Source organism: Pseudomonas sp. TE3644, assembly GCF_056278815.1.
The window spans coordinates 3,541,897-3,597,747 of the sequence record NZ_JBWBQF010000001.1 but is presented as its reverse complement, the minus strand read 5'-3'; the positions used below and the strand labels follow the sequence as shown (position 1 = coordinate 3,597,747).

The window sequence follows — 55,851 nt, the reverse complement described above, 5'->3', positions numbered from 1 at the left end:
CCACCGCCGCGCGCTTCTGGGCCACCTCGCTGAGCGCGCTGATGCTGATTTCCACATTGCTGGCGACCCTGTCGGGGCTGATTGGACTGATCGTCTCGTATCACCTGGGCGTGGCCTCCGGGCCTGCCATCGTGCTGACCGCCAGTGCGTTCTACGGCGTGTCGCTGCTGTTTGGCCGCAGCGGCATGCTGCGCCGCTTTTTCCCGCAACCTCACCTGTCGAACTGAAGGATCACCATGAAACGCAACTCCCTGGCGGCCGCCGCTGCCGTGCTGTCCCTGTCCGCCTTCAGCGCCCAGGCCTTGGCCAAGCCACTGGAGGCCGTGGCTTCGTTCACCGTGATCGCCGACATGGTGCAGACCGTGGGCGGCAACCACGTGCACGTGACCTCGCTGATCGGCCCAAACGGCGACCCCCATGTGTACGAACCGACCCCGGCCGATGCCCAGGCCCTGCGCCACGCCGACATCACTTTCGTCAGTGGCCTGCACCTGGAAGGCTGGATGGACCGGCTGATCACGGCCTCCGGCTACCAGGGCACGCCGGTGGTGCTGTCCACGGGCATCAAGACCCGCAGCATGGAAGAGGACGGCCAGCAGATCACCGACCCGCACGCCTGGAACAGCGCGGCCAATGGCGTGGTGTATGTGCGTAACATCGTCGATGCGCTGAAAAAAGCCGATCCGGCCGACGCCGCCGACTTTCAGGCCAATGGCGACCGTTACATTGACCAGTTGCAGGCGCTGGACCGCTACGCGCGCAGCGAGATCCACAGCATCCCCGAAGCCCAGCGCAAGGTGCTGACCTCCCACGATGCCTTTGGTTATTTTGGTGATGCCTATGGCGTGACGTTCTTGTCGCCGCTGGGCTTTTCCACTGAAAACGAAGCCTCGGCGGCCGATGTGTCGAAGCTGATTCGGCAGATCAAGCAGGAGCACGTCAGTGCGTATTTCTTCGAGAACTCGGGCGACCCGCGGTTGGTGAAGCAGATCGCCGGGGCTACCGGTGCGCAGCCGGGTGGGGAGTTGTATGTGGAGGCCCTGAGCCCGGCGGATGGTCCGGCTTCCACGTACGCGAAGATGTTCCATTACAACGTCGACAAGCTGGTGGCGGCGATGAAAGCCGGTCATTGACCGGGGACCGCGTCGCCTGCATCGCGGCCAAGGCCGGCTCCTACGCCGTCCGTGGTTGGCCGCGATGCGGGCGACGCGATTTTGGTTACAGGTTGACCGCCGTCAACAACGCCAGCGCCGCCAACAGCGCTGGCGTCATCACCAGCGCCCCCAGCTTCAGAAAGCCCAACGCACTGACATGCCCCCCCTCGCGCCGCACCGCAATCAACCACAACAACGTCGCCAGCGACCCGGTCACCGACAGATTCGGCCCCAGGTCCACACCAATCAACAACGCCGCCGTAGTCTGCGTCGGCAGCGGCGCGATCTGGTTCATGGACCCGGCAATCAGCCCCGCCGGCAGGTTGTTGATCAGGTTGCTGGCCACCCCGATCACCAGCCCGCCCAGCCAACTGGCCTGCGCCGGCGACTGCGCGGCCAGGTCCGCCAGCCCATGGGCCAGGCGCGTGGTCAGCCCGGTCTGGGTCAGCCCGGCCACCAGCACGAACAATCCCGCCACCAGCGGCAACACCCCCCACGCCACATGGCGCAGCACCGGCAGCGGGCTGGCGCGCTCAAGCAGGTGCACGCCAATCACCGTCGCCAGCCCCGCGCAAAAGGTCGGCAGCCCTAACTGCACATCCAGCGCCGAGGCCAGCAGCAACACCACGGCGGTCAAACCAATGCCCCAGGCGGTCAGGCGCGCGCTGGTGGGCAGCGGCTGTGTGTTGAAGTCACGACTCAAGGGCTGGCGCAGCGCCTCGCGCTGGGTAAAGCGCAGCACGGCATACGTCACCCCAATCGCCGCTAGCGACGGCAGGGTGAAGTGCTTGAGCCAGGTCAGCAACGGCGGCATATGGCTGCCGAACACCACCAGGTTGGCCGGGTTGGAAATCGGCAACACAAAGCTGGCCGCATTGGCGATGAACGCGCAGACGAACACATAGGGCAGCGGCTCGGCCCGCGCCGCACGGGCGGCTGCGTACACCGCAGGGGTCAGCACCACGGCGGTGGCGTCGTTGGACAGCAGGATCGTCACCAGCGTGCCGACCAAAAACACCAGGTCGAAGAGCCGCTGCCCCGAGCCATTGGCATGCCCGGCCGCGACCATCGCCAGCCAGTCGAACAGGCCTTTCTGCCGCGCCAGTTCGGCCAGCACCATCATGCCCACCAAAAACAGGTACACATCGCCGCCCTGGGCCACGGCCGCCAGCGCGGCAGGCCAGGGCACCAGGCCGGTGACGGTCAACAGTACGGCGGCGCCAGCGGCCCAGGCGTACTCGGGCGAGCGCCAGGGGCGCAGCAGGATACCGAGGGTGGCAAGCAGGGCGATGCCCCAGATCACAAGTTGGCTGGCGGTGAACGGCATTCAGTCGGCTCGGGCAAGGGAGGGGGGCAGGGTTTCCGGCATTTTCAACCACAGCAGCAACACGGCAACCACCGCCACGCCGGCCAGGGTCAGGAACCCCGCAGTGTAGCCTGCCGCCTGCACCACTGTCCCGGCCAGGCTGCCACTGAGCGCCGCGCCCAGGCCGAAGGCCGTGGTCACTGCGCCCAGGCTGACATTGAAGTGGCCGCTGCCCTGGGTCAGGTCCTTGACCATCAGTGGCAGCAGCGCGCCAAACAGCCCGGCGCCAATGCCGTCGAGCATCTGGATCGCCACCAGCCAGTACGGGTCATCCGACAGCGTGTACAGCACCCCGCGCAGCGGCAGTATCAGGAACCCGGCCAGCAGCAGCGGCTTGCGCCCCCAACGGTCGGCGCGGGCGCCCACCAGCCAGGCCATGGGCACCATCACCAGCTGCGCGGCGATGATGCACGCCGAGGTCAGCGGCGTGGCCAGGGTCAGGTCCTGCAGCGACAGCTTCTGGCTGACCAGGGGCAGCATCGCCGCGTTGGCCAGGTGGAACAGCGCGCAGCACAGCGCCAGCAGCAACAGCGGCCGGTTGCCGGTCAGCACGCTGATGGCGGACGGTGGCGCGGCGTGGTGCGCCTTGTCCTGGCCAAGGCCGCGGGCCAGTTGGTGGTCGATCGCCCGTGGGTCCACCCGCCACACGGCCACCACGCTGGCCAGGGCCATGACCGCCATCAGGTAGAACACCGCCGTTGGCCCCAGCCAGAACGCCAGGCCGCCGGCCAGCAAGGCGGCCACGGCATTGCCGGCGTGGTTGAAACTCTCGTTGCGCCCGGTGCGGCGGGTAAAGGCGCGGTTGCCGGTGATGCCCAGGGAGATGGCGGCGATGGCCGGGGCGAACACCGATGAAGCCACGGCGCTGAGCGACTGAGTCATGGCCACCCAGGTAAACGACGATGTCCACGGCAGCACCAGGCAACTGCCGGTGACCAGCAACGCGGCCAGTGCAACCACCGCCCGCTTGCCATGGGTGCTGTCGATCAGCGCGCCGGCCGGGGTCTGTGCCACGAGCGCCGCCAGGCCGGCCAGGGTCATCACCCAGCCGATCTGCGCGGGCGTCCACTGGTGCACCGCCAGCAGGTAGATCGACAAGTAAGGCCCCAGGCCATCGCGTACGTCAGCCAGGAAGAAGTTCAGCGCATCCAGCGCGACACCGTTACGACGGGAAGAATGGCTGTCCAAGGTCTGCTCGCTGGCAGGGCCTCAACGGGATGTGGAGGGCGTCATGATCAAGACCTGCGCGGTGGCCGAGAAGTTTCAGCCACCGTGCGATGCCGCTCAGTCCTTCAGGCGCGCAGTGTACTCGGCCACGCGCTTGCCCAGCAGCTTGGCGGTTTCCAGGTCGCCCTTGCGCGGGGCTTCGTCGGGCGATGCGTCGGAAGGCGACACCGCCAGCGCCCCGGCAAACCCTGCGGTCCAGTTGATATCGTCGGGGCCATGGGCCTTGGTGTTGGCCGGCATCAGGCCGGTGCCGATCCACACCTGGCCGTGCTGTTGCGACAGGGTCCAGAAGTACGTGATGGTGGAGAACTTGTCGCCGTTCACCGACGCCGAATTGGTAAAACCGGCGGCCACCTTGTTTTTCCACGCCTGGCTGAACCAGGGTTTGGACGAGGTGTCGGCGAACTTCTTGAACTGCCACGCCGGGCCGCCCATGTAGGTGGGGCTGCCGTAGATGATGGCGTCGGCGGCGCTGATGGCTTCCCAGGCGGCGTCGCTGAGGTCGCCGTTGGCGTCGATCTGATAGAGCGTGGCCTGCGCGCCGGGCGCTGCGGCTGCGCCGGCATGCACCGCCTCGGCCTGTTTGGCGGTATGGCCGTAGCCGCTGAAGAAAACAATGGCGATCGAGGTCATGGGGGCTGCTCCGCTGATCAAAGGAGTAAGACACTGTAGCAGCGGCCGTCAGGTCGCGTCACAGGCGCCGCGTTATGTCTGGCATACCGCGTTGTACCTGACGCAGCCTTCGGCAGCTGCTACAGGGCGCGCAGCCTGGCGGCAGCGGCTACACGCGGCAGGCATTCGTCGCAGGGCAGGGCCAGCTTGAAGCTCAGCAGGTCATCGCCCCGGGTCTTGCCCAGGTTGATCGCCACCACCGGTTGCCCGCGTTCGGCCACCGCGCGGCACAGGCGGAACGCCGAGTAGGCCATCAGCGACGAGCCCACCACCAGCAACCCTTGCGCCTGATTGGCCAGGCTCATCGCCCGTTCGGCCGTGGGCGCCGCCACGTTTTCGCCAAAAAACACCACGTCCGGCTTCAACCGCTGCCCGTGACAATGCGGGCACACCGGCACCTTGAAGCGCGCTTCGAAATGCGGGTCCAGCAACGTATCACCATCCGGCGCCTGGGTGGCATCCACACCGGCCAGATAAGGGTTCTGCGCCACCATCACCGCCTGCACCTCATCACGCGCCAGCCGCTGCCCGCAGTCCAGGCACAGCACCCGGTGCAGGTTGCCGTGCAACTCCACCACGCCGGTGCTGCCGGCCTGATCGTGCAAGCCGTCGACGTTCTGGGTGATCAGCCCGTCAATACACCCGCGCGCCTGCAAATCCGCCACTGCCTGATGCGCGACATTGGCCTGCGCCTGGCGCACCTTCGGCCAACCGAGCATGGCGCGCGCCCAGTAGCGTTGGCGCAAGGCGGCACCGCTGAGGAATTCCTGATACATCATCGGCGCCCGTCCCCGGCGCACACCCTCGCTGTCGCGGTAGTCGGGGATGCCCGACGGCGTGCTGATGCCGGCGCCGGTCAGCACCACGAACCGGCGTTCGGCCATCAGCGTGATCAGGCGTTCGAGGTCACTCATGGGCAGGCTCCGCAAAAGCCCAGCATAGCCGAGGCCATCTAGTCGCATGATCATAACGGCTTTATCGTGGTGGCCCTCTCACCTTCAAAGGATGACCGGCATGAGCCGACACGACCCCATCGCCACCACCACCCTGGGCCAGCACGGCCCGCGCGTGGGCGTGCAAGGGCTGGGCTGCATGGGCATGAGCGAGTTCTATGGCGTCAGCGACCGCGGCGAATCCCTGGCTACGCTTGAGCAGGCCCTGGACCGTGGCGCCACCCTGATCGACACCGCCGACATGTATGGCAGCGGCGACAACGAGCGCTTGATTGGCGAGGTGATTCGCAAGCGCCGCGAGGAGGTGGTGATTGCCAGCAAAGTCGGTTTTGTGCGCGCAGCGGATGGCCAGTCGTTTACCCTCGACAACCGCCCCGAGTACATTCGCCGCGCCGTGGAGGAGTCGTTGCGGCGCCTGGGCGTGGACGAGCTGGACGTGTATTACCTGCACCGCCGTGTGCAAGAGGTGCCCTTGGCTGATTCCATCGGCGCCATGGCCGAGCTGGTGAAGGCGGGCAAAGTGCGTTACTTGGGCCTGAGCGAAGTCACGGCGGATGAATTGCAGCAGGCGCACCGCATCCACCCCATCAGTGCCGTGCAGAGCGAATGGTCGTTGTTTGCCCGCGATGTGGAAGCGCAGGTGGTGCCAATGGCGGCACAGCTGGGTGTAGCCTTGGTGCCCTATTCGCCGTTGGGCCGGGGCCTGCTGACGGGGGCTGGGCTGTCGGGTGCCGAGGGTGATTTGCGTGGGTTTCTGCCGCAGTTCAGTGGGGCGGCGGGGGAGCACAATCGCCAGTTGGTGACCCAGGTGACGGCCTTGGCGCAGCAATTGGGCGTAACGGCGGCGCAGGTGGCGTTGGCCTGGGTGCACCAGCGGGCGCAGGTGCATGGGTTGACGGTGGTGCCGATCCCGGGCACGCGGCGCCGGGGGCAGTTGGAGGAGAATCTGCACGCGGCGACGCTGAAGCTGGAGGCTGATGCGTTGGCTGGCCTGGATGCCCTGGCGGCACAGGTGCAGGGCTCGCGTTTGGTGTAACACCCGTAGCCGCTGCCGTCAGGCTGCGCTGGCTATCAGCCTCACTGCAAATGTCCGGTGTTGATGCGGGCCAGCGCAGCCTGGCGGCAGCGGCTACGAGGGCTTCAGCGGCGTGGTTTTTTTACCGTGGGGCGGAACAGCAGGCTCACCAAAAACACCACCGTCCTGAAGTCCAGCAGCTTGAGGGCCGCGCGCGCTTCCTCCGGGCGCACCTTGGCAATCATCGGCATCGCCCCGAAAATCTTCCCCTTGAGCACCAGCTCATCACCGCTGCGCTCAATCGCACTCACAGCCATCAGTTCACTGTTGTCGCTGCCAAAAATCTTCATCATCCGTTCCTCGTCACGCGTTCAAAATCCATCCCCAGGTCATCGAACATCTTGATGGCCGTGCCACGCCCCGCACCAAACACGCCGCCACCGGGGTGCATGAACGGCCCCACCAGGTACAGGTTGTCCAGCCCCGGCACGCTCAGGCGGCCCAGGTCGGGGGTAGGGCGGTGGGCGAAGTTCTGATAGAAGTAGGGCGCCACGCCGTGCACATCGCCCTTGACCATGGAGTTGGGCGAGCTGCGCTCAAGGTCCAGCGGCGAGCACAGGGTGCGGGCAATGATGTTGTCCGGGGTCAGGTTTTTCACGAACTTGCGGTAGGCCTGCAGGCTCAGGTCGCCGAACTCCTCCTTGTATTCATCCCAGCGCGCACCGCCGCCTTCGGCCAGGTTATAGGGGGCGAAGGTCATGCCATGGAACATGCCCTTGCCAGCCGGCACGCGGGTGGGGTCATTGATGCTTTCATCACCGCCCGCCACCAGCCTGCGCCTGGACACGCGGCCACGGCGCAGCTCGTCGAAGTCGTCGAGCATGTCACCCAGGCGGTCGCTGCTCATCATGGTCAGCATGGTCGCGCGGCCCACCTCGGGGCCGGCGTAGAACTCGGCCTTGTTGTGCAAATCGTAGTGGCTGACAAACAGGCTGAACGGCGCCAGGCTGGCACGCTCGGCGCGTTGCACCACGCCGGCGTCCAGGCCTTCGACAAAGCGGCTGATCACGTGCGGGTGCAGCGCGCCAATCACCGCATCGCGGGCCAGAATGCGCTCGCCGTCGCTCAGTTCCACGCCCGCCGCGCGGCCGTCGCTGACGATCACCTTGCGCACCTCACTGTTGACGCGGATCTCGCCGCCGTAATGCTCGATGCAGCGCGCCAGCGACTCCGACAGCTTGCCGCTGCCGCCCACCGGCTGCGACACGCCGTGGCTGTGCATGATGCCGACAAAGGCGTACACGCCCATGCCGGTGCCCAGTTCGTCGGGCATCTGCAGGTTCTCGGCGATCACCCGCAACAGGTGGATCTTGACCTTATCGTGCTCGAACAAATGGTCGATGATGTCCAGCGTGCTGCGCTGCATGGCGTCGAACAGCTCGCGGCCTTCCAGGCTCTGGTCCAGCATGGCCACCATGGCGCCCATGGGCAGGGGCGGCGAGTAGAAGCCGGAGAGGAACATCGGCAGCAGGCCCATGGCCTTGGTTGCCAGGCGCCGGTAGGTCTCGGCGTCGCGCGGCGACACGCTGGCGATTGACTCGCAGGCCTTGTCCAGGTCGCGGTAAGTGATCAGCGCACTGCCGTCTTCGAAGACCGTGGCGTGGGGGATGTCGGAGTAGTTGTACTTGAGGCCAAAATGCTTGAACAGGCCCAGCTCATCCTGGGTGATCATGGGGTTGCCCTGGATCATGATGTGCACGCTGGAGTGCTCGTCGTGCCAGAAACCGGGCGTGTTAAGCTGGCGCGTCGTCACGCCGCCGCCCACGTAGCCCTTGCGCTCCAGCACCAGGACTTTCTTGCCGGCCTTGGCCAGGTAGGCCGCGGCCACCAGGCCATTGTGCCCGCCGCCGATGGCGACGACATCGTAGTGATTCATGGGGACCTTCCGCGTCATTGTTGTTCTTGTCAGTCAGCTCGAATGGCTGTCGGGGCGATGATAGGAGCAGGTGCGCTGCGCGCGGAAGATCGCACTTTTATGTGGGTCGGTTACCTGCAGGTGCGTACCCCCGCCCATAACAAGGAACACAGCGTGAACGACGATGCACAACGCCAGGCCCTGGACCAACTGCGCACCCGCGTACAACACAACGGCAACGACCCCCAGGGGCCGATTCGCGAAACCCTGGCACGGCTGGGCGACCGCTGGAGCCCGTTGTTGTTGCTGATACTGCGGCACGGCATGCTGCGCTTTACCGAGTTGCAGCGCGAGGTGAATGCCATGGCAGACAGTGAGTTGTCGCAGCGTATCCTCACGTTGAAACTGCGGGCGTTTGAGCGCGATGGGATGGTGCAGCGCACGGTGATTGCGACCATACCGCCGCAGGTGGAGTACCGGTTGACGCCGTTGGGGATGGAGTTGGTGGGCAGGCTTGAGGGGTTGGTGGGGTGGCTGGAGCAGCAGGCGCCGGTGATCGAGGCGGCGCGGGTGGCGTACGACACGCCCTGAGCGCAGCACCACAATCCCGTAGCCGCTGCCGCCAGGCTGCGCTGGCCCTGTGCCTCACTGGAAATTTCGAGCGTACACGCAGGCCAGCGCAGCCTGCGGCAGCGGCTACGCTTGTTTCTGGACTCCCGCGCGTCGAGGCGCCGCCATGAAACAGCCATCTGCCGACCACCCCATCAGCGTCAGCCCGCTTGCCGGCGGGCTGCTGGTGCAATTCCACGGCGTCACCATCGCCCGCACCCAGCACGCCCTGGCGCTCAAGGAAGCGCATTACTCTGAGGTGTATTACATACCGCGTACAGATATCGTCCAGGCCCATTTCCGCCGCATGGCCCATTCCAGTTACTGCCCTTACAAGGGCCAGGCCAGCTATTTCAGCCTGGTGGCGGGCGAGCAGGTCAGTGAAAACGCGGTGTGGAGCTATGAAAAACCCTACCCGGCGGTGGCCGGTATTGAAGGCCATGTAGCCTTCTACCCTGACCGGGTGACGTTCACCACAACCCCGTAGCCGCTGCCGCCAGGCTGCGCTGGCCCTGTGCCTCGCTGGAAATGTTGAGGGTTCACACCGGCCAGCGCAGCCTTCGGCAGCGGCTACGAGGGTGCGTTAACGTCAAACCCGCCAACATTTGCCTTCTATGCCATGGGCTTTTGTAGGACGCTTCTGAAATAATGCCCCCCGGTGTTTCCGCGCTTGTTCGGTTTCCATGGCTGGTATTACCCTCCGTTCGCCGCTGTCATTGCAGCGGTCGGGTTTTAGCAGACTCGATGGATTCATCGAACAGGCGCCGGTTCACGGTCAGCGGATGCACTAGGTGCGTCTGATGGCTGGCTCAATGGCGGCTCTACGTGGGGCATCCTCGGATGCGCCGGGTTCCTGATTCCTCGGTCTGCTAACCCGCGTATAGCTGCCACCCATCATCCGTTTAGCAGCGGTTGGCGGGGGCCAATTGAACAGGAATAGATGATGAACACATTGATACCCGATTCTCCGCAAGACGACGTTACCGATCACCTACGCACCCAACACAGCCACCCCTTCGGCATCCGCGACGCCGACGACCACCCCCTGTTCTGCATCACCGAAGGCATCCGCGCCGATGACGCCCTGGCCCACGCCTCATTGCTGCTCAAGGGCGCCTACGAAACCACCTACGAACTGACTGACATCGGCCTGGGCCACTCCGGCCTGCTGTGGTCGGTATTGCACCTGGTGGAAAGCGCCAAGGCCCTGGTGGACGCGGTAGCCGCCACCCCGCAACCGGCGCCGTAGCACGGTGGCGTCTGCATCGCGGCCAAGGCCGGCTCCTACCACGGGCGGTGTAGGAGCCGACTTTAGTCGCGATGCAGGCAATGCTACAGGTAGGGGTACCTGTCAGTTCTAACAGGTTACAGCCCTTGCTCACCGGCCTAACCTCGGGCTTTTCCACCTCTGGAATCGCCCACCATGACCACGCTCACCCAGGCCGTGCGCCGCCTCATCCTCACCCAGGAGCACACCACGCACCTGAGCCGCCACGGCGGCATCCCTGCCACCTTGCCGGCGCCGGTGATCCCGCAACTGGCCGTGCACGACGGCCTTAACTGGAACGATCTGCGCGACCCGCAAATACCGGTGGTGGTGCAGGTGGTGTTGCAGCCGGATATGTACCCGGGCGACACCCTCAATCTGTTCTGGAATGACACGGTGGTGGGCTCGCAACCTATCAGCGCGGATGATATCGACGTGGGGCAAACGGTGTTCAAGGTCATGCCCCGGGAGATCCCCACCGGTGGGTTGGCGCACGTGCATTATCACCATATCGGTTTGCTCGGCGCGGACGAGCGGTCCTCCTTCGAGGTGCCTCCGTTTCTGGTCAAGATCACTGTGCCGGGTAACCCTGATCCAGACCCGTCCACGCCTTACGTCAACGAGAACCTGCCGGCACCGACCGGCATCCCCAGCATGATCGATGCCAGCAATGCGCGGGACATTAGCGTGGGTATCGCCCGTTACCCCAATATCGCTGAGCATGACGTGATTACACTGTATTGGAGCAGTGTGCCGGTGCCTCACGTAGTCACGGCGGCTGAAGCCAATACACCAGGCATGGCGCTGAACATCACGGTCACCGCCGACGTCATCTCGCGCAACCCCGGCCTTGGCCTGACCGTCACCTACGATATCCGCGACACGGTGAAAAATTGGTCGCTGTTCAGTTTGTCCGCCCACACTGACGTCGAAGCACCGGGCTCGTTGCACGCGCCTAGCGTGCGGGAAGCGGATGATTTTGATGTGCTGGATGTGGATGCGCTGGACGGCGCCGACGTGTCCATCTGGGTGCCGGTCAATGGCAACCTCGTCGTGGGTGACCAGGGCGTGCTCACCTGGACGGGCCAGCCGGTGCTGGGGCCGCGAGTGACCTTCACGTTGCCGTTCGAGATTCTCCAGGCAGCCACGCGGCTGACGCTTTACGTGCCCAATGCCCAGGCCGCGGCGTTGGTGGGCAGCACCGCATCGGTGTACTACGACGTCAACGGCCGCCGCTCGGCCCGTGCCACGGTCAGCGTTGTCGGCCAACCGGCCACATTGGCGGCGCCCCGTCTGACCGGTGTGGATGGGCCGCAGTACAACCCTGACGCCATTGTGGGCGCTACCCAGGAAGTGATCGTGCCGGCCTATGCGTTCATGGCGGTGGGACAGACTGTGAAATTGGTGTGGGATGGCGTAACCGCCACGGGCGGCAGTATCTACGAGATGTTTACGCGCTCTATTCAGGCGCCGTCCCAGGTGGGCGTGCCCATCAGTTTCCAAGTGCCGAAAAACCTGGCCACTGCTTTGGCCGGTGGTTCGCTGAACGTCAGCTACAAGATTGCGGCGGATGGACAGGAATACGCCTCGCCCCAGTTGTCGCTCAGCGTCACGGGGCAGGTCAATACCTTGCCGGCGCCCGAGACACTGCCGGTATTTGCCAATGGCCAGGTCGATCCTGATCAACTGGGCTCGACCCTGCAGGTAGTGGTCAAGGCCAACGGGTTGTTGCAGCCAGGTGATCAGGTGACGGTGCATTGGCACGGGCGGCCGGACGCCAGTACCAATCCGGTGTCGTCGTTCCCCAGCAGCGGTGATTTGGCGGTGACCATCGCCAAGGATCCATTCGTGCTCGGCAACACCCATTTTGGCGTGGACGTGTGGTACGACGTGCGCCGCAATGGGGCTATTTTTGGCAGTTCGCGGGTGTTGGCGTTGAGCATTGGCGAGGCGGGGCAACTGCCGTGGCCGCAAGCTTATGTAAGTGACGCGACGGGGAGTCTGGCCAACCCGTGGAGCCCGATCAAACCCGGTACGGTGCGCGAGGAAAACACCGCAACGGTGGAGATCAGCGATGTACGCCTGCAGGTGCAGGACTCGGTAGTGGTGGTGTGGAAGCGCAGTGATGGGACCACTACTAACATCCCGGCCAGCGTGACCATCAGCCACGCCCGGGCCATCGTGCCGCGTGCGTTGCTGGCCCTCAGCCTTAACCAGCAGGTAGAGCTGGGTTATGTGGTATCCCGTGGAGGTGCGGTGATTGGCGCTGGACAGGCACTGATATTGCCATTGCAGGCGTTGCCGGCTACTGCGTTGTCGTTGCTGGTGATTCAGGAGGCTACCAACAGTGGTGCGGGCACTGATGCCATGGTTTCCGCCATGGCGGCGGCGACTGTTCGAATTGGCGTGTGGCCGTTTATCGACGTGACTCACAAGGTCTGGCTGCAAATATCAGGTACTTACGCCGACGGCAGCCCCTATTTCAGAGATCACTGGCCCAACGGCGGCTCCGCTAATCAGGGCTGGATAGATCAGGGCAGCTACACCACAGAGTTGCCGATCGCCGACATCAAGCGGCTGAAGGATGGCACTGCCTTGACCCTGACGTTCAAGGCCAACCTGCACGGTGAACGCGACGAGGCGAAGGCAATCACATTTGCAACGCGTAGCTACACAGTCAAACCGTTGGTAGATACCTCGACTTTGGTTCTGAGTGGCTTGGCGGTACGGGCACAGGAGAACTGGCCGCGTACGGGGGAGGACTTTATCGGAAATTGGAACTTGCGCACCGGTAAGAACGGGACGGCGCCCTATACCTATGCCAGCAGTAATGCGGCGGTGGCCAGTGTCAGTGTCGAGGGCAAAGTGGTGGGGCTCAAGAATGGGACGGCGGTGATTACGGTGACGGATCGGGTGGGGGTTTCGGCGCAGTATTCGGTGGTGGTGAATAATGTTTGGACGTTTTTGGTGCATATGGATCCATTGGATCAGCCAGGATCAGTCGCTTGGATGCTATCTCACGGTGGGACGAGGGTGATCAACCAAGAGTTGGAAGTGCTTTATCGCTACTACCAGCGCCCACTCCCAGGGATTGGGACAGTCCGGGCCTGGATTGGGCATACGCCGGGTGGGTGTGGATCACCTCTCTCCACAGTCGTCGTCTACGAGAACGGGTACATAGGCACTTGTCATTCCAACGGGTCGCAGCTTGCTGCTGTCTGTATACGGGCTACCTGATAGGGGACCCTTGTGCTGGTCATTCCACGTCGGTGCTCTAGGCTGTTGAGAAAGCGGTGTAACCCATTGCCCGGTTCGGAAAGCCCAGTTGCCAGTATTCAATCCGGCCAGCGCGGCGTGCAGCGGCGGAGGAAGCGGCTCATCCCCCCTGCGGGACCGGGCGAAGCTCGGGGAGCGGCCTGCAGGATCATCCAGTTGTACGCTCCCCGAGCTTCGCCCGGTCCCACAAGGGGCGGAGCATCACCCCCGCTTCGGCAACTTCCAGCTCGGCCGAATAAAGTGGCACGTATACCCATTCGGTATCCGCTCCAGATAATCCTGATGCTCCGGCTCCGCCTCCCAAAAAGGCCCCGCCGGCTCAATCTCGGTCACCACGCGCCCTGGCCACAACCCCGAGGCATTCACATCCGCCTCGGTGTCTTCGGCAATATCGCGCTGCTGCTCGTTGAGGTAATAGATCGCCGACCGATAGCTCGGCCCCCGGTCGTTACCCTGACGATTGGGTGTGGTCGGGTCATGGATCTGGAAGAAGAATTCCAGTATCTGCCGATAGCTGATGCGCGCCGGGTCAAAGACGATCTCAATGGCTTCGGCATGATCCCCATGATTGCGGTAGGTGGCGTTGGGCACGTCGCCGCCGGTGTAGCCGACGCGGGTGGACAGCACGCCGGGGTAGCGGCGCAGCAGGTCCTGCATGCCCCAGAAGCAGCCGCCGGCGAGGATCGCGGTTTCGGTTTGGGTGGTCATGGTGTGTGCTTCCCCTTGCAATGAGTCAGACAGGCAGCATACGCCATCGTAGCCGCTGCCGCAGGCTGCGCTGGGCCTGTGCTTCACTGCAAATCTGCAGCGCACTCCGGGGCCAGCGCAGCCTGCGGCAGCGGCTACGGTTGGGGCGGTCAGGGGAGGTGGGTGGCGGTTTCGATGATCAGGTTGCGCAGCCACGCCAGGCCCGGGTCATGCTGCTGGTATTTGTTCCACTGCAAACTGATGGTCATCTGCGGCGCCGCCCAGGGCGTGGGCAGGATGCGCAGGGGCAAGTAGCGCGCCCAGCGCTCGGCCAGGCGCCGGTGCATGGTGGCGATGCGCTGGGTGCCGATCAGGTAGGGCGGCACGCTGTTGAAGGTGTTGGTGGTGACCTCCATCTTGCGCTCGAAATCGAAGCTGCGCAGGAACCAGTCGTCGACCGTGGGCGCGCGGTGCTCGGTGCCGAAGCGCACCAGCACGTGGCCGTTGTGTTTGTAGTCGTCGAAGGACAGCGTCTGTGGCCCGGCGTCGCGGCACACCACGCAGACGAACTCGTCCGTGAACAACGCCGAAGAAGGGTGCTGTTCAAGGATATGGGTATCGGGCAGCAGCAGAAAATCCACATGCCCGCGCTCAATCTCCAGCGCCGCCTCATCGGTGGGCGAAAACAGTTCGATGGCGCACTGCGGCGCGATGTCGTTGAGGCGACGGCTGACCTCGGGCATCAGCACCATGCCCACGTAATCCGAGGCCATCAGCGTGAACGTGCGGCTGGACAGGTGCGGCTGGAACTGCGCGCGGTTCTCCAGGGTGGCGCGCATCTGGATCAGCAGGTCGCGCACCGGTTGGGCCAGGGTTTCGCCCATGGGCGTGCGCACCATCTTGCGGCCGATCTGCACCAGCAAATCGTCATCGAAATAGCTGCGCAGGCGGGCGAGGGCGGCGCTGGTGGCGGGCTGGCTGAGGTGCAGGCGCTCGCCGGCGCGGGTGATGTTCTGTTCGGCCAGCAGGATGTCGAGGACGACCAGCAGGTTGAGGTCCAAACCATGAAAACGCATGGTGGTTGCTCCGTTTTTCTTATGATTGTGGGCGCAGGCATTTGTTGCCGTTATACCTGCCGCGTGGCGACCTGTGAATACAAAAGCAAAAGAAACGGGCGAATATCGACACTGTGTCGAGTTTGATAACAAACGGATATTTGAATAACGACGGCATATTTGCCGGGCAAATGCCTGTTATCCGAACTTGCAATTTCCGCTGCTGAATCAACAACCCTATAGTCCCGGCACGGACTAACAATAACAATCAGGAAGTGCCATGACCGCTCAACTATCCAACTCGCGCTTGCACGCCAAAGTGGCATTGGTGACTGGCATCGGCAGTGGAATCGGCCAGTGTTGCGCGCTGATGTTTGCGCGCCAGGGAGCCCGTGTCGTGGGCTGCGATCTGGACCCGGCAGCGGCGCGGCGTACCGTGGTTGCCGCCGCGCAGGAGGGTTTGCAGATCGATAGCCTGGAGCCCTGCGACCTCACCGATCCGGTCCAGGCCAGCGCCTTTGTGGAATTCGCCACCGGCCTGCACGGCGGCTTCGATATCGTCGTCAATGCGGCCGCGTTTGGCGCCTTTGCCTGGATCGAAGAGCTCGATTACCAGCAGCACTGGCGCAAAACCCTGACCGGCGAACTGGATCTGGTGTTCTTGCTGTGCCAGGCCGCCTGGCCAGTGCTGAAGGCCCGTGGCGGCGGCTCGATCATCAATTTCGCCTCGGCCAATGCCTGGATGGCCTTGAAGGGCTCGCCAGCTTTGGCCCACTGCGCCGGCAAGGGCGGGGTGCTGGCCATGACCCGGCAACTGGCCATGGAAGGTGGGCCTTACGGCATCCGCGCCAACAGCATTTCCCCGGGGCTGATCGAAACCAGCGCCACCCGCGCACACCTGGCGGCTGATCCCTGCTTCCGCCAGGCGGCGCTGGATCATCAATTGCTGCCCCAGCGCATCGGCCGGCCCGAGGACATCGGCTGGGCGGCGGTGTACCTGGCCAGCGACGAGTCGGCCTGGGTCACCGCCACCGATTTGCGCGTGGACGCCGGCGCCACCGCCTGCTGACAGCACTGCACTCGGTTTCCCGACAATAACAATAACGGGGCTTGAACATGACCTTGCGCGCATCCTTCTACGGGTTGCTCGGCAGCGCCGTGCTGTCTGCAATGACCGCACAGGCTGACGAGTTGAATAAACAGGATTTGCTCACTGATTATCCTTACTACAACAAAGACTGGGTTCAACATACGTTGACCGTACCACCGGCCGAGAACCACAAAAGTTGGGCAAAACAACTGTACGACGCCGGCGTTGAATATAACGGCCTGATGATCGGCGCCGTATTCAATAACATCAGCACCGGCGCCCGGCCTGGCCATGTCGGCGGGCAATTGATTTTCATCAATGCCGTGGACCTGGACTTGGCCAAGCTGTTCGACCTGCCCAAGGCCAAGGTGCACATCGAAGGTGTGGTGTTCCCCCTGACGTACCCACGGCAGGTGACCGGCGACTTCGGCCACTACGCCAGCAGTTACCTGGGCGGCGACCAGTACCCGGCCCATGACACCGGCAACCCGTGGCTGTCGCTGCTCACCTGGGAGCAGACCCTGTGGGATGACCGGCTGAATATCGAGGTGGGCAAGCTCAACCTGCAGCGTTATTTCTTCCGGCCCAATTGCGGCCTGGATTTTCTTTGCACCGATGCGGTGGTGAAGTGGGACGGTGGGGTACCGGACGCCAGCACCGGTACCCTGGGCGGGCGGGTGCGCTACAACCTGAGCCCCGAATGGGCACTGGAAGGCGGGGCGCAGCAGCTGCGCGACTACAGCGCGTTAGTTCGTCAGAAGGGCTGGGATGCCCTGGCGTCGGATCACGGCACCGGGACCTTTTTTGTGGCCGGGCTGGGCTACCGCACCGACTTTGCCAACCGCGCCTACCCCGAAGATTACCAACTGCATTTCTACCACGCCGACACCGCCATCACCGACCCGTACTGGTCGGTCAACGGCACCTCTACTGTAACTACCACGGACACCGCCAGTACCCACCGTGGCGCTAACGGCGTGGTGATGAAACTGCGCAAGACCGTCTGGTCGGACACCGGCAAGCCCGCCGCCACGCCTACCGAGCACCCCCGCAACCTGGCGCTGTTCGGCACCGTGGCGCACAGCTTCGATGACGCCAAACCGGTGGATTGGGGCATTACCGCAGGCGCCACCCTGGAGAAACCCTGGGGCGTCGGCGGCCCTTGGTTCGGGGTCGACCAGCTGGAGGTCAAGGCGATGTATGCCCGCATCAACCACTCGACCCTGCTGGCCCAGCGCGACCGCCGGGTGCTGTTGGGCGGCAGCAGCCAGATGACCTCGCCCGATGAATACCGCCTGGAGTTGAGCACCACGCTCAGCCTGGGGCGCTACCTGGAATTGCAACCGGCCATCGAGTACATCGGCAACCCCGACAGCTCGATGACCAGCGACTCTGCCAACTTGCCGCGCAGTGGCTGGCTGGTGGGGGCGATTCTGGCGGTGTCGTTTGGCAACGCCCATCCCTGATCCGATCCACCTCACAAGGAAATACCCGCATGGAAGTTCGCAACCTGAAGAAAACCTGTCTGGCTGCCGCGCTACTGCTGAGCCAGGGCGCCTGGGCCGCGCAGCCCTGTGACCGGCAGTGCCTGGTGGACATTTCCACCCAGGTGCTGCAGTCGATGAAAGACAAAAGCAGTCAGCATTTGCCGTTGGCGCGCTGGTACGCCTTTACCGAAAACGGCGCGCCGTCGGCGCCGGGCATGAGCAGCTTGTGGCGCACCGTGACCGACTTCCGCCAGCCGGGCATGGGCCAGTATGTGGTGGACCCGGCCACCGGGCAGATCTTCGTGGTGGCCGAGTTGCTGGAAGGGCCGTCCTCGGCGGTGTTCTTCGGCCGCCTGAAGGTTGAAGACCGGCGCTTGACCGAACTGGAACTGTACGTCAGCCGCTCCAAGGGCGACTCGGGGCAGGTGTTCGACCCCAAGGGCCTGGAGCATTTGCCCAGCGCCTGGACCACGCCGTTGCCGGCCGCACAGCGCCCCAGTCGCGAACAGCTGAGCCATCTGGGCGCTACTGTGCTGGACAGCTCGCTGGGCTCGCCGGGCGGTGATCCGCGCTGTGAATTGGTGGAGATGGGCGGGCGGGTGGTGGAAGACCCTGAAGCCCTGAAGGCGATCATGCCGGCCGATGACCTGTCCCAGCGCAAGGTGGCGGGTGGTGTATCGGTGCCGTGCACGGCGCCGGACCGTCCGGGGGATCCGCGCGCGCGGGTGATCGTCGACCAGGAGCAGGGTGTGTCGGTGAGTCTGGGGATTGTGCCGGGGCAGGTGTACGGCAGCTTCATCACCCCGGGGTTGGAGTCCACGTTCGTGCCGTTGGCCATGTCGGCAGGCTTCGAGCGCCTGCCGCAGAAAGTGCGTGACCCCAACAGCGTCAAAGGCGCGCCGCAGGTGCCGGTGATTCGGACCTTGCCGGCGAGCATGGCGGTGGCGGAGATGACCAAGTTCAATGGCAACACCATTGTCGGGGTGCAGCGCTACCTGCATATCCAGCCCACAGGCAGCGGCTCGCCATGGGCGGCAGAGCAAACCACCACCCAGCGCTGAACCGCGAGGTCCAACTCGCTGAAACTGACCCTGTGGGACCGGGCGAAGCTCGGGAAGGGGCTGGCCGCCAATACCGCGTCGTCTGCTTCCCGAGCTTCGCCCGGTCCCACAAAGTGCGTCGCCGTACCTGCTGCCGCCGATCATTTCCCCATGCACGCAACCCCGTAGCCGCTGCCGCCAGGCTGCGCTGGCCGGTGTGAACCCTGAAGATGTTCAGTGTATTGGCGGGCCAGCGCAGCCTGGCGGCAGCGGCTACAGGCATCCACCCCATAAATGCCTCACATCCAAACAAACAATTTCCGGCATACCCGCTGCCTGTTTAAGGTAACCCCATCGCTGCACACAATAAGAACAAGCCGGAGATACCCCATGCCACGCCCCCCGAATACCCCCACCCCCTGACCCCCATTTCGCTGTTTGCACAGGCATGCGCCGGGCCTCCCCGTGCGTGGCCGTCCGCAAGATTCGTTGCAACGAGGAACGCTTGATGAGCGACATCGCAAAAGTGCTGATCGTAGGCGCAGGCATCGGTGGGCTGAGCGCCGCCATTGCCCTGCACAACGCCGGGGTGGAGGTCGATATCGTCGAAATCAGCCCCCAGGCCAAGGTGTACCACGTGGGCATTGTGGTGCAGGCCAACTGCATCCGCGCCATGGCCCAGCTGGGCATCGCCGACGCAGCGGTGGCTGCCGGTTTCCCTTACAAGGGCCTGCGCATCTGCAACCAGCAGGGCCAGGTCAAGGCCGAGCTCAGCGGTGCTCAGCTGGCCGGCAAACAGTACCCGGCCAACCTAGGCCTGACCCGCCCGGCACTGCACAAGGTGCTGCTGGACGCGGTGGCCGACAGCGGCGCCACCCTGCGCCTGGGCCTGACCTTCAGCGACATCGAGCAGAGCGCCGACAAGGTCTCGGTGCGCTTCACCGACGGCAGCAGCGGCGACTATGACCTGCTGGTGGGCGCCGACGGCGTGTACTCGAAAGTGCGCACCACGGTGTTCGGCGAGCAGTACACACCGCGCTTCACCGGTCAGGGCGTGTGGCGCTACAACCTGCCGCGGCCCAAGGATTTGCTGTGGTCGCACATGTTCGAAGGCAAGCCAGGCGGCAAGGCCGGTTATACGCCGCTGACCGAAGACAGCCTGTACGTGCTGTCGGTGTTCGAGGAGCCGGGCAACCCGTTCTTCGACCCTGGCACCCTGGCGGCCGAGTTCCGCAAGCGCCTGGAAGGCTACGGCGGCCTGGTGCCCGAGCTGCGCGAGCAGATTACTGACAGCAGTCAGGTGGTGTACCGCCCCCTCGAAGCCCTGCTGATGCCCGCGCCCTGGTACCGCGGCCGGGTGTTGCTGATCGGCGACGCCGCCCACGCCACCACCCCGCACATGGGCCAGGGCGCCGCCCAGGCGGTGGAGGACGCGGTGGTGCTGGGCGAGCTGTGCGGCACTGCGCAGTTGAGTCTTGCGCAAGTGTTGGACGGCTTCATGGCGCGCCGCTTCGAGCGCTGCAAGTTCATCAACGAAGGCTCGGTGCAGATCGGCGAGTGGGAGCAACGGCCCACCCCGGACGCCGATTTCACCGGCCTGATGGCGCAGATGATCAACGTCGTCGCCCAACCCATCTGAGCAAGGATCACTACGGATGAACAACAATCCTTTGAAAGGCTGGCAGGTCGACCGCGACGCCATCGGCTTCATCGGCCACGACTTGCAACGCCCCGAATGCATCATCGCTCAGCCCGACGGCAGCCTGTGGGCCGCCGACGCCCGGGGCGGGGTAATGCACATCGCCGCTGACGGTCAGCAAACCTTGTTGGCCCCCAAGCAGGCGGCAGCACAGGAAGCCTCGTTCGAATCGCGCTACGTGCAGTCCCAGGGCGCCTCGTTGCCCAACGGCCTGGCGCTGACCGAGCAGGGCGACTTCATCATCTGCAACTGGGGCCTGGACCGCATCGAGAAGCTCGACCGCCAAGGCAACATCCAGGTGCTGTTCGACCAGCTGGACGGCAAGCCCCTGGGCAAGACCAACTTCCCGCTGCGCGATAGCAAGGGCCGTATCTGGTTCACCGTGACCACCACGATGCAGCCTTGGACTGACTCGATCAATTCCGGCGTGCTGGACGGCTACATCGGCGTGATCGACGAGCAGGGCCTGCGCATCGTCGCCGAAGGCTTCGGTGGCACCAACGAGATCCGCTTCGACGACAACGAAGAATGGCTGTACGTGGTGGAAAGCAACGTACGCCGCATTTCGCGCCTGCGCCTCAACGCCGACGGCTCGCTCAGCGACCGCGAGGTGTTCGGCCCGGCGGAGCTGGAAGGCTTCCCCGACGGCTTTGCCTTCGACAGCTTCGGCAACCTGTGGGTGACCCTGGTGATGACCGACAAGCTCATCGCCCTGACCCCGGACGGTGAGGTGCTGACCCTGCTGGACGACAGCAACCCGGCCGCCACCGCCGAGCTCAACCGCCACTACCAGGCCAAGACCCTGACCCCGCCCATCATGCAGGCGGCCCACGGCACCCTGGCACCGTGGATGGCCAGCCTGACCTTTGGCGGCGTCGACCTCAAGACCGTGTACCTGGGCAGCCTGCAAGGCACGCGCATCCCGTTTTTCCAGGCCCCTGTGGCTGGCCAGCCGCTGATCCACTGGCGCTGAACCCCTCTACAAGAACAAGGAATAGACCATGATTCGTCATCTCAAGAAAGGCAAACCCGCCGAGCAAAAGGCCGAACTCAACGCCCAGGTGCGTGACACCGTGGAGCAGATCATCAAGGCCATCGAGCAGCGCGGTGAAGCGGCGGTGCGCGAGTACTCCGAGAAGTTCGACCGCTGGAACCCGGCCAGCCTGCGCCTGAGTGCCGAGGAGATTCAGGGCTGCATCGACAGCCTGTCGCCCCAGGCCATCGAGGACATCAAGTTTGCCCAGGCGCAGATCCGCCGCTTCGCCCAGATTCAGTTGCTGTCGATGCGCGACGTGGAAGTGGAGACGCTGCCCGGCGTGGTGCTGGGCCACAAGAACATCCCGGTCAACTCGGTGGGCTGCTACATCCCCGGCGGCAAGTACCCGCTGCTGGCCTCGGCGCACATGAGCGTGCTGACCGCCAAGGTGGCCGGCGTGAAGCGGGTGATCGCCTGCGCACCGCCATTCGATGGCAGGCCGTCCCCGGAGATCATCGCCGCCATGGCCCTGGCCGGCGCCGACGAGATCTACGTGATGGGTGGCGTGCAGGGCGTCGCCGCCATGGCCCTGGGCACTGAACACATCGCCCCGGTGGACATGATCGTCGGCCCGGGCAACGCCTACGTGGCCGAAGCCAAGCGCCAACTGTACGGCCGCGTGGGTATTGACCTGTTCGCCGGCCCTACCGAAACCATGGTGATCTGCGACGACACGGTGGACGCCGAACTGGTGGCCGTGGACCTGCTGGGCCAGGCCGAGCACGGTCCCACGTCGCCCGCGTTCTGCGTCACCACCAGCACGCGTATCGCCGAAGAACTGCCGGCCGCCATCGAGAAAGTGCTGGCCCGCCTGGACACCGCGCCGATTGCCAGCGTGGCCTGGCGCGACTATGGCGAGATCATCCTGTGCGACACCGACGAGGAAATGCTCGCCGAATCCGAGCGCATCTGCTCCGAGCACGTGCAGGTGATGACCCGCGACCCGGACTGGTTCCTGGCGCGCATGACCCACTACGGCGGGCTGTTCCTGGGCCACCGCACCAACGTCTCCTACGGCGACAAGGTGATCGGCACCAACCACACCCTGCCCACCATGGGCGCCGGCCGCTACACCGGCGGGCTGTGGGTGGGCAAGTTCATCAAGACCCACACCTACCAGCGCGTGCTCACCGATGAGGCCAGCGTGGCCATCGGCGAGGTGTGCTCGCGGCTGTGCGCCCTGGAGCATTTCTCCGGGCACAAGGAACAGGCCGACATCCGTGTTCGTCGCCTGAAGCAGGCCCTGTGATGACGCCCCTGGAAGGCAAGGTGGCGGTGGTCACCGGCGCCACCGGCGGGCTGGGCGGGGCGATCTGCGCCGCCCTGGCCCAGGCTGGGGCGCGGGTGGTGGCTGGCTACAACCGCAGCGCCGAGGCGGCCCAGGCGCTGGTCGCCGAGCTGCCCGGCGAGGATCATCTGGCGGTGGCCGCGCCGGTCACCGACAGCGCAGCCTTGATAGCCTTGGCGGCAACGGTGCAGGGTCACTACGGCCGCTGCGACCTGCTGATCAACTGCGCCGGTACCACGCGCTTCGTCGCCCACGCCGACCTCGACGGCCTGGATGACGACTTGATCGACAGCATCCTGGCCACCAACGTGCGCGGCCCGATTGCCTGCGTGCGGGCCTTGGCGCCGCTGCTCAAGGCCAGCGGCGACGGCCTGGTGGTGAACATCAGTTCCATCGCGGCGCGCACGGCCATGGGCAGCAACATCGCCTATTGCGCCTCGAAGGCGGCGGTCGACAACCTCACCCAGTCCCTGGCCCGCGCCCTGGCGCCCCAGGTGCGGGTGGTGTCGGTGGCGCCGGGGCTGGCCGATACCGAGTTCGTCCAGGGCCTGGCCCAGGACTGGCGCGACGAGCAAGCCGCGCGCACGCCCCTGGGGCGCCTGGCGCTGCCGGCCGAAGTGGCGCGCGCGGTGCTGGCCCTGGCCACGCAACTGACCTTTACCACGGGCGCCGTCATCCCTGTGGATGGCGGGCGGCCGCTGAGCTGAGGAGGGCACCCCATGTTTGCGATCAAACCACACCACGGCGGCATCAGCGTGCCCAGCCTGGACGCGTCCATCGACTGGTACCGGACCATGCTCGGCTTCGAGCTGGAAAGCCGCGCCTTCATCGAGCAGATACCGGCGCACATCGCGTTCATCCGCAGCGGCGACTACCGCCTGGAGCTGTTCCAGCTGGAGCAGGCCAAGCCGCTGCCAGCCGACCGCCGCGAGCCGCACCTGGACTTGCAGACCCACGGCCACAAGCACCTGTGCTTCGCCGTGCAGGACGCCCCGGCCGCCTTCGCCGCACTGCGCGCCAAGGGCGCCGACATTGTCTTCGAGAACGTCATCGACGGCACGCCCATGGGCTTTCTGCGTGACAACAGCGGCAACCTGCTGGAACTCATCCAATACCCGGCCTTGTGGGCCGAACAAGGAGCCTCCCTATGAAACTGGCCACCCTCAAGGATGGCAGCCGCGACGGCCGCCTGGTCGTGGTATCCCGTGATCTGCGCCGCGCCGTGCTGGCGTCGGGCATTGCCGCCACGCTGCAGGCGGCCATTGAAGACTGGACGCGCTGCGAGCCATTGCTGCAGCAACTGTCGGCCGCATTGAACACCGGCCATGCCGCCCAGTCCTTCGATTTCGAGCCGCGTGAAGCCATGGCGCCGCTGCCACGCGCTTATCAGTGGGCCGACGCTTCGTCGTTCCTCAACCACGGCATGCTGATGGAGCGGGCGTACAATCTGGACATCAAGAAAGACCCTGGCGTGCCTATTATCTACCAGGGCGCGGGCGATGATTTTCTCGGCGCCTGCGACGATTACCCGGTACCCGGTGAAGAGCATCAGATCGATTTCGAAGGGGAGGTCGCCGTGGTGCTGGATGACGTGCCCATGGGCGTTCAGCCTGCCCAGGCGGCAGGGCATATCAAGCTGCTGATGCTGCTCAACGACGTCAGCCTGCGGGCGCACCTGTTCAAGGAAGTGAGCATCGGCTTCGGCCCGCTGCGCGCCAAGCCCAGCACGGTGTTTGCGCCGGTGGCCGTCACCCCGGACGAACTTGGGCCGGCGTGGAGCGAAGGGCGGGTCAAGCTGCCCATGCACGTGCAGTGCAACGGCCAGCGCTTCGGCGAGCCCAATGGCGCTGAAATGGACTTCAGCTTCCCGGAACTGGTGATGCACCTGGCTCGCACCCGCAAGCTGGGTGCCGGTACGGTGCTGGGCTCGGGTACCTTCTCCAACCGCGATTACAACGTCACCGGCTCCGCCTGCCTGGCCGAGCGCCGCGCGGTGGAGACCATCGAGCAGGGCGAGGCGAAGACGCCGTTCCTCAAGTTCGGCGACCGCCTGCGCTTTGAAATCTTCGGCCTGGACGGCGCCAGCGTGTTTGGCGCCATCGATCATCGCTTCGTACCGGCGCAGGTGTGACATGCACATACTGATTACCGGCGCCAACGGCTTCGTCGGCGCAACCCTGGTGCAACGGCTGCTGAATGATCCGGCGGCGCTGTCGGGCTGGACGCAGCTGACTTTGCTCGACCTGACCTTCGATAAACCGATTCACGACCCACGGGTGCGCTCGCTGGCGGGCAGCATCGACGATACCCGACTGCTGGCCGACGCCCTGGAGACGCCGGTGGACGTGGCGTTCCACCTGGCCAGCGTGCCCGGCGGCCTGGCCGAGCGCGATTACGCGCTGGGCCGGCGGGTGAACCTGGACGCAACCCTGGCCTTGCTGGAAGGGTTGAAGGCGCAGGCCAAGCCTGCGCGGGTGGTGTTCGCCAGCACCATCGCCGTCTATGGCGCGCCGTTGCTTGAGACGGTGGATGACCACACGCCGCTGCGCCCGCAACTGAGCTACGCCACCCAGAAGCTGATGGGCGAACTGCTGGTCGACGACTTCAGCCGCCGCGGCTGGATCGAGGGGATCAGCCTGCGCTTGCCCGGCATTGTCGCCCGGCCGCCGGCCCCGTCGGGGCTGCTGTCGGCGTTCATGAGCCAGGTGTTCTGGAAGCTCAAGGCCGGCGAGCCGTTCGTGTGCCCGGTGTCGCCGGGTGCGCAGGCGTGGTGGATGTCGGCGGCGCGTTGCGTGGACAATTTGCTGCATGCCGCGCAAGTGCCGGCCGAGGCGTTGCAGGCGCGGCGGGTGTTTGCCTTGCCGGTGCTGCATCTGAGCATGGCGCAGTTGATTGATGGGTTGTGCAAGCGCTTTGGCGAGGACCGCCGGGCGTTGGTGAGTTATGCGCCGGATGAGGGCCTGGAGGCCAATTTCGGCCGCTATCCGGCGCTGCGCGCCGAGGCAGCGGAGGCGTTGGGGTTGCGCCATGATGGCAACATGGAGGAACTGATCGAAAGAACACTACACACCCCGTAGCCGCTGCCAAAGGCTGCGCTGGCCCCGAGCCTCACAGGAGATGTTCAGTGTTCACCCTGGCCAGCGCAGCCTGGCGGCAGCGGCTACACACCACTGTAGCCGCTGCCGTAGGCTGCGCTGGCCTCGAGCCTCACTGGAGATGTTCAGTGTTCACCCCGGCCAGCGCAGCCTGGCGGCAGCGGCTACAGGTGCAATCAACTACAGGCGTGCTTTTCAATAATAACAATCAGGAGAGGCCATGAACGCTCCCACCCGCGTCACCCAGTCCAAGGCGACACTCGCCACGTACCTGCTGTTGCTGATCAACTGCCTGTCCCCCATGGCAGCCATCGTCGTGGCGCCCAGCCTGCCGCAAATGCAGGCGCACTTCGCCGCGGTGCCCAATGTCGAGTTCCTGATCCCGGTGGCGCTGACCATCCCCGGCCTGCTGGTGGCGCTGCTCAGCCCGGTGGTGGGCATCCTCGCCGACCGTTACGGCCGCAAGCGCATTCTGGTGGCGTCCATCGTCGGCTACGGGGTGTTCGGCCTGCTGCCCATGTTCCTCGATTCGCTGTACGCCATCATCCTCAGCCGCGTGGCCCTGGGCTGCGTGGAATCGGTGGTGGTGACGGTCAGCACCATGCTGATCGGTGACTATTACAGCGGCGCGCAACGGCAGAAGTACCTGGCCCTGCAAACCACCTTCGCGTCGTCCTCGGCCATCCTGTTTTTCATGATCGGCGGCGCCCTGGGCGAGATCGGCTGGCGCGCGCCTTATGTGGTGTACGCCGTGCCGCTGCTGCTGGCGCTGGTCAGCAAGGCGCTGCTGTGGGAACCCAAGGCCTCGGCCATGGCCGCCGACGAAGAACAGGGCCCGGCTGTGCGCTTCCGGCCGCTGGTGCTGCTGGGCGTGTGCGTGGTGACGTTCATCGGCGCGGTGATGTTCATGATTCTGCAGATCCAGATGGCCTACCTGCTGGGCGACGTCGGCGAGCACTCGCCGCAGACCGCCGGCCTGGTGGCCTCGGCATGCAGCGTGATGATCGTCATCGGCACGCTGAGTGTGCACATGCTCGCCCGTCTCGGCCTGCGCACCCCGCACTGCCTGGCCCTGGCGTTTGGCCTGATCGCCAGCAGCTTCCTGGCCATCCCGGCCATGCACAGTTGGCAGGGCATCATGGCCGTGGCCTTGGTCAACGGCCTGGGTTGCGGGCTGATGCTGCCCACCCTGGCCATTTGGAACATGCGCGAACTGCCCTGGCAGCGCCGCGGCCTGGGCACCGGCATGTGGTACGGCAGCTACTGCCTGGGCATGTTCTTCAGCCCCTTGCTGGTAGTGGCGGTGAGCAAGATCAGCGGCAGCCTGGCCATTACCGTGGGCTGGGCCGGCGGCTTGTGCCTGCTGGTGGTGATGGCGGCCCTGGGCGCAAGCCTGGTCAAGCGCCGCGCCCCGCGTGACCTGCACCTGGCGGCGGTCAACCTGGAAGACGCCTGACCCCCTGAACCCCTGACCAACCCGGTGCCCGTGGGCACCGGGGCGGACAGCCTCATCCTAAAAACAACAAAAGAGACCGAACATGAGCAATCGAGCGGCGTTTGGCTGTGCCCTGTTTTTGACCCTGGCAGGCCCCGCATTGGCCGATGAGCCTGCACCTGTAAAAGGCCCCGTGGCCGACACCATGGCCACCGAATACCCCAACCAGAAGATCGGCCCGCGGGTGCTCAACGTCGAGCCCAACGTGCCACCTGCCAGCGGCAAGCTGCTGGAACAGCAGGGCAAATGGCTGAACGATCACGGCATCAGCCCGCACCTGTCCATGACCGAAATCTACCTGCGCAACCCCAGCGTGGGCCTGAGCACCGGCAACCATGAAGCGCTGACCATCTTCGCCGTGGGCGCCGACTTCAACCTCGACAAACTGGTGGGCCTCCCCGGCGGCACCGTGCACTTCGAACAGCTGTACGTGCCCTGGACCAGCAACCTAACCTATGGCGGCCAGGTGGGCGACGTGATTGCCGGCAAGCCGGGGCCGTACATTCCCCGGGTCAGCCACCTGACCCTGTTCACCTACGAGCAGAAACTGCTGGACGACAAGCTGGCCATCGAAGTGGGCAAGAGCAACGCCGGCAACTACTTCGCGCTGCCGCTGTGCAACGTGCCGCTGGGCTGCGTCAACGCCATTTTGCAGGACACCGCCGGCATCAACCCGCCGCCCTACGCCAACTGGGGCGCGCGTATCGGCTACGACCTGACCCCGGCCCTGCGCGCCCAGGTGGGTGCCTGGCGCAGCAACAATGCCTACCCGTTCACCAACGGCTGGGAGCGCACCACCGGTGACAGCGGCGGCACCTTGAGCACGGTGTACCTGGCTAACCTTGCATACCGCACCGACTACCGCATGGAAGCCTACCCGCAGACCTACGAGATTCTGGGCTTCCATAACAACGGCGAGCAGACCGATCCGTACTACACGGTCAACGGCACCTCCAAGGTGCAGGACAGCACCGCCGCCGCACGCACCAGCAAGGGCGTCAGCGGCTTCTACCTGGGCGCGAAAAAAACCTTCTGGCGCCATGACGGCGGGCAGGGCAACAGCCTCAACCCCACCGCACTGACGGCCTTTGCCAGCCTTACCCACACCGTCGACCAGGACACCGCCAACGGCGTCGGCACCCAGGCCAACGCCGGGCTGATCCTGTCGGCGCCATTTCGCAGCCGGCCGTTCGATAGCTACTCGGTGAACGTCAACTGGGCGCAACTGACTACCCGCGAGCAGCGCTTTCTGGAAGAGGCCCACGCTGCTTCCGGTGGCGGCGACTACAGCCCTGGTCGCAACGAGTACAGCGTGTCGCTGGACGCCAACTTCGTGCTCACCGACAGCATCGTCGTCAGCCCCTTCATCCTGCGCACCTGGGGCGCCAGCACCTGGCTCAACCCCTACACCGACATCAACCCGCGTGACGGCTACGCCGCGGGCCTGTTGTTCCACATCCAATTCGACGAACTGCTGGGCCTCAACGCCCACCCTTGACCCGGAGCATTTGCCATGAACGGCGAGCCGCAGGATTTGTGTGGGGTGTTGGCGTTCCTGACCTCGGACGCCAGCGCCTACATGACCGGCCAAGTGTTCAACGTCGACGGCGGCTTCCGGCTCTAACCCCGTAGCCGCTGCCGCCAGGCTGCGCTGGCCCTCATGTGCACTGCAGATATCCAGTGCAGTGCAGGGCCAGCGCAGCCTGCGGCAGCGGCTACATCTGTGGTGTGGTTGGGAGTGTGTTCAGCCATCCATCCCATGGATGTATCCCATGCCCACAAACGATTGGTGCCCGCGCGCCGCACTTCGTACGCTGGCCCGGCAACCGCGTTCTACAAGGACAACAACAATGCATCGCACATCACCCTTCCAGGAGGCCTGACATGGCAATCATCGGTATCGACACCCTGCTGTACGGCGTCGAGGATGTGGCCCGCGCCTCGCAGTTCTTCGACGATTTCGGCCTGGTGCGCCTGAGCGCCACTGACCACGAAACTCTTTACCGCCTCGACGAAGGTTCGACCATCATCGTCCGCGCCTTGGAGCATCCCTCCATCCCTGCGTCGCGCTACGAAGGCTACGGCGTCAAGGAAACCATCTGGGGCGTGGACAATGCCGACAACCTGCGCCGCCTGGTCGACGACCTGGCCCGCGACCGCGAGGTGCGGCTGGGTGACGACGGCGCCTGGCACTTTCTCAGCGACTGCGGCCAGGCCCTAGGCCTGCGCGTATTCAGCCGCAAGAAGGTCACCTACGCACCGGACCCGATCAATGCCGCCGGCAACGTCAATCGCCTCAACCAGCACCGCAAATGGCGCACCCGTGCGCGGCCCAAGACCATCAACCACGTGGTGTTTGCCGTGGATGATTACTGGGCCAGCTTCGCCTTCTTTCGCGACCGCCTGAATTTCCGCCTCTCCGACCACCAGAAGGGCGTGGGCACCTACCTGCGCGCTGACGGGGCCAACGAGCACCACAACACTTTCCTGCTCAACAACCAGGCGCCGGGCGCCGGTGGCGTGCCGCGCTTCCACCACACCTGCTTCGGCGTCGAAGACTTCGACGAGGTGATGGTGGGCTCCAACTACATGACCCGTCGCGGCTGGCAGCACGGTTTCCTCGGCACCGGCCGGCACCGCATCGCCTCGGCGATTTTCTGCTACTTCAACTCGCCCACCGGCGGCGAGGCCGAGTACGGCGCCGACACCGATTACCTGGACGACAACTGGGTACCGCGCGAGTGGGAATTCCGTTTCGGCACGGCGCAGTGGATGGGCAACCCCCCGGCGTTCATGCAGGACGAGATCCCGTGGGACGTGACGTTTTACCAAGGCACCGAACCGGCCATGCGCCGCTGAACAACCTCAAGGATTGCTGTCTATGTTCCAGTATTTTGAAAGCAACTACGTGTGGAGCCTGGCGGTGGCCGCGGCCATCGAGATGGGCGGCAAGATCGGCGAGATCGAAGCCATGTGCCGGCCGCTGATCGAAGTCGCCAAGCGTGGCGATGACGAAGGCACCCAGGCGTTCCTGGCCTCGTGGGAGGCGGGCGGCGACAACCTGGTGGCCCTGGCCGAGGAAGACAAGGCCGCCGGCCGCCTGCTGAGCGCGGGCGACAAACTCAACCGCGCCGCCGTGTATTTCATCACCGCCGAACGCATGCAGGCCCACGGCTATGCGCCGCGCAAGGCGCTGTACGCCAAGTTCCTCAGGACTTTTGCCGAGGGCGCGCGGTTGGCGGGCGAGCCGTTGCAGCGCATGGAAATTCCCTATGCCGGCGCGCACCTGGCCGGGGTATTCACGCCGGCCGATGGGGTCGATGGCCCGGCGCCGTGCCTGGTGATCATCAACGGCTTGGACAGCACCAAGGAGATGGTCTATCGCGCCGGCCTGTTCCCGCAATTGTTGGCCAAGCGCGGTATTGCCAGCCTGTTCCTCGACCAGCCCGGCACCGGTGAAGCCCTGCGCCTGCACGGCATGACAGCCGTGCCCAACACCGAAGCCTGGGCCAGCAAGGTGGTGGATTACCTGCAAACCCGCGCCGAGATCGACCCCCAACGCATTGGCCTGCTGGGCGTGTCCCTGGGCGGTTACTACTGCCCGCGGGCGGTGGCCTTCGAGCCGCGTTTTGCCTTGGGCGTGGTGTGGGGCGCCAACCACAACTGGGGCGAAATGCAGAAGCGCCGCCTGGCCCGAGAGGGCGAGCGGCCGGTGCCGCATTACTGGGAGCACGTGCGCTGGGTGTGGGGGGCGAGCGACATGGACGAGTTCATGGCAATTGCCGAGCAGGTGCATCTCAACGGGGTGATGGAGCGCATCAAAGTGCCGTTCCTGGTCACCCATGGCGAGGCGGATCGGCAGATTCCGCTTGAGTATGCGCATCAGTCGTTTGATCAGCTCACTGGTAGCCCAGACCGTGAGTTGAAAATCTTCACACCGCGTGAGGGGGGGATACACCACAGCAGCCTGGACAACACCGCCAACGCGGGGGCATGGATTGCTGATTGGGTGGCGCAGAGGCTGGGGGGGCGGTTGGCTTGATCCTCGCCCCTGTAGCAGCTGCCGAAGGCTGCGTCACAGGCGGCGCGGTGGGTCAGCCAGTGCGCGGCGTCTGTGACGCGACCTGACGGCCGCTGCTACAGGTTGCCCAGCACCATTGAATCTCCCACAGTGCCAAGGCCCACGTCTCTGGTTGCCTCAACACTGTGGGAAATTCTATGGTTCTGGGCAAACATTCAGTTCAACCTGTAGGAGCGGCCTGTGGCCGCGAAGGCCTCACCGCGAACTGCCTGACATACGGCGGCGCCTGCTTCGCGGGCACGGCCCGCTCCTACAGGTGCCAGGCCAAACCCGATTTGGGGCCTTGCACTGTGGCAAAGCTTGCTCGCGATGAGGCCCGCAGCCTCACCCCAGCACATTCAGATACCCGGCACCCCATGCTGCCACTGCGCCCAATTCCCGGTGATGTCCTGCACCAACGCATTCCCCGCCCGGTACAGGTTCTCCAGCGCCGGCACAAACCCGCCCTGATCGGCATACTTGAGCAGGTTGTCCACCTCGCTGTACCCCGGATACGGCCGATCGAAATCCGACCCCGCTCGCACCACCGCCAGGCGCTGAATATCCACACGGCCCATGCGGCTGGCGCGCAGCAGCGCTTCATAGGTGGAGTTGTCCTCCTGCTGCGTGGTGCAGTAGGTCCCCTTGCCATCGGTGAGCAGCTTGGTCCACACCTCGGCCCGTTCACTCAGGCGCGTCCCCGAATACCAGGTATTGCCGGCCAGGGTGTCGCAGCGCGTTACCACAGGTGCCTGATTGGCCGGCGCATACGGATAATGCTGGCGCCACGCCGCCGATTCCTTGCTCTCGCTCAACGCCACTTTCGCCGACAGCGCATAGGCCTTGGCCTGCAACGCCGGGTTGAGCTCGAACACCTCGGTCTTGTAGTCCAGCGGCGGTTTTTCGTTGGGGCCCTTGGTGTTGATGCCCAGGTAGCCCGTAGGCCAGTCCTTGGGCGCATCGCGTGAATCCAGCTCCCACTGGGTGCCGAACTCCACCAGGTAGTGCGCCCAGGCCGGGGTGCCCAGGGTGCCTTCGTGGGGGTTGATGCCGGCGATGCCGGCCACCAGGAAGTAGGTGTGGCGCAGGTCGAACTGGTTCGACAGGGTCAGCGCCAGGGTCGAGGCGGCGGCGTTGGTCTGGCCCATGCCGGTGGTCATCAGGCACACCTGTTGGGCGTTGCAGCGCACCTCGGGGTACTCGGCCGACAGGCCCGGCACGGCGGTTTTCTGGTCCAGGTGCAGGCGCTCGATCCAGGCCTGGGCCTCGGGGCCGAACATGGTGATCAGCATCACCTTGGGTTGCAGCGGCGCGGCCTGGGCGCCGCTGCTCAGCAGTGCCCCCAGGGCCAGGGTGGCCAGGGGCAGAAGGGGGTTGCGCATGAAGGGTCCTTTTCGATTAATCAGGGTGGTCGGCCAGGTGCTGCAGCAACACGCGGTTGAACGTGGCGCTGTCGCTGACGCTGGACGCATGGCCGCCATAGTCCAGCAGGTACAGGCGGCCACGGGGCAGGGTAGCGGCCAAATGTTGCGATTGCTGCCACGGTACCAGCATGTCGTCACGGTTGGCGATCACCAGGGTGGGGGTGGTGATGCCCGCCAGGTAGGCGTCGACGTTGAACGCCTGCAAGGCGGCGATGCGCTTGAGCAGGTTGGCCGGCTCCGGGAAATGCGCCAGCGCGTGGGCGTCGTCCTCGGCCAGTTGCGCGCTGTTGGCGGCGATCCAGTCGGCGGGGTACAGAAACAGCGCCTGGGCCTGCACGTAGGCGGCCGGGCCGCTGTCGTTCAGCAGGTTTTTGCGCACCGCGAAGCAGCGCGCGCTGTGCGGGTTGGGGCGGCTCCAGGCGTTGACCAGCACCTGGCTGCGCAACAGCGTCGGGCGTTGCAGGGCCAGCTCCAGCCCCACCAGGCCGCCCAGGGCGTGGCCGACGAAGTGGCAGCGCTGCACGTCCAACGCGTCCAGCAGCGCCAGCAATTCAGCGGCCATGGTGGCGATGCTGTAGCCCTCGGGCAGGGTGGCCGGGCTGCGGCCGCTGCCGTTGTGGTCGTACACCAGCACCCGGTAGCGCTCGGTCAGCACCGGCAACTGCGGGCCCCAAAAGCGCGCCGAGCCGCCCAGCCCGGAACTGAGCACCAGCGTCGGTGCCTGTGGATCATCACGTCCAAGCCATTCGTGGTACATGGGCGCTCCTTAGCCCACATGGGCAATGCTGGCGATCTCGATCAGGGCGTCGGGTTTTACCAGGCCGCACTGGATGCAATAACGTGCCGGTTTTTCCCCGGCGAAGTATTCGGCGTACACCGCGTTGATGGCCGCGTAGTCGGCCCAGTCGCGCAGCATGATCATGTTGAAGGTGACGTCGTCCAGGGTGCCCCCGGCGGTCTCCACCACGCCCTTGATGGTGTCCAGCACGTGGCGGGTCTGGGCGGCGGCATCGCCCACGTGCACCACGTTGTTGTCCTTGTCGAAGGGCAGGGTGCCGGACACGTACAGGATGCCGTCGGCCAGCGAGCCGGGCACGAACGGGGCGATGGGCACGCCGGTGCCTGCGGGGATAATGGCTTTCTTGCTCATGGTAGGGCTCCTCAGGCGGTGGCGAAGGTGCTGCAGAAGTCCTCGACGCTGGACACCCAGCCAAAGAACGTCTCGATATTGAACAGCGCCGCCTGCTGGGCAAACGCAGGCCCGGCCTGGTGGGTGGCGTCGGCCAGCACCACGCCGAAGTACTCCAGGAAGAAACCGTCGCGCAGGGTCGACTCCACGCAGACGTTGGTGGCGATGCCGGTGAACACCAGGTTGCGGATGCCGCGGCTGCGCATCAGGCTGTCGAAGTTGGTGTTGAAGAAGCCGCTGTAGCGGGTCTTGGGCACCAGGATGTCGCCGGGCTGGGGCTTGAGTTCGTCCACCAGGTCGTAGTCCCAGCCGCCCTTGGCCAGCAGCGTGCCTTGCAGTTCGGGGCGCTGGCGCATGGTTTTCAGCGCGTTGGATTTGTGCCAGTTGGGCGAGCCGGGGCCGCCGGCTTCCACGTAGTCGGCGTCCCAGCCGTTCTGGAAAAACACCACGGGCATGCCGGCGGCGCGAGCGGTGGCCAGGGCCTTCTGAATGTTGGCGATGACCGGGCCGGTGCTGCTCACGTCAAAGCCGGCCAGGTCCAGGTAGCCGCCAAGGCTGGCGTAGGCGTTCTGCATGTCGACCACGACCAGGGCGGTTTCGCTGGCCTTCAGGTTCAGGGCCTCGGGGCGCGCGGGCAGGGTGCGGGCGGGCAAGGTGTCCACGGGCAGGGCATAGCCGCTGAGCGGCGCGGGGGCGTTCATCAGGCGCTTTCCTTGAGCAGGTTGATGTGTTGGCGGCTGGTCATCAGTGGCTGGATCTTCTCGCCGAAATCTTCCACGCCCTGCACAAAGTCATCGAAGGTCAACATCACGCCCTGGGCGCCGGGCACGGTGGCCACTTCGTCGAGCATGCGCGCCACGCTGGCCCAGGAGCCCACCAGGGTGCCCATGTTGATGTTCACCGCCGACGTTGGGTCGGCCATCTGCCGCATGTTCGAGCCGGGGCTCTTGTCGGCGGCGCCTTTCTCGGCCAGCCAGGCGATGGCTTCCTCGTCGGCTCCGGCCTTGTACAGCTCCCAACGCGCGCGCGCGGCTTCGTCGGTGTCGGCGGCGATGATCATGAACAGCACGCACGAGGTCACGTCGCGGCCGGTGGTGGCGTTGGCCTGGATCAGGCGTTCGGCGGTGGGGGCGAAAGCGGTGGGGGTGTTGACGCCTTTGCCGAAGCAGAAGTTGTAGTCAGCGTACTGCGAGGAAAACGCCATGCCGGCATCGCTTTGCCCGGCGCAGATCACCTTCATGTCGGCCTGGGGTTTGGGGCTGACGCGGCAGTCGTCCATCTGGAAGTACTCGCCCTTGAAGTCGCTGCTGCCGGTGGCCCACAGCTCGCGTAAAACCTGGGCGTATTCGGCCAGGTACTCGTAGCGGGTGTGGAAGAACTCGTCGCCGGGCCATAGGCCCATCTGCTCGTATTCGGGCTTTTGCCAGCCGGTGACCAGGTTGACGCCAAAGCGCCCGCCGGAGATCGAGTCGATGGTGCTGGCCATGCGCGCGACGATGGCCGGCGGCAGGGTCAGGGTGGCGGCGGTGGCGAACAGCTGGATGCGGCTGGTCACGGCGGCCAGGCCTGCCATCAGGGTGAAGGACTCCAGGTTATGTTCCCAGAACTCGGTCTTGCCGCCGAAGCCGCGCAGTTTGATCATCGACAGGGCGAAGTCGAAGCCGTAGTGCTCGGCCTTCTGCACGATGGTCTTGTTCAGTTCGAAGGTGGGCTTGTACTGCGGCGCGGTGGTGGAGATCAGCCAGCCGTTGTTGCCGATGGGGATGAAGATGCCTACGTCCATGGTGTGAGCCTCTCTGCAAAAAAGGGCGGGTCCGGAGCAGCGTTTCATCGAGGTTGTTGCATGAAGCAGGCCATGAATGGTTTATGTTTATTAAACAAAGGGTTGAGTTTTACGGTGGACCAGATGGTCTGGAACGGAGCACCAGGTCTGTGCGCGGTGCACGGGGTTGGGGCGGGCTTGCCATGGCGCGGGGGCGGGTTACAGTGCACAGGTCTTTGTGCCTTTGCAGGTTGCCCCGGTGAACCCTGAAACCCCGAAAGCGGCGCGTACGCCCAGCGCCTCGACCCTCAAGCGGCGTCACCGGTTGATGGAGAGCAAGCGCGCGCTGATCCTCGATGCGGCGCTGCAACTGTTCTCGCGCTTCGGCGTGCATGGCACCAGCCTGGACCAGGTGGCGAGCATGGCCGACGTGTCCAAGACCAACTTGCTGTACTACTTCAGCAGCAAAGAAGAGCTTTACGTCAGCGTGCTGCGGCAGTTGCTGGACGTGTGGCTGCGGCCCTTGCGCGGCTTCAGTGTGGAGCAGCAGCCGTTGCAGGCCATTGGCGAGTACATCCGCATCAAGCTGGAACTGTCACGCGACCATCCGGCCGAGTCGCGGTTGTTCTGCCTGGAAATCGTGCAGGGCGCGCCGTTGCTGATGGAGGAATTGCAGCAGCCGTTGCGTGAGCTGGTGGACAGCAAGGTGCAGGTGATTCAGGCGTGGATCGATGCCGGGCAACTGGCGCCGATTGATCCGCATCACCTGATTTTTTCGTTGTGGGCGACGACTCAGCATTACGCGGATTTTGCCAGTCAGATCAATGCGGTGACGGGCAAAACCCTGGCGGACCCGGTGTTCTTCCAGCAGGTGCTGGAGAATGTGCGCGGGCTGATTCTGGAAGGCCTGCGCCCCCGATAGGGATAACGATGGCGGCTGCGAGGGCCTCTCGCGAGCAAGCTTTGCTCCCACAGTGTTAACCCTTACAAATGGGGATAACTGTCCTAAGTTCGAGCCGAACACCGAATTAGGACTCAACACTGTGGGAGCAAAGCTTGCTCGCGATGAAAGCAACGCGGTCATACAGATGCGCCGCTATTGCCTACTGCTGCGGCGTCAGGTCAGTCCAGATCGGCCGCCTGATGGCGCTCGGGCACTTGGCTGGCTTCGTCGCCCCAGGTGCGGTTCACGCGTTGGCCGCGCTGTACGGCGGGGCGGTCGGCGATGGTCTGGGCCCAGCGCTGTACGTTGGGGTATTCGTCCACGGCAAGGAACTCGGCGGCTGAGTAAAGGTTGCCGCGCACCAGCTGGCCGTACCACGGCCATACGGCGATGTCGGCGATGGTGTAGGTGTCGCCCGCCAGGTACGGGGTCTCGGCCAGGCGGCGTTCCAGTACGTCCAGTTGACGCTTGGCTTCCATGGTGAAGCGGTTGATCGGGTATTCCAGCTTTTCCGGCGCATAGGCGAAGAAGTGCCCGAAGCCACCGCCCAGGTAGGGCGCAGCGCCCATTTGCCAAAACAGCCAGTTGAGGGTTTCGGTGCGCCCGGCCGGGTCGGTGGGCAGGAACGCGCCGAATTTTTCCGCCAGGTACACCAGAATCGAACCGGACTCGAACACGCGAATCGGCGGCTCCACGCTGCGGTCCAGCAAGGCGGGGATCTTGGAGTTGGGGTTGACCTCGACAAAGCCGCTGGAGAACTGATCGCCATCGCCAATGCGGATCAGCCAGGCGTCGTAATCGGCGCCGGTGTGGCCCAGCGCAAGCAGCTCTTCAAGCAGGATGGTGACCTTGACGCCATTGGGCGTGGCCAGCGAATACAGCTGCAGGCCATGCTCGCCCACCGGCAGGGTCTTGTCATGGGTGGGACCGGCGACGGGACGGTTGATGCTGGCGAACTGGCCGCCTGATTGGGTGTTCTTCCAGACCTTGGGCGGTACGTAGGCTGCCTTGCTCATGGATCGAGCCTCTTGAGTCAGTGAGTAGGTGAAAACTTCGACCTTAACAGACTCAGCCAGGTCCCTGCGCCCTCACAAAGTCGATAAACGCTTTGAGCGCCGCCGGCAGATGGCGCCGCCCGGGGTAGTACAGAAACGGGCCATTGAAGGTTTGCCACCACGGCTCCAGCACCGGTTCCAGCGCGCCGCTGTCCAGCAGCGGTCGCAACCAGTCTTCGAACAAGTGGATAATGCCCAGCCCCTGCACGGCGGCGTCCACCGCCAGGTCGACCGCACCGCCAATACGCACTTTCAACGGCCCGCTGGGCTCGACGCGCACCACTTCATTTCCGCGCTCGAACTCCCAGGCGGGCATTACGCCGCTGCTGAACTGGCCGCGCAGGCAGGCGTGGTCGAGCAAGTCGCGAGGATGGTCAGGGCGGCCATGGGCGTCCAGATAGGCCGCAGACGCCGCCGTGGCGAAGCGCTGCTGTCGAGGGCCGATAGGTACCGCGATCATGTCCTGCTCCAGGCGTTCGTCGTAGCGGATGCCCGCATCGCAGCCGGCAGCCAGCACGTCGACAAAGCTCTCCTCGACGATCACCTCCACCTTGATGTCCGGATAGGCGTTGAGAAAGGGGGTGATCAGTGAGGGCAGCACCAGCCGCGCGGCGCTCAGCGGCACGTTGAGCTTGAGCGTGCCGCTGGGCCGTTCGCGAAAACCGTTGACCACGTCCAGCGCCGCTTCCACTTCAGCCAGTGCCGGTACCAGCCTTTCCAGCAAGCGTGCCCCAGCCTCGGTGGGCGCCACGCTGCGGGTGGTGCGGTTGAGCAGGCGCACGCCCAGCCTCGCCTCGGCGCGGCGCACGGCGTCGCTCAGGCTCGAGGCCGACTTGCCCGTGGCACGCGCGCCCTCGCGAAAGCCGCCGGCCAAGACCACGGCGTGGAAGGCGAACAGGTCTTGCAGGTCATGATTCATTGTGCGGATTTCCGTACGGCCCGTGCCGATTTCACTGTATTCACCCACAGTCGGTCAATGCCTATAGTCAATCACCCACTGGCCTGATTTCTGGAGCATCACCATGACCGCCGCCACTCGCTTTACCCTCGGCCACCGCGCCGTCAACCGCATGGGTTACGGCGCCATGCAACTGGCCGGCCCCGGCGTGTTCGGCCCGCCCAAGGACCATGACGGCGCCTTGGCCGTGCTGCGCGCCGCCATCGAAGCCGGGGTCGACCACATCGACACCAGCGACTTCTACGGCCCTTTCGTCACCAACCGCCTGATTCGTGAAGCGCTGGCGCCGTACCCCCAAGAATTGGTGCTGGTCACCAAGGTCGGCGCGCGGCGCGGCGACGACGGCGCCTGGTTGCGCGCCGACAGCCCCCAGGAACTGACCGAGGCGGTGCACAGCAACCTGCGCCACCTGGGCGTGGATGCGCTGGAGGTGGTGAACATGCGTGCCTGGGGCAACCTGCATGAGCCGGACGAGTCCAGCATCGCGGCACAGTTCTCGACCCTGGCGGACCTCCAGAAGCAAGGCCTGATTCGTCACCTGGGTGTCAGCAACGTGTCGGCGGCACAGGTGGCCGAGGCCCAGGCGATTGCGCCCGTGGTGTGCGTGCAGAACCATTACAACCTGGTGCACCGTGGCGATGATGCATTGATCGATCAGTTGGCGGGGCAGGGGATTGCCTATGTGCCGTTCTTCCCGCTGGGCGGCTTTTCGCCCTTGCAGTCGGCTGGGCTGGATGAGGTAGCGGCGCAGGTGGGGGCCACGCCCATGCAGGTGGCGCTGGCGTGGCTGTTGCACCGGTCGGCCAATATCCTGCTGATACCGGGAACGTCGTCGGTGGCGCATTTGCAGCAGAACCTGGCGGCGGGGCGGGTGGTGTTGCCCACCGAGCTGGTCGAACGGCTCGACTCTCTTGCGTAGTGGCTGTAGCAGCTGCCGAAGGCTGCGTCGCAGCCGGCGCGGTGTGTCAGCCATTATGCGGTGTCCATGACGCAGCCTTCGGCAGCTGCTACAGGGGCGTGCGAGAGGCCCTTGATCCACGTGGACATTGATGATAGGTGTTCCGATAATCGCAACCCTGTCCCGTCAAATGGATTTGCCAAGATGCCCAGCCTGTCGAAAGCCGGCGCCTTCATCCTCCTGGCCGTTGCCAGCCTGACCATCATGGTCGGCTGCGTGATCGTGCCGGGCCTGCCCGCCATCGCCGAAGCGCTGGGGGTGCCCCATGCGGCGGCGTGGCTGGTGACCGTTCCGTCTCTGGGGGTGGTGCTGTTTGGCCCGCTGGTGGCTCGGCTCAGTGAACGGTTGGGGCTTTATCGCACACTGTGCATTGGCCTGTTTGCCTATGGGCTGCTGGGCGCCGGCGGGATGTGGCTGCACGGCGCGCCGCTGATCTTCGCCGACCGCCTGTTGCTGGGCGCGGCCACGGCGGCGGTGATGGCCAGCGGCACGGGGCTGATCTCGCAGTTTTACAGTGGCCCGGCGCGGCTGGCGATGATCGCTAAGCAGGGCATGGCAATTGAACTGGGCGGTGTGCTGTTTCTGGGTTGCGCCGGTTGGCTGGCCAGCCAGGCCTGGCAGGCGCCGTTCACGCTGTACCTGCTGGCCTGGCTGCTGTTGGCGCTGGTGCTTGTGCTGATTCGCGATCCGGGGCCGGCAACTGCAGATGCCCGTACTGAGGCGGGCGTCAGCCCAGGATTGCGCGTGGTCTACGGCACGGCGTTGGCGGCCATGGTGGTGTTTTTCGCCGCCATCATCGCGCTGCCGATCAGCCTGCACGCTCGGGGGCTGAGCGAAACCGCCACCGGCAATTTCCTCTCCGGCGTGTCACTGGTGGCGGTCGTGGCGGCAGCGCTGATGCCCCGCGTCAGCGGCCGACTGGACGAGCACGGCACCCTGGCGCTGGCCTTCCTGGCCTTCGCCGTGGCCCACGGGCTGTTCGCCATGGCGCAGTCGCTGCCGATCTTCCTGCTGGGCGGCCTGTGCCTGGGCGCAGGGTTTGGCTGGTCGGTGCCGCTGCTCAACCACATGACGGTGGAGCAAAGCGCACCGGCGCTGCGCGGTCGGCACCTGGCGTTTCTGTCCATGGCGCTGTTCAGCGGCCAGTTCCTGTCAGCCTTCCTGGACCTGTTGCCGGGCGGTGGCCCCACGCTCTATCTGGCGGCGGCCAGCGTGGCCGTGATCGCAGCCGTTACCCTGTTGCGCCAACAGCGCAAAGGCAGAAATGTAACGTTGTTGAATCAAAATTGAATTTCCGTCTGGCTTGTCGCTCCTACGTTGTACGAGCGACGCACGCTGTAGCCCAGATCAGGAAAAACCGTCATGAATTCAGTATCGATGGACCGTAACGAACTCGCCCACCCCTTGGTCGTGGTGGTAGAGGATGAAGTGATCATCCGCGAATTCGTCTGCGAAATTCTCAAGGAGGAGGGGTACCAGACTGTCGAATTCGAGACGGCCGATGCAGCCGTGCCGTTCCTCGAAACCAAGGCACCCGAGGTGGGCTTGTTGCTGACCGACATCCTGATGCCGGGCACGCTCAACGGCGCCGACCTGTCGAACCTGGTGCATGATCGCTGGCCGCAGTTGCCGATCCTGATCATGTCCGGCCACGAAACCCCGGAGTCGTCCGGGGTGAAGTGCGAAGTGGCGTTTCTGCGCAAACCCTGGACCATCGGCCAGATGCTCCAGGGGGTTGAAGACGCGCTGCAGTACGCCCGCGCGCATTCTCACTAAGCCCCTGTAGCAGCAACTGTCTTGTGGAGGTACGCACTGTGGGAGCAAAGCTTGCTCGCGATGGCGTCAGTACCGGCGCCTCGCGAGCAAGCTTTGCTCCCACAGTGTGTGGCCTGCCCCTGTAGCAGCTGCCGAAGGCGGCGTCACAAGCGGCACGGTGCATCAGCCAGTGCGCGGCGTACGTGACGCGGCCTGGCGGCCGCTGCTACAGGGCCGTCAGCGCGGCCAGCTCACCCGGGCTCAGGGTAAGCTGCGCGGCGCGACCAAAGCTTTGCACCTGCGCCACACTGGTGGCGCTGGCGATCGGCGCGGTCACGCCTTCGCGGGCGATCAGCCAGGCCAGCGCTACTTCACCCGGTTGCGCCCCGTGGGCATCGGCCACTTGGTCCAAGGTTTTTAGCAGCGCCAGGCCGCGCGCGTCCAGGTACTTGTCGATCCGCCCGCCGCGCACGCTTTTGCCCAGGTCGTCCTTGCTGCGGTATTTGCCGGTCAAAAAGCCGGAGGCCAGGCTGTAGTAGGTCACCACGCCGATGTGCTCCTTGATGCACAGGTCGCGCAGTTCCCCTTCGTAATTGCCCCGGTCGTAGAGGTTGTACTCCGGTTGCAGCACCTGGTAGCTGGGCAGCTTGTGCTCGCGGGCTGTCTCCAGGCTGGCGGCCAGTTGGCCGGCGTTGAAATTGGAGGCGCCGATGGCGCGGATCTTCCCGGCTTCCAGCAGCTTGGCGTAGGCACCCAGGGTTTCCTGCGCAGGGGTGTTGGCATCGAACTGATGCGAGAAATACAGGTCGATGCGATCGGTTTGCAGACGACGCAGGGAGTCTTCCACCGCCTGCACAATCCACTTGGCCTTCAGGCCCTGCTTGTCGTCACTGCCCAAGCGCATGCCCACCTTGGTAAACAGCGCCACCTTGTCGCGCAGCCCGGGCCGGCTGGCGAACCACTTGCCCAGCAGCGTTTCCGATTCGCCGCCCTGGTGGCCCGGCACCCAGGCCGAATAGACGTCGGCGGTGTCGATGGCGTTGAAGCCCTGGTCGACGAAGGCATCGAGGATGGCCAGGCTGGTCTTCTCATCAGCGGTCCAGCCCAGCACGTTGCCACCAAAGACCAGCGGCGCGATGTCGATGCCTGTCTTGCCCAAGTGTCGCAGTTGCATAGCGTTGCTCCCGGCAGTGATATGAACGAACCCTTGGATGTAAGCACAGATAAACCGGGCGCAAGATGAAAATCAGGGCAGCCGGTCGGCTGTGAAGTCGGCTTCGATGCGTGCTTGCAGGCGCCCGGCCCGGCAGGCCTGCTGGAAACGCTCATAGTCTTTTTCGTTCTGTGCTGCATAGGCCTGGGCATAGGCGAACAGCGCATCGGCCAGGGCCTGGCTGCGGCCGATGTAGCCGCTGATGGTGGCGGCCTCGCCGCTGGCCTTGGCGTGGGCGCGGGCCAGGGCGCGGCCGCACAGGCGAGCGTAGGCGGCCAGGGTCTGGTCGTCGAAGGTTTCCAGTTCCGCCGAGACCTTCATGTCGCGCAGTTGGCGCAGGTAGAAGTGGTGGCCGTTGGGGCTGGCGGTCCAGCCCAGGAACAGGTCGCTGGCCGGCTGCATCAGGCGCTGGCCTTCCACCACGCGTTGGCCATGGTGCTTGAACGGTGAGCGCGCCTTGACGTAGTCGGCCAGCACCGAACGCCGTGCTTCCTTGAACTGCAGGAACAGCGGGTTGCGCAACTCATCGGTGAGCAGCGCCACCAGGCAGCGGGTACCGACGCTGCCCACGCCTACCACCTTGAAGGCCAGATCGTGCACGTCAAAGCGCGAGAACAATTCACGGCGATCGCCCTGCAACGTGGTGCGGTACTTGCTGATCAGCGCCTTGTAAAGCGGCTGCCAGCGATGCGCGGCTAGCCAGTCATCATCGTGGTCCAGCAGCGAGTGCTTGCCGTGCAGGTGGAAGATTTCCGGCAGGTCGTCGCGCAGGGTCAGGTGGCCGTGGTGGTTCTCGTCGACGATCTTGGGCAGCAGCCGTGCGTGGGTGCGGCGGTGGGCTTTTTCGATGGTCTGGCGCAGGTATTCCAGGGTGTGGCTGCTTTGCGGTTGCTCCATCAGTTCGCGGGGGCTGATGCGGCCGTACCAGGTATTGAGCACGCCTTGCTCGGCGCACAGGGTCATGGTCGCCTGGTAGCTGTTGACCACTTCGCGGCACAAGGCTTCCTCGACGTTTTCGTTGTGGCGCAGCGAGCGGGCGGCGATCAGGAAGCTGGCGGTGAGGCGCTTGAGGTCCCATTCCCAGGGGCCGGGGTGGGCCTCGTCGAAGTCGTTGAGGCCGAACACCAGGTTGCGTTCGGGGGTGGCGAAACCGCCGAAGTTCATCAAGTGCGCGTCACCGCACAGCGGCACGTTGAGGCCCATGTCCGGCGTGCCCGCCAGGTCGTGAGCCTGCAGCAGCGCGCTGCCGCGGTAGAAGGTAAAGGGCGAGACCAGCATGCGCCCGTAGCGCAAGGCCACCAGGGATTTGACGCGGCCTTTGCTGGAGGCTTCGATCAGCGCCAATGGGTCGCGGTCGATGTCGCCGGGGTGGCGGTGGCTGGAGCGGGGGCAGTGTTTGCGAGCGGCTTTGCCGGGGGATTGGGGGGAGGGCATGGGGACATCCTTGGGGGGATTTTTGCGGGGGTATGGGGGTTGGAGTGTGTTGAGGGTAGTTGGTGCCGGGCGATGTGTTTCTGGGAGGTGCATGCCGGGAGATTTAGGGCGCGGCGGAGATCGAGCGCCGCCCGCGCGGCGCTTCGCGGGCAGAGCCCGCTCCCACGTTTGTTTCGGGCCAGTTATGCCTGCAAGATCACCTCGGCCGCCTTGTTTGCACCACCAGTAATCTGTGGTGAAAAAACAAAGCGGCTGTGAAGATGGCACAGACATAACTCGCCCGAAACAGACTGTGGGAGCGGGCTCTGCCCGCGAAGCGCCGCGCGGGCGGCGCGCGATCTACGCAACACCGCAAATCCCCAGGCGGGCACTAGGCCCAATCAAAATCCGGAATATCGCGCCCCAACCCCCGAGCCTGATCCAACAACACCTGCATCATCCGCCGCGCCGCCTCCGGCAGCGGATCAAACCGCGAATACACAAAGCTGATATCAAACCCGATCTCTTCAGCCAGCGGCTTGACCACCAACCCGCTGTCCTGTGCCACGAACTCATCAATAATCGTCACGCCCAGCCCCTGTTTCACCAGCGCCACCGCCTCCGGGGCATTGGTGAAGTCCAGAAACGAATTCAACGCCACGCCACTGCGCTCGATCGCCTCGCTGATCAGCTTGCCAAACGGGATGTCCGGCCGGAACAGCAGCAACGGCTCGCGCGCCAGATGCGCCATTTCGATCACCGGCTGGCTCTCCAGCGCATGCCCCGGCGGCAGCACGCACACCATGCGCCCGCGCATGAACGGCCGTGAATGCAGGTGGTCGTGCACCACGGGCAAGGCCGAGATCGACAGGTCGACTTTTTTGCCGAGGATTTGCACCGGCATTTCGCTCATCAGAATGGTGCGCCACTCGATGTGCATGGCCGGCACCTGGCGCTTGAGTTCAGCCAGCGCGTGGGGCAGCACCACGGTGGACAGCGAGGCGCTGCAGCACACCCGCAGTTGCCGGTTGGGCGTGGTGGCCAGTGACTGCGCGCACTCGTTGACCCACAGCGCCGCCTGATACACGCGCTCTACTTCGCGGTACAGCGCCTGGGCTTCGCTGGTGGGCACCAGGCGGTTATTGATGCGGTCGAACAGGCGCAGCGCCAGGCGGCTTTCGATGTAGGCGATCAGCTTGCTCACCGCCGGTTGCGAGACGTAGAGCATCTTCGCCGCGCCGCTGATGGAGCCGGTGAGCATCACCGCGCGGAACACTTCCATGTGGCGCAGCTTGAAGGCCATGTTCCCCGGTTCCGGGGCTTCGGCGGCTGGTAAGGGCATGTCTTAACCTTTGGTTATGGTTTGCGCCATCTGAGTATGAGCCATCCCGGGGGGATTTTTGTAGCCTGTGGCCAACATCCACCCGGTCAGGCCGCGCCATGAGCATTTTCGACGAACCCAAGATTGACTGTCACAACCACCTGTTCGACCCGGCCAACTTCCCGTACCTGGCCGAGACAATCTACCGCCCAGCTGGCCAGGAAATCGGCACCCTCAAGCAGTTCGATCGCGTGCTTGAAGCCTACGGCGTGCAGCACGCGTTGCTGGTGCAACCCACCAGCGGCTACCGCGGCGACAACCGCCTGCTGCTGTCGGCGCTGGCCGCAGGGCAGGGGCGGTACAAGGGCGTGGTGGTGGTTGATCACGACATCAGCCTGGAGGCCCTGGCCAACTACCAGGCCAAGGGCGTGGTGGGCGTGGCCTTCAACCCGGCCACCGAAGGGCTGACGGCCATGGCCGGCGCCGAGGCGCTGCTGCCCAAGCTGGCGGAACTGGGCATGTTCGCGCAGATCCAGACCGTGGGCGACCAGCTGGTGCAATTGCTGGAAATGATCGACCAGAGCGACGTGCGCCTGCTGATCGACCATTGCGGCCGCCCCGACATTGAACACGGCCTGTATCAACCCGGCTTCCAGGCGCTGTTGCGCCTGGCCGAGCGCGGTCGGGCCACGGTGAAAATCTCCGGCATGCAGAAGTTCGCGCCCATGGATTCGGTGTTCGAGGACACCGTGGGCTACGTGCAGGCGCTGCTGGAAACCTTCGGTGCGGACCACTGCGTGTGGGGGTCGGACTGGCCGTTCCTGCGCATGCAGCAGCGCGTCGATTACGGCCCGTTGCTGAAGCTGGCCGAGCAGTTCATGCCGGACGCGGCCGTGCGCCGCGCCGTGATGTGGGATACACCGCGGCGCCTGTTCGGGTTCCGCTGATTTGCCGGTTGCAAGGACGCCTGTGCACCAACAATAACAAGATGAGGTACCTGCCATGAGTGTCGACAGCAAACTCGAACTCCCCGCATACGCCGCGCCCGCCGTGGCCGCGCGCACCCGTACACGCTTCATGATTTTGGGCCTGATTTCCGGCGGCACCCTGATCAACTACCTGGACCGCAGCGTGATGGGCATCGCCGCGCCCAGCATCAGCGCCGACCTGGGCCTGAACGCGGCCATGATGGGGCTGATTTTCTCGGCGTTCTCCTGGACGTACGCCGCCGCGCAGATCCCCGGCGGCATCCTGCTGGACCGCCTGGGCACCAAGCTGACCTACTGGCTGGCGCTGACCCTGTGGTCGCTGTTCACCGGGCTGCAGGGCCTGGCCACCGGCTTCGCCTCGCTGATGGGCATCCGCCTGATGATCGGGGCCACCGAGGCGCCGTGCTTCCCCACCAACAGCCGCGTGGTCGCCATCTGGTTCCCGCAGAGCGAACGGGCGCGGGCCACCAGTATCTACACCCTGGCCGAGTACTGCGGCCTGGCCTTCCTCACGCCGCTGCTGTTCTGGGTGCTGCATGCCTACGGCTGGCGTTTCATGCTGATGGCCGTCGGTGCGGTGGGCATCCTCTACGGGCTGGTGTGGTGGCGCAAATTCCACGAGCCGCATGAGTCGACCCAGGCCAACCAGGCCGAACTGGATTACATCGCCGAGGGCGGCGGCGTGGTGGACGGCAGTCAGAAAGCCACGCGCTTTGCCTGGTCGCAGATTCCGGCGCTGCTCAAGCAACGCAACATGCTGGGCATTTGCCTGGGCCAGTTTGCCTGCAACTCCACCAACGTGTTTTTCCTCACCTGGTTCCCCACCTACCTGGTCACCGAGCGCCACATGCCCTGGCTGAAAGTGGGCTGGGTGGCGGTGTTGCCGTTCATTGCCGCCTCGGCCGGCACCCTGTTCGGCGGTTGGTTGTCGGACGCCATGCTGCGCCGCGGCATTTCGCTGAACGTGGCGCGCAAGCTGCCAGTGATCACCGGCCTGCTGTGCGCCTCGGTGATCGTGCTGGCCAACTACGTGGACTCCGACGCGCTGGTGATCGGCATTCTGTGCGTGGCCTATTTCGCCCAGGGCATGTCGTCGCTGGCCTGGATGATCGTCTCCGACATCGCCCCTAAGGGCCTGATCGGCTTGAGCGGCGGCCTGTTCAACCTGTTCGCCAACGCCGCCGGCATCGTCATCCCGCTGGTGATCGGCATCATCGTGACGATGACCGGCTCGTTCGTCTGGGCGCTGGGCTTTATTTCGCTGGTGACGCTGTTCGGCGCCGCCTGCTACCTGTTCATGGTGCAAGACCTCAAGCGTCTGCCCGATATCCCGAACCTTTGAAAGGAGCTTCACATGAGTCAACACCTGGAAGGCCAGACGGCCATCATCACCGGCGGCATGCGCGGCATCGGCCTGGGCATCGCCAAGCGCCTGCGCCAGGCGGGTGCCAACATCGTCATCTGGGACCTCAACGTCGACCACTGGGACACCAGCGCCAACGGCTTCACCCCGGCCCTGCGCCAGTCGGTGAACGTCGCCTCGCTGGAATCGGTGGAAGCCGCCTTCGCCGAGGTGGTGGCGCAACTGGGTCGTGTCGACATCCTGGTCAACAATGCCGGCATCAACGGCCCGGTGGTGGAATCCTGGAACTACCCGGTGGACGCCTGGGACCAGGTGCTCGCCATCGACCTGACCGGCGTGTTCTATTGCTGCCGCACCGCCATCCCGCACATGCGTGAGCGCAAGTACGGGCGCATCGTCAACGTCGCCTCCATGGCCGGCAAGGACGGCGTGCAGTACATCTCGGCGTACTCGGCGGCCAAGGCGGGCGTGATCGCCTTCACCAAGTCGGCGGCCAAGGAACTGGCCCAGGATGGCGTGCTGCTTAACTGCATCGCCCCGGCCATGGTGGAAACCGGCCTGATGGCGGAAATGACCCAGGAACACATCACGGCCAGCAAGGCCAAGATCCCCATGGGGCGGTTCCTGCAGATCGAGGAAATCGCCAACATGGTGACCTGGATCGCCGGCCCCGAGTGCAGCTTTACCACCGGCTTTGTGTTCGACCTCAGCGGTGGCAGGGCTACCTACTGATGGCCCTTGGCGTGGCTCACCTGACCGCGCTGCAACTGGCCCCCGCCGACCTGGTTCGCCAGGCCGCGGGGGCTGGTTTTTCTGCGGTGGGCTTGCGCTTGCACCCGGCCATGGCGGGCGGCGTGTGCTACCCGCTGGACGCCGTGGCGCGTCGGAATTTGAAAGCGCTGCTGGACGGCGAAGGCATGGGCGTCAGCGACATCGAGTTTGTCGAGCTGACGCCGCAGGTGCACATCGACGCGCTGGTGCCGTTGCTCGAAGCCGGCGCCGACCTGGGGGCCAGCAGCCTGACGGTGTCGGGTGACGATACGCAGTTCTCGCGGCTGACCGATCACTACGCGCACCTGTGCGAACTGGCCGTGGATTTTGGCTTGCGGGTGGACCTGGAGTTCATGCGCTGGCGGGCGGTGGGCAACCTGGCGCAGGCGCGGCAGATTGTCGAGGGCGCGGGGCAGGGCAATGGCGGGATTCTGCTGGATGCGCTGCACCTGTTTCGCAGCGGCGGAACGGTAGCGATGCTGGCGGATATCGAGCCGCGCTGGTTGCGGGCGGTGCAGCTGTGCGATGCGCCGCTGTTGGCGCCGCCTGAGGAATTGATTATCAGCGAAGCGCGGGAAGGGCGGTTGCCGCCGGGGCAAGGGCAGTTGCCGCTGGGGGAATTGCTGGCGGCGTTGCCCAGGGATGTGCAGGTCAGTGTGGAGATGCCCTATGGGGCGTTGGGCAGTGTGGAGCGGTTGGCGTTGGCTTACCAAACCTCGATAGCCCTGCTGACCCTGTAATTAGATGGACTCGCCCAAGCCGAGGCGTCAATGCGCCACGGTGGCAGTCTAAACAGCCAACGACAGCGAGGGCGAGTCCATGAAAAAGCATACTTCGATTGATCAATCCCTGTCTTCCGCCAATTTGTCGGTCTGCACGACCGTGGCGGTCGATCTGGCCAAACATGTCTTCCAGGTTGCCGGCGAAGACGCTCTAGGCCACGTGCACTATGAACAGCGCTTCAAGTCGCGCGAAGCGTTCTACGAGTTCCTTCAACAACTGGCACCCCACGTCATAGTCTTGATGGAGACGGGGCCAGGTGCGCAAGCCTGGGCGCGCCAGCTGCAGGAACAGGGCGTCGAGGCTCGGATTTTGCCGGCCAAGTTGGTGACGACACACCGCACAGGGCCTAAAAACGATCGTAACGATGCGTTGGCGATTTTGCGGGCCGGTCGTGATGAGAAAATCTGCGCAGTACCGATCAAGAGCGTTGCGGCGCTTGCTATGCAGGCATTGCATCGTGCTCGCCAGGGCTATGTGCGCCGCCGCACGGCATTGAGTAATCAGATGCGCGGCCTGCTGCTTGAGCACGGCGTGGTCCTGGCTCAAGGTGATGTCGCCATCAGCCAGAGAATTCCACGAGTATTGGAGGATGCCACTCAACCAGTGCCAGCCATGTTGCGCGAGTTGATCGATGAACTGCTGGCGGAATGGCGCTTTTTGGGCGAGCGCATTGCGGTGTTGACGGGCCGTCTGGAAGCAGCGGCAAATGCCGACAGCACGGCCAAGCGGCTGATGAGCGTGCGCGGTATCGGTCCGGTGACCGCCACGGCGTTGGTAGCCAAGGAAACCCAGCCCGAACGGTTCCCCAATGCACGCAAGTTCGCGGCCTACTTTGGCCTGGTTCCCGACCAACACAGCAGCGGGAATAAAGTTCGCCTGGGCGGTATGAGCAAGCGAGGCGATTCATATCTGCGCAGCCTGATGATCCAGGGCGCGCACGCGGTGCTGCAACAGCTGCGATCCGATTCGGAGCAACCCGACGACCGCCGATTACTGCGCTGGATGAGCCGCCTGGGCCGCAAACAGGCTGCGGTCCGGCTGGCCAATCGCAACCTGCGTATCGTCTGGAGGCTTCTACAGAATGACCAGACTTATCGTCGACAGCATGGCAGCGGCCAGCCAGCGATGATGAGCCACTGATCCACCGAGTTCTGCCACCGAGGTAACGACTGTCCAACCCTGTGCTGAAAAACATTGACCCCAGATAGGATCGGCGTGGATTGATGCCTAAGCGGCTAGCGGCCTTCGAGGCCTGACTGTAATCGGCATACCACGAGCTCTTCCAATGTCGGCCAGAGGCCCAAAGCGGCTTCCTTGAATAGGCCTAATACATAGATGCAACGGGCGGCAGTTTTTCAAAAGCGGGTAGACAGGAGGGGCGAGTCCATACATAGCCGCTGCCGTAGGCTGCGCTGGCCCTGATGTACGCTGAAGATTTACAGTGTACGCAAGGGCCAGCGCAGCCTGGCGGCAGCGGCTACGGGTGTGTGCGATTACAGCGCCGCATCACTCCACTCACCATTGACCAGACGCTTGAGCCCCAGCGGGTTGCTGTTGCGCAGGGCCTCAGGCAGCAGCGCTTCAGGGTAGTTCTGGTAGCACACCGGCCGCAGGAAGCGGTCGATGGCCAGGGTGCCCACCGAGGTGCCGCGCGAGTCGGAGGTGGCCGGGTACGGGCCGCCATGCACCATGGCTTCGCACACTTCCACGCCGGTCGGGTAGCCGTTGACCAGGATGCGGCCGACTTTCTGCTCCAGCAGCGGCACCAGCCACTGGTAGGCAACCAGGTCGTCGGACTCGCCGATCAGGGTGGCGGTCAGTTGGCCGCGCAGGCCCTGCAAGGCCGCTTTCAGCTGGGCATCGTCCTTGGCTTCGATGACGATGGTCGCCGGGCCGAACACTTCTTCCTGCAGCAGCTCGTCACCTTCCAGCAACAGCGACACGTCAGCCTTGAACAGCTGCGGGCGCGCCTGGTTGCCCGACTGCGCGTCGCCGGCCAGGTGGGTGACACCCGGGTGGGCCAGCAGGTGCTCAAGACCCTGGCTGTAGCTGCGCAGCCCACCGGCGTTGAGCATGGTTTGCGGTGCCTGGGCAGCCATCTGCTCTTGCAGCAAGGCCTGGAAGGCGGTGAAGGCCGGCGAGCTGACGCCGATCACCAGGCCCGGGTTGGTGCAGAACTGGCCGCAGCCCATGACCACCGATGCGGCCAGGTCCTTGGCGACCGATTCGCCACGGCTGGCCAGTGCCTGCGGCAGCAGCACCACCGGGTTGATGCTCGACATCTCGGCGAATACCGGGATCGGTTGCGCACGCTCTGCGGCCATCTTGCACAGGGCGTTGCCGCCGCTCAGCGAACCGGTGAAGCCCACGGCCTGGATGGCCGGGTGCTTGACCAGCCACTCGCCCACGCCACCGCCGAAGATCATGTTGAACACGCCCTTGGGCATGCCGGTTTTTTCGGCGGCGCGAATGATGGCGCAGCCGACCTGGTCAGCGGTGGCCATGTGGCCGCTGTGGGCCTTGAAGACAACGGGGCAGCCTGCCGCCAGGGCCGCCGCGGTGTCACCGCCGGCAGTGGAGAAGGCCAGCGGGAAGTTGCTGGCGCCGAACACGGCCACGGCGCCCACGCCTACGCGGTATTGACGCAGGTCCACACGCGGCAGCGGCTTGCGGTCGGGCAGGGCCAGGTCGATGCGCGCACCCAGGAAGTCACCGCGGCGCAGCACTTTGGCGAACAGGCGCATCTGGCCGCTGGTGCGGCCACGCTCGCCCTGGATGCGGCCGGCAGGCAGGGCCGTTTCGCGGCAGACGATGGCCACGAAGTCATCGCCCAGGGCGTCGATTTCGTCGGCGATGGCGTCGAGGAATTCGGCGCGGCGGGCAGGGCTGAGGTGGCGGAATTCGCCAAAGGCGCTTTCGGCGGCGCGGCAGGCGGCGTCGACTTCGGCCTCGGTGGCCTGAATGAATTCGAATGGCAGGGCCTCGCCGGTGCTGGCGTCCAGGCTGTGCAGGCGCTTGGTGCCCTGCGCGCTGCGGGCGCCGGCAATGAAGTTGTGGCCGAGAAGGGTGGACATCGTGATCTCCTGGTTCTTCAGATTGTTCTGAGAAAGCACTAACGGCTTGATGTTGACGGACATCGTACAACTAGGGTGGTCGTTGTGCAATCTCCTGTGCTGGGGAGCCACTGCCATCCTGTCGGACAATTATTTCAATCAACGGCTACAGAAACATCACCGAGGTACGATAACTAGGCAGGATTGGGCCAATGGCTATCACTTACCTGCCTCGGGACACGTTCATGCTAATAAGAAACATCGGTGTTGCCCCACGAGCCTTGACCGGCTTTTCCCTGATTGCGGCGCTGGTGGCGCTGCTGGGCTTCTTCGCCTTGGCGCAGATGGCCAACATCCGCCAGGGCCAGGTGGCCACCGAGAATGACTGGGTGCCCAGCCTGCGGGCGGTGAGTGATATCCGAGAAATCATGCTGCGTATCCGCACCATTTCCCTGCGCATGGCCTTGGACACCGACCCGGCCAGCATCAACAGCTATCGCAGCCAGATGGACACGCGGCTCAAGGACCTGCAGGCCAGGCTCGATGCCTACCGGCCACGGGTGGACACGCCCAAGGAGCAGGAGATCGTCAGCCGCTTTGACCAGTCGCTCAAGGGTTACAACGAGGCGTTGCAACGCTCGTTCGTGCTGGCGGGGCAGGCGGACAAGGCGGCGTTGCTCAAGCTGTTGCTGGTGGACATGAAGCCGCTGGTGGATGACTCCGGCAGCCAGCTCAACGAGCTGGCGGACTACTACAGCGCGGGCATCAGCCATGAAACCCAGGGTTCGGCCGAGCAATACAGCCGCTCGCGTACGGTGATTCTGGTGTTTATCGGCCTGGCGGCGCTGGCCACCATCATCCTGGCGCTGGTGCTGACGCGCAGCATTGTCAGTCCACTGATGGCCGCGCTGGGGGCGGCCGAGCGCATTGCCGGTGGCGACCTCAGCCAGCCGATCAAGGCCGATGGCAATGACGAAGCGGGGCGCCTGTTGACTGCCCTGGCGGCCATGCAACAGCAGTTGCGTCAGACCTTGAGCGAGATCTCCACCAGCTCGCGCGCGTTGTCGTCATCGCTGCTGGGCTTGCGCCAGGCGTCGGAGGCGGGTAGCGATGGCATGCATCGGCAGAGCGAAGAAGTGAACATGGCCGCCACGGCGGTCACCGAGCTGAGCGCGGCGGTGGACGAGGTGGCCAGCCACGCGGTGTCCACGTCCGACTCGACCCGCGATTGCAACGATGTGGCGCGCCAGGGGCAGGGTAAGGTTGCCGACACCCGCGCCAGCATCGAGCAGTTGCGCACCGATTTGCAGGCCACGGCCAGTCAGGTCAGCGCCCTGGCCGAGCGCTCCCAGGCGATCGGCACGGTGCTGGACGTGATCGGCGCCATCGCCGGGCAGACCAACCTGCTGGCGCTCAACGCGGCCATCGAGGCAGCGCGCGCCGGGGAGTCGGGGCGTGGCTTTGCGGTGGTGGCCGATGAAGTGCGGGCCCTGGCCCATCGCACCCAGCAGTCGACCCTGGAAATCGAAACCATGGTGCAGGGCATGCGCAGCGGCTCCGACCTGGCCCTGCAGGCCATGCACACCAGCGCCCAGCGCGCCGACGCCACCCTGGGCATCGCCGACGGCGCGGCCCAGGCGCTGCAAGGCATTACTCAAGCCATGGAGCAGATCATGGAGCGCAACCTGGTGATCGCCAGCGCCACCGAAGAACAGGCCCAGGTGGCCCGTGAGGTGGACAGCAACCTGATCAACATCCGCGACTTCGCCAGCCGTGCGGCCGAAGGGGCGCAGCAGTCGCGGGAGGCGACGCGGGAGTTGGCGCAGTTGGCTGAGGGGTTGGATGGATTGGTGTCGCGGTTTAGGCTTTGAGGTTTTGAGGTTTTGAGGCTTGGGGGCTTTGGGGTGCATGTCTTGAGGTTTGTGGCGTTCTTGAGATCGAGCGCCGCCCGCGCGGCGCTTCGCGGGCAGAGCCCGCTCCCACAGTCTGTTTCGGGCCAATCATGTCTGTGCCATCTCCAGGTCCGCCTGGTGTGTTCACTGCAGATTCATGATGGTGCAAACAAAGCGGTCGATGCGATCTTGCAGGCATAACTGGCCCGAAACAAACGTGGGAGCGGGCTCTGCCCGCGAAGCGCCGCGCGGGCGGCGCTCGATCTTAAGAGCGCAGAAAGCCCCAATCGAACACCTCCAAAGCCCCCATCACCCCCTACAACCCCACCCCCCGACGCGGACTGCGCGCCAGGTAGTCGGTCAAAGTAACCGCCTGATGATCACCCGCCGCCAACGCCACATACCCATCAGGCCTCACCACATACACCGCATCACGCGCCAACCCCGCCTGCCCATACGCGGCCTGCCAGGCAAACACATGCAGCCTGAGCCCCTCGGCCTCGCATACCGCGCGCACGCTTTCCTCGGCCTCGCCATACACATGCACCTGCCACTCGATGGTGTTCAGCGGGGCAAAGTTGTCGCGCCCCTCCACCGCCACCCACGGCAGTCGATCCCCACCATGCACATGCCCGGCCACGCCGTCGCTCAGCGCGCTTTGCCGGTAGTTCAGGGTCAGTTGCGAGACGGTGCGGAACAGCCATTCGCGCACCGGCCCCAACGCCAGCGCCCGGGGGATCAGCAGCGGCGCCAGGCGTGTGCGCAGCAGGTCGGCCATGGGGCCCTGGGCCGTGGCGAAGGTGAACACGCGATCAGTGGTGGCCACCAGTTGGCGGGCAAAGGCGATGCGCTCCTGCTCATAGCTGTCCAGCAAGCTTTCGTCGGCCTGGCCCTTGAGCACGCTGGCCAGTTTCCAGGCCAGGTTGATGGCGTCGCCGATGCCGGTGTTCATCCCCTGGCCACCGGCCGGGCTGTGGATGTGCGCGGCATCGCCGAGCAGGAAAGCGCGGCCCTGGCGGAACTGTTCGGTGACGCGGTGGTGCACGTGGTAGGTGGAAAACCAGTTGAGCTGATCCACCTGCACTTTCAGGTGATCGATGGCACGGCGGCTGATGTCCTCGAACTGCAGGTTGTCGGCGCGCGCCGCGCGTTCATCGCGTACGGTGCCGATCAGTCGCGCACGGCCACTGCCGGCCAGGGGGAACACGGCCAGGAAGTCCGCTTCGTCCAGGTCCACGTGCAGTTCACCGTTGAACGTCGGGCCCTGGCCCAACACGTCTGCCACGTAGAACACCTGCTGGTACGTGCCCCCGGGGAACCCCGTGCCCAAGGCATTGCGCACGGTGGAGCGGGCGCCGTCGCAGCCAGCCAGGTAGCGCGCCGCGCAGGATTCCATGTGGCCGTCGCGATGTTGCAGTTGCGCCAGCACCTGGTCACCCTGATCGACCAGGCCGCGCAGGCTGACCCCTCGCTCCACGCTGATGCCTTGGGCCTGTAGCCGGTCGATCAACAGGCGCTCATGC

52 protein-coding genes and 1 pseudogene (2 of these 53 cut by a window edge) are annotated in these 55,851 nt (G+C 64.9%); 33 read left to right on the top strand and 20 right to left on the bottom strand.

The window, feature by feature from the left end:
• Positions 1 to 227 carry the final stretch of a metal ABC transporter permease gene (locus ACZ9GA_RS15690; protein ID WP_457361808.1) on the top strand. The gene continues 643 nt to the left of window position 1, outside the view, so the window shows 227 of its 870 coding nt (coding positions 644-870); its start codon lies beyond the left edge, outside the window; the stop codon is at positions 225 to 227.
• A gap of 9 nt (positions 228 to 236) precedes the next feature.
• Positions 237 to 1,133 carry a metal ABC transporter substrate-binding protein gene (locus ACZ9GA_RS15685; protein ID WP_457361809.1) on the top strand — a complete coding sequence of 299 codons (897 nt, stop codon included), beginning with the start codon at positions 237 to 239 and terminating at the stop codon, positions 1,131 to 1,133.
• Between the two features lie 85 nt (positions 1,134 to 1,218).
• Here the strand turns inward: ACZ9GA_RS15685 and ACZ9GA_RS15680 are convergent, their stop codons facing one another.
• The 4 genes from ACZ9GA_RS15680 to ACZ9GA_RS15665 all read right to left on the bottom strand — a co-directional run bounded on the left by ACZ9GA_RS15680 (position 1,219) and on the right by ACZ9GA_RS15665 (position 5,333).
• Positions 1,219 to 2,481, bottom strand: coding sequence for an arsenic transporter (locus ACZ9GA_RS15680; protein WP_457361810.1), 1,263 nt, complete (start codon positions 2,479 to 2,481; stop codon positions 1,219 to 1,221).
• The gene (locus tag ACZ9GA_RS15675) at positions 2,482 to 3,708 is read right to left on the bottom strand and encodes an MFS transporter (RefSeq protein WP_457361811.1); all 1,227 of its coding nucleotides are present in this window, start codon (positions 3,706 to 3,708) and stop codon (positions 2,482 to 2,484) included. It lies immediately after the preceding gene.
• 96 nt (positions 3,709 to 3,804) lie between these two features.
• Positions 3,805 to 4,380 (bottom strand): flavodoxin family protein, encoded by a 576-nt coding sequence (locus ACZ9GA_RS15670; protein WP_457361812.1) that lies wholly within the window; start codon positions 4,378 to 4,380, stop codon positions 3,805 to 3,807.
• Between the two features lie 119 nt (positions 4,381 to 4,499).
• Entirely contained in the window at positions 4,500 to 5,333 is an 834-nt protein-coding gene (locus ACZ9GA_RS15665) for an NAD-dependent protein deacetylase (RefSeq protein ID WP_457361813.1), read from the bottom strand.
• Positions 5,334 to 5,433: 100 nt separating this feature from the next.
• Here ACZ9GA_RS15665 and ACZ9GA_RS15660 point away from each other — a divergent pair, with 100 nt between their 5' ends.
• Positions 5,434 to 6,408 carry an aldo/keto reductase gene (locus ACZ9GA_RS15660; protein WP_457361814.1) on the top strand — a complete coding sequence of 325 codons (975 nt, stop codon included), beginning with the start codon at positions 5,434 to 5,436 and terminating at the stop codon, positions 6,406 to 6,408.
• A 104-nt stretch (positions 6,409 to 6,512) separates the two neighbouring features.
• On the opposite strand, the gene ACZ9GA_RS15655 is transcribed toward ACZ9GA_RS15660, so the two are convergent.
• Together ACZ9GA_RS15655 and ACZ9GA_RS15650 are read right to left on the bottom strand one after the other, a co-directional pair.
• Positions 6,513 to 6,740 carry a hypothetical protein gene (locus ACZ9GA_RS15655; RefSeq protein WP_457361815.1) on the bottom strand — a complete coding sequence of 76 codons (228 nt, stop codon included), beginning with the start codon at positions 6,738 to 6,740 and terminating at the stop codon, positions 6,513 to 6,515.
• Complete coding sequence (locus ACZ9GA_RS15650) at positions 6,737 to 8,341, bottom strand: phytoene desaturase family protein (protein WP_457361816.1); 1,605 nt, start codon at positions 8,339 to 8,341, stop codon at positions 6,737 to 6,739. The genes ACZ9GA_RS15655 and ACZ9GA_RS15650 overlap by 4 nt, the downstream gene beginning before the upstream one ends.
• 135 nt (positions 8,342 to 8,476) lie before the next feature.
• Between ACZ9GA_RS15650 and ACZ9GA_RS15645 the strand changes: the two genes are divergently transcribed.
• The 4 genes from ACZ9GA_RS15645 (at position 8,477) to ACZ9GA_RS15630 (ending at position 13,415) form a co-directional block, all read left to right on the top strand.
• Positions 8,477 to 8,893, top strand: coding sequence for a winged helix-turn-helix transcriptional regulator (locus ACZ9GA_RS15645; protein ID WP_457361817.1), 417 nt, complete (start codon positions 8,477 to 8,479; stop codon positions 8,891 to 8,893).
• Positions 8,894 to 9,038: 145 nt separating this feature from the next.
• Positions 9,039 to 9,398 (top strand): DUF427 domain-containing protein, encoded by a 360-nt coding sequence (locus tag ACZ9GA_RS15640; protein ID WP_457361818.1) that lies wholly within the window; start codon positions 9,039 to 9,041, stop codon positions 9,396 to 9,398.
• 456 nt (positions 9,399 to 9,854) lie between these two features.
• Positions 9,855 to 10,160 (top strand): DUF3077 domain-containing protein, encoded by a 306-nt coding sequence (locus ACZ9GA_RS15635; protein WP_457361819.1) that lies wholly within the window; start codon positions 9,855 to 9,857, stop codon positions 10,158 to 10,160.
• 174 nt (positions 10,161 to 10,334) lie between these two features.
• Entirely contained in the window at positions 10,335 to 13,415 is a 3,081-nt protein-coding gene (locus ACZ9GA_RS15630) for an Ig-like domain-containing protein (protein WP_457361820.1), read from the top strand.
• Between the two features lie 240 nt (positions 13,416 to 13,655).
• Here the strand turns inward: ACZ9GA_RS15630 and msrA are convergent, their stop codons facing one another.
• Together msrA and ACZ9GA_RS15620 are read right to left on the bottom strand one after the other, a co-directional pair.
• Entirely contained in the window at positions 13,656 to 14,162 is a 507-nt protein-coding gene (gene msrA, locus ACZ9GA_RS15625) for a peptide-methionine (S)-S-oxide reductase MsrA (RefSeq protein WP_455924608.1), read from the bottom strand.
• Positions 14,163 to 14,311: 149 nt separating this feature from the next.
• Positions 14,312 to 15,217: a LysR family transcriptional regulator gene (locus ACZ9GA_RS15620; protein WP_457361821.1), complete on the bottom strand. Its 906-nt coding sequence runs from the start codon at positions 15,215 to 15,217 to the stop codon at positions 14,312 to 14,314.
• A gap of 259 nt (positions 15,218 to 15,476) precedes the next feature.
• Here ACZ9GA_RS15620 and ACZ9GA_RS15615 point away from each other — a divergent pair, with 259 nt between their 5' ends.
• The 15 genes from ACZ9GA_RS15615 (at position 15,477) to ACZ9GA_RS15545 (ending at position 31,468) form a co-directional block, all read left to right on the top strand.
• Positions 15,477 to 16,265: an SDR family NAD(P)-dependent oxidoreductase gene (locus ACZ9GA_RS15615; RefSeq protein WP_457361822.1), complete on the top strand. Its 789-nt coding sequence runs from the start codon at positions 15,477 to 15,479 to the stop codon at positions 16,263 to 16,265.
• A 47-nt stretch (positions 16,266 to 16,312) separates the two neighbouring features.
• Complete coding sequence (locus ACZ9GA_RS15610) at positions 16,313 to 17,752, top strand: carbohydrate porin (protein ID WP_457361823.1); 1,440 nt, start codon at positions 16,313 to 16,315, stop codon at positions 17,750 to 17,752.
• 29 nt (positions 17,753 to 17,781) lie between these two features.
• The gene (locus ACZ9GA_RS15605; protein WP_457361824.1) at positions 17,782 to 18,834 is read left to right on the top strand and encodes a hypothetical protein; all 1,053 of its coding nucleotides are present in this window, start codon (positions 17,782 to 17,784) and stop codon (positions 18,832 to 18,834) included.
• Positions 18,835 to 19,321: 487 nt separating this feature from the next.
• Entirely contained in the window at positions 19,322 to 20,452 is a 1,131-nt protein-coding gene (locus ACZ9GA_RS15600; protein ID WP_457361825.1) for an FAD-dependent oxidoreductase, read from the top strand.
• A gap of 16 nt (positions 20,453 to 20,468) precedes the next feature.
• On the top strand, positions 20,469 to 21,485 hold the full coding sequence (locus tag ACZ9GA_RS15595) for an SMP-30/gluconolactonase/LRE family protein (RefSeq protein WP_457361826.1): 1,017 nt from the start codon (positions 20,469 to 20,471) through the stop codon (positions 21,483 to 21,485).
• Positions 21,486 to 21,513: 28 nt separating this feature from the next.
• Positions 21,514 to 22,797: a histidinol dehydrogenase gene (gene hisD, locus ACZ9GA_RS15590; RefSeq protein ID WP_457361827.1), complete on the top strand. Its 1,284-nt coding sequence runs from the start codon at positions 21,514 to 21,516 to the stop codon at positions 22,795 to 22,797.
• A complete protein-coding gene (locus tag ACZ9GA_RS15585; protein WP_457361828.1) occupies positions 22,797 to 23,543 on the top strand; it encodes an SDR family NAD(P)-dependent oxidoreductase in 747 nt (248 codons plus the stop codon). Before hisD ends, ACZ9GA_RS15585 begins: the two co-directional genes overlap by 1 nt.
• A gap of 12 nt (positions 23,544 to 23,555) precedes the next feature.
• Entirely contained in the window at positions 23,556 to 23,987 is a 432-nt protein-coding gene (locus tag ACZ9GA_RS15580; protein ID WP_457361829.1) for a VOC family protein, read from the top strand.
• Entirely contained in the window at positions 23,984 to 24,967 is a 984-nt protein-coding gene (locus ACZ9GA_RS15575; RefSeq protein WP_455924616.1) for a fumarylacetoacetate hydrolase family protein, read from the top strand. Before ACZ9GA_RS15580 ends, ACZ9GA_RS15575 begins: the two co-directional genes overlap by 4 nt.
• Before the next feature lies 1 nt (position 24,968).
• Entirely contained in the window at positions 24,969 to 25,913 is a 945-nt protein-coding gene (locus tag ACZ9GA_RS15570; protein WP_457361830.1) for an NAD-dependent epimerase/dehydratase family protein, read from the top strand.
• Between the two features lie 238 nt (positions 25,914 to 26,151).
• Complete coding sequence (locus ACZ9GA_RS15565) at positions 26,152 to 27,387, top strand: MFS transporter (protein WP_457361831.1); 1,236 nt, start codon at positions 26,152 to 26,154, stop codon at positions 27,385 to 27,387.
• An 82-nt stretch (positions 27,388 to 27,469) separates the two neighbouring features.
• Positions 27,470 to 28,924, top strand: coding sequence for a carbohydrate porin (locus ACZ9GA_RS15560; RefSeq protein WP_457361832.1), 1,455 nt, complete (start codon positions 27,470 to 27,472; stop codon positions 28,922 to 28,924).
• A gap of 15 nt (positions 28,925 to 28,939) precedes the next feature.
• Entirely contained in the window at positions 28,940 to 29,050 is a 111-nt protein-coding gene (locus ACZ9GA_RS15555) for an SDR family oxidoreductase (RefSeq protein ID WP_457361833.1), read from the top strand.
• Positions 29,051 to 29,310: 260 nt separating this feature from the next.
• Positions 29,311 to 30,285, top strand: coding sequence for a VOC family protein (locus tag ACZ9GA_RS15550; RefSeq protein WP_457361834.1), 975 nt, complete (start codon positions 29,311 to 29,313; stop codon positions 30,283 to 30,285).
• A gap of 22 nt (positions 30,286 to 30,307) precedes the next feature.
• On the top strand, positions 30,308 to 31,468 hold the full coding sequence (locus ACZ9GA_RS15545; protein ID WP_457361835.1) for an alpha/beta hydrolase family protein: 1,161 nt from the start codon (positions 30,308 to 30,310) through the stop codon (positions 31,466 to 31,468).
• A gap of 377 nt (positions 31,469 to 31,845) precedes the next feature.
• Here ACZ9GA_RS15545 and ACZ9GA_RS15540 read toward each other — a convergent pair whose 3' ends face one another.
• The 5 genes from ACZ9GA_RS15540 to rutA are packed head-to-tail and all read right to left on the bottom strand — an operon-like array spanning position 31,846 to position 35,882.
• Complete coding sequence (locus tag ACZ9GA_RS15540) at positions 31,846 to 32,868, bottom strand: purine-nucleoside phosphorylase (RefSeq protein WP_457361836.1); 1,023 nt, start codon at positions 32,866 to 32,868, stop codon at positions 31,846 to 31,848.
• Positions 32,869 to 32,884: 16 nt separating this feature from the next.
• Positions 32,885 to 33,667 (bottom strand): pyrimidine utilization protein D, encoded by a 783-nt coding sequence (gene rutD / locus ACZ9GA_RS15535; RefSeq protein WP_457361837.1) that lies wholly within the window; start codon positions 33,665 to 33,667, stop codon positions 32,885 to 32,887.
• 9 nt (positions 33,668 to 33,676) lie between these two features.
• Entirely contained in the window at positions 33,677 to 34,060 is a 384-nt protein-coding gene (gene rutC, locus ACZ9GA_RS15530) for a pyrimidine utilization protein C (RefSeq protein WP_027980577.1), read from the bottom strand.
• A gap of 11 nt (positions 34,061 to 34,071) precedes the next feature.
• Positions 34,072 to 34,800 carry a pyrimidine utilization protein B gene (gene rutB, locus ACZ9GA_RS15525; RefSeq protein ID WP_457361838.1) on the bottom strand — a complete coding sequence of 243 codons (729 nt, stop codon included), beginning with the start codon at positions 34,798 to 34,800 and terminating at the stop codon, positions 34,072 to 34,074.
• Positions 34,800 to 35,882: a pyrimidine utilization protein A gene (gene rutA / locus ACZ9GA_RS15520; RefSeq protein ID WP_027980579.1), complete on the bottom strand. Its 1,083-nt coding sequence runs from the start codon at positions 35,880 to 35,882 to the stop codon at positions 34,800 to 34,802. The genes rutB and rutA overlap by 1 nt, the downstream gene beginning before the upstream one ends.
• A gap of 238 nt (positions 35,883 to 36,120) precedes the next feature.
• On the opposite strand from rutA, the gene rutR reads away from it, so the two are divergent.
• On the top strand, positions 36,121 to 36,783 hold the full coding sequence (gene rutR / locus ACZ9GA_RS15515; RefSeq protein ID WP_457361839.1) for an HTH-type transcriptional regulator RutR: 663 nt from the start codon (positions 36,121 to 36,123) through the stop codon (positions 36,781 to 36,783).
• 200 nt (positions 36,784 to 36,983) lie between these two features.
• Here rutR and yghU read toward each other — a convergent pair whose 3' ends face one another.
• Together yghU and ACZ9GA_RS15505 are read right to left on the bottom strand one after the other, a co-directional pair.
• Entirely contained in the window at positions 36,984 to 37,820 is an 837-nt protein-coding gene (gene yghU / locus ACZ9GA_RS15510; protein ID WP_457361840.1) for a glutathione-dependent disulfide-bond oxidoreductase, read from the bottom strand.
• 52 nt (positions 37,821 to 37,872) lie between these two features.
• On the bottom strand, positions 37,873 to 38,778 hold the full coding sequence (locus ACZ9GA_RS15505; protein ID WP_457361841.1) for a LysR family transcriptional regulator: 906 nt from the start codon (positions 38,776 to 38,778) through the stop codon (positions 37,873 to 37,875).
• A 103-nt stretch (positions 38,779 to 38,881) separates the two neighbouring features.
• Here ACZ9GA_RS15505 and ACZ9GA_RS15500 point away from each other — a divergent pair, with 103 nt between their 5' ends.
• From ACZ9GA_RS15500 to ACZ9GA_RS15490, 3 genes are all read left to right on the top strand, one after another.
• Entirely contained in the window at positions 38,882 to 39,736 is an 855-nt protein-coding gene (locus ACZ9GA_RS15500; protein WP_457361842.1) for an aldo/keto reductase family oxidoreductase, read from the top strand.
• A 183-nt stretch (positions 39,737 to 39,919) separates the two neighbouring features.
• Positions 39,920 to 41,065, top strand: a complete 1,146-nt coding sequence (locus ACZ9GA_RS15495) for an MFS transporter (protein WP_457361843.1) — start codon at positions 39,920 to 39,922, stop codon at positions 41,063 to 41,065.
• A gap of 72 nt (positions 41,066 to 41,137) precedes the next feature.
• Entirely contained in the window at positions 41,138 to 41,551 is a 414-nt protein-coding gene (locus ACZ9GA_RS15490; RefSeq protein ID WP_457361844.1) for a response regulator, read from the top strand.
• Between the two features lie 205 nt (positions 41,552 to 41,756).
• Here the strand turns inward: ACZ9GA_RS15490 and ACZ9GA_RS15485 are convergent, their stop codons facing one another.
• From ACZ9GA_RS15485 to ACZ9GA_RS15475, 3 genes are all read right to left on the bottom strand, one after another.
• Entirely contained in the window at positions 41,757 to 42,704 is a 948-nt protein-coding gene (locus ACZ9GA_RS15485; RefSeq protein WP_457361845.1) for an aldo/keto reductase, read from the bottom strand.
• Positions 42,705 to 42,776: 72 nt separating this feature from the next.
• A complete protein-coding gene (locus tag ACZ9GA_RS15480; RefSeq protein ID WP_457361846.1) occupies positions 42,777 to 44,177 on the bottom strand; it encodes a DUF2252 domain-containing protein in 1,401 nt (466 codons plus the stop codon).
• 370 nt (positions 44,178 to 44,547) lie between these two features.
• Entirely contained in the window at positions 44,548 to 45,498 is a 951-nt protein-coding gene (locus tag ACZ9GA_RS15475) for a LysR family transcriptional regulator (RefSeq protein WP_457361847.1), read from the bottom strand.
• A 98-nt stretch (positions 45,499 to 45,596) separates the two neighbouring features.
• On the opposite strand from ACZ9GA_RS15475, the gene ACZ9GA_RS15470 reads away from it, so the two are divergent.
• The 5 genes from ACZ9GA_RS15470 to ACZ9GA_RS15450 all read left to right on the top strand — a co-directional run bounded on the left by ACZ9GA_RS15470 (position 45,597) and on the right by ACZ9GA_RS15450 (position 50,523).
• Positions 45,597 to 46,424, top strand: coding sequence for an amidohydrolase family protein (locus ACZ9GA_RS15470; protein WP_457361848.1), 828 nt, complete (start codon positions 45,597 to 45,599; stop codon positions 46,422 to 46,424).
• A 55-nt stretch (positions 46,425 to 46,479) separates the two neighbouring features.
• The gene (locus tag ACZ9GA_RS15465) at positions 46,480 to 47,808 is read left to right on the top strand and encodes an MFS transporter (RefSeq protein WP_457361849.1); all 1,329 of its coding nucleotides are present in this window, start codon (positions 46,480 to 46,482) and stop codon (positions 47,806 to 47,808) included.
• 12 nt (positions 47,809 to 47,820) lie between these two features.
• A complete protein-coding gene (locus ACZ9GA_RS15460; RefSeq protein ID WP_457361850.1) occupies positions 47,821 to 48,561 on the top strand; it encodes an SDR family NAD(P)-dependent oxidoreductase in 741 nt (246 codons plus the stop codon).
• Complete coding sequence (locus ACZ9GA_RS15455) at positions 48,558 to 49,340, top strand: sugar phosphate isomerase/epimerase family protein (RefSeq protein WP_457363714.1); 783 nt, start codon at positions 48,558 to 48,560, stop codon at positions 49,338 to 49,340. The genes ACZ9GA_RS15460 and ACZ9GA_RS15455 overlap by 4 nt, the downstream gene beginning before the upstream one ends.
• 124 nt (positions 49,341 to 49,464) lie before the next feature.
• Complete coding sequence (locus tag ACZ9GA_RS15450; protein WP_457363715.1) at positions 49,465 to 50,523, top strand: IS110 family RNA-guided transposase; 1,059 nt, start codon at positions 49,465 to 49,467, stop codon at positions 50,521 to 50,523.
• Between the two features lie 353 nt (positions 50,524 to 50,876).
• Here the strand turns inward: ACZ9GA_RS15450 and ACZ9GA_RS15445 are convergent, their stop codons facing one another.
• Positions 50,877 to 52,457 carry an aldehyde dehydrogenase (NADP(+)) gene (locus ACZ9GA_RS15445; protein WP_457361851.1) on the bottom strand — a complete coding sequence of 527 codons (1,581 nt, stop codon included), beginning with the start codon at positions 52,455 to 52,457 and terminating at the stop codon, positions 50,877 to 50,879.
• A gap of 191 nt (positions 52,458 to 52,648) precedes the next feature.
• Here ACZ9GA_RS15445 and ACZ9GA_RS15440 point away from each other — a divergent pair.
• Positions 52,649 to 53,452: pseudogene (locus tag ACZ9GA_RS15440) on the top strand (MCP four helix bundle domain-containing protein); the annotation flags it as partial.
• Complete coding sequence (locus tag ACZ9GA_RS15435) at positions 53,444 to 54,307, top strand: methyl-accepting chemotaxis protein (RefSeq protein WP_476227628.1); 864 nt, start codon at positions 53,444 to 53,446, stop codon at positions 54,305 to 54,307. The pseudogene ACZ9GA_RS15440 and the gene ACZ9GA_RS15435, both read left to right, overlap by 9 nt.
• A gap of 337 nt (positions 54,308 to 54,644) precedes the next feature.
• On the opposite strand, the gene ACZ9GA_RS15430 is transcribed toward ACZ9GA_RS15435, so the two are convergent.
• Positions 54,645 to 55,851: the 3' portion of an FAD-dependent oxidoreductase gene (locus ACZ9GA_RS15430; protein ID WP_457361852.1), read on the bottom strand. Its footprint extends 323 nt past the window's final position; 1,207 of the gene's 1,530 nt are visible here — the last part of the coding sequence; the start codon falls outside the window, past its right edge; it ends in the stop codon at positions 54,645 to 54,647.

What these genes read in the sequence shown, in the direction of transcription:
- rutA (WP_027980579.1), bottom strand. Translation starts at nt 35,882, where the DNA reads ATGGACGTAGGCATCTTCATCCCCATCGGCAACAACGGCTGGCTGATC.
- ACZ9GA_RS15670 (WP_457361812.1), bottom strand. Translation starts at nt 4,380, where the DNA reads ATGACCTCGATCGCCATTGTTTTCTTCAGCGGCTACGGCCATACCGCC.
- ACZ9GA_RS15475 (WP_457361847.1), bottom strand. Translation starts at nt 45,498, where the DNA reads ATGCCCTTACCAGCCGCCGAAGCCCCGGAACCGGGGAACATGGCCTTC.
- ACZ9GA_RS15495 (WP_457361843.1), top strand. Translation starts at nt 39,920, where the DNA reads ATGCCCAGCCTGTCGAAAGCCGGCGCCTTCATCCTCCTGGCCGTTGCC.
- rutC (WP_027980577.1), bottom strand. Translation starts at nt 34,060, where the DNA reads ATGAGCAAGAAAGCCATTATCCCCGCAGGCACCGGCGTGCCCATCGCC.
- ACZ9GA_RS15545 (WP_457361835.1), top strand. Translation starts at nt 30,308, where the DNA reads ATGTTCCAGTATTTTGAAAGCAACTACGTGTGGAGCCTGGCGGTGGCC.
- ACZ9GA_RS15445 (WP_457361851.1), bottom strand. Translation starts at nt 52,457, where the DNA reads ATGTCCACCCTTCTCGGCCACAACTTCATTGCCGGCGCCCGCAGCGCG.
- ACZ9GA_RS15570 (WP_457361830.1), top strand. Translation starts at nt 24,969, where the DNA reads ATGCACATACTGATTACCGGCGCCAACGGCTTCGTCGGCGCAACCCTG.
- ACZ9GA_RS15490 (WP_457361844.1), top strand. Translation starts at nt 41,138, where the DNA reads ATGAATTCAGTATCGATGGACCGTAACGAACTCGCCCACCCCTTGGTC.
- ACZ9GA_RS15635 (WP_457361819.1), top strand. Translation starts at nt 9,855, where the DNA reads ATGAACACATTGATACCCGATTCTCCGCAAGACGACGTTACCGATCAC.
- ACZ9GA_RS15605 (WP_457361824.1), top strand. Translation starts at nt 17,782, where the DNA reads ATGGAAGTTCGCAACCTGAAGAAAACCTGTCTGGCTGCCGCGCTACTG.
- ACZ9GA_RS15610 (WP_457361823.1), top strand. Translation starts at nt 16,313, where the DNA reads ATGACCTTGCGCGCATCCTTCTACGGGTTGCTCGGCAGCGCCGTGCTG.
- ACZ9GA_RS15485 (WP_457361845.1), bottom strand. Translation starts at nt 42,704, where the DNA reads ATGCAACTGCGACACTTGGGCAAGACAGGCATCGACATCGCGCCGCTG.
- ACZ9GA_RS15575 (WP_455924616.1), top strand. Translation starts at nt 23,984, where the DNA reads ATGAAACTGGCCACCCTCAAGGATGGCAGCCGCGACGGCCGCCTGGTC.
- ACZ9GA_RS15620 (WP_457361821.1), bottom strand. Translation starts at nt 15,217, where the DNA reads ATGCGTTTTCATGGTTTGGACCTCAACCTGCTGGTCGTCCTCGACATC.
- ACZ9GA_RS15470 (WP_457361848.1), top strand. Translation starts at nt 45,597, where the DNA reads ATGAGCATTTTCGACGAACCCAAGATTGACTGTCACAACCACCTGTTC.
- yghU (WP_457361840.1), bottom strand. Translation starts at nt 37,820, where the DNA reads ATGAGCAAGGCAGCCTACGTACCGCCCAAGGTCTGGAAGAACACCCAA.
- hisD (WP_457361827.1), top strand. Translation starts at nt 21,514, where the DNA reads ATGATTCGTCATCTCAAGAAAGGCAAACCCGCCGAGCAAAAGGCCGAA.
- ACZ9GA_RS15595 (WP_457361826.1), top strand. Translation starts at nt 20,469, where the DNA reads ATGAACAACAATCCTTTGAAAGGCTGGCAGGTCGACCGCGACGCCATC.
- ACZ9GA_RS15600 (WP_457361825.1), top strand. Translation starts at nt 19,322, where the DNA reads ATGAGCGACATCGCAAAAGTGCTGATCGTAGGCGCAGGCATCGGTGGG.
- ACZ9GA_RS15480 (WP_457361846.1), bottom strand. Translation starts at nt 44,177, where the DNA reads ATGCCCTCCCCCCAATCCCCCGGCAAAGCCGCTCGCAAACACTGCCCC.
- ACZ9GA_RS15555 (WP_457361833.1), top strand. Translation starts at nt 28,940, where the DNA reads ATGAACGGCGAGCCGCAGGATTTGTGTGGGGTGTTGGCGTTCCTGACC.
- msrA (WP_455924608.1), bottom strand. Translation starts at nt 14,162, where the DNA reads ATGACCACCCAAACCGAAACCGCGATCCTCGCCGGCGGCTGCTTCTGG.
- ACZ9GA_RS15465 (WP_457361849.1), top strand. Translation starts at nt 46,480, where the DNA reads ATGAGTGTCGACAGCAAACTCGAACTCCCCGCATACGCCGCGCCCGCC.
- ACZ9GA_RS15435 (WP_476227628.1), top strand. Translation starts at nt 53,444, where the DNA reads ATGCAACAGCAGTTGCGTCAGACCTTGAGCGAGATCTCCACCAGCTCG.
- rutB (WP_457361838.1), bottom strand. Translation starts at nt 34,800, where the DNA reads ATGAACGCCCCCGCGCCGCTCAGCGGCTATGCCCTGCCCGTGGACACC.
- ACZ9GA_RS15540 (WP_457361836.1), bottom strand. Translation starts at nt 32,868, where the DNA reads ATGCGCAACCCCCTTCTGCCCCTGGCCACCCTGGCCCTGGGGGCACTG.
- ACZ9GA_RS15550 (WP_457361834.1), top strand. Translation starts at nt 29,311, where the DNA reads ATGGCAATCATCGGTATCGACACCCTGCTGTACGGCGTCGAGGATGTG.
- ACZ9GA_RS15580 (WP_457361829.1), top strand. Translation starts at nt 23,556, where the DNA reads ATGTTTGCGATCAAACCACACCACGGCGGCATCAGCGTGCCCAGCCTG.
- ACZ9GA_RS15500 (WP_457361842.1), top strand. Translation starts at nt 38,882, where the DNA reads ATGACCGCCGCCACTCGCTTTACCCTCGGCCACCGCGCCGTCAACCGC.
- ACZ9GA_RS15565 (WP_457361831.1), top strand. Translation starts at nt 26,152, where the DNA reads ATGAACGCTCCCACCCGCGTCACCCAGTCCAAGGCGACACTCGCCACG.
- rutD (WP_457361837.1), bottom strand. Translation starts at nt 33,667, where the DNA reads ATGTACCACGAATGGCTTGGACGTGATGATCCACAGGCACCGACGCTG.
- ACZ9GA_RS15460 (WP_457361850.1), top strand. Translation starts at nt 47,821, where the DNA reads ATGAGTCAACACCTGGAAGGCCAGACGGCCATCATCACCGGCGGCATG.
- ACZ9GA_RS15505 (WP_457361841.1), bottom strand. Translation starts at nt 38,778, where the DNA reads ATGAATCATGACCTGCAAGACCTGTTCGCCTTCCACGCCGTGGTCTTG.
- ACZ9GA_RS15685 (WP_457361809.1), top strand. Translation starts at nt 237, where the DNA reads ATGAAACGCAACTCCCTGGCGGCCGCCGCTGCCGTGCTGTCCCTGTCC.
- ACZ9GA_RS15560 (WP_457361832.1), top strand. Translation starts at nt 27,470, where the DNA reads ATGAGCAATCGAGCGGCGTTTGGCTGTGCCCTGTTTTTGACCCTGGCA.
- ACZ9GA_RS15640 (WP_457361818.1), top strand. Translation starts at nt 9,039, where the DNA reads ATGAAACAGCCATCTGCCGACCACCCCATCAGCGTCAGCCCGCTTGCC.
- ACZ9GA_RS15630 (WP_457361820.1), top strand. Translation starts at nt 10,335, where the DNA reads ATGACCACGCTCACCCAGGCCGTGCGCCGCCTCATCCTCACCCAGGAG.
- ACZ9GA_RS15615 (WP_457361822.1), top strand. Translation starts at nt 15,477, where the DNA reads ATGACCGCTCAACTATCCAACTCGCGCTTGCACGCCAAAGTGGCATTG.
- ACZ9GA_RS15665 (WP_457361813.1), bottom strand. Translation starts at nt 5,333, where the DNA reads ATGAGTGACCTCGAACGCCTGATCACGCTGATGGCCGAACGCCGGTTC.
- ACZ9GA_RS15655 (WP_457361815.1), bottom strand. Translation starts at nt 6,740, where the DNA reads ATGATGAAGATTTTTGGCAGCGACAACAGTGAACTGATGGCTGTGAGT.
- ACZ9GA_RS15585 (WP_457361828.1), top strand. Translation starts at nt 22,797, where the DNA reads ATGACGCCCCTGGAAGGCAAGGTGGCGGTGGTCACCGGCGCCACCGGC.
- ACZ9GA_RS15660 (WP_457361814.1), top strand. Translation starts at nt 5,434, where the DNA reads ATGAGCCGACACGACCCCATCGCCACCACCACCCTGGGCCAGCACGGC.
- ACZ9GA_RS15680 (WP_457361810.1), bottom strand. Translation starts at nt 2,481, where the DNA reads ATGCCGTTCACCGCCAGCCAACTTGTGATCTGGGGCATCGCCCTGCTT.
- ACZ9GA_RS15650 (WP_457361816.1), bottom strand. Translation starts at nt 8,341, where the DNA reads ATGACGCGGAAGGTCCCCATGAATCACTACGATGTCGTCGCCATCGGC.